The sequence below is a fragment of the Petroclostridium sp. X23 genome, assembly GCF_030013905.1.
GTDB lineage: Bacteria > Bacillota > Clostridia > SK-Y3 > SK-Y3 > X23.
Genome location: NZ_CP124862.1, coordinates 4267686 through 4325356, shown reverse-complemented (window position 1 = coordinate 4325356; position 57671 = coordinate 4267686). Strand labels below are relative to the sequence as shown.

Sequence of the window (57671 nt, the reverse complement as noted above, 5' to 3'; positions counted from 1 at the left end):
ATCGGATGGAGCCTTATCCGTCCCGGAAGCTACACACGCCGTGACGCGCTTATGCTGGCAGCCAAAGATGCTTTAAAACTGATCGGCATCGTCGTCGTCATGCTTATTGTGGCCGGTATTATTGAAGGATTTTTTACTCCTTCATCAATATCTCCTGTGAGCAAGCTTGTTTTTGCCGCATGTACCGGTATTTTTCTTATCGGATATTTTTTATCAGGGCTGCGCCGCTTGCGAAATTAACTAATGCGCATGACCTTTTTCAATGCAATATAGCGGTTTACCACTTCAGGTGTTAACCGGTGGGGTTCTGTCATAATATTTTTAACCCCCATACGTGTCATGATCACCGATGCATTTTGTTCGGTACCTATCCGGTAAACTGCTGCGGCTTTTATATAGGTATCCTGCTGGTTTCTTACAGGTCTATTCAGCAGCTTCTTAAGACCGGGATCGAGAATGGATACCATAAACAGTACGTGCTTTTTATTTAATGGTTGAAGCACTGCGGCTAGCTCCTTGCCGTTTTCTTCATCCCTCTGGTTGGAAAAAATACACACCAGGCTTCTTTTACGCTGGTATGTCTGCAAATAGGAAACCAATTCATTAAAATCACTCTCATAATGTTCCGGTTGTATTCCATATATCCCTTGAAGTATTTTATGCATCTGAGCAGGACCTTTGGCTGGCTTGATGAACTTTTTTACCTCGTTTCCGAAAATCAGAACACCTACCTGATCGCCTTTATCAATAGCTACCTGCGCCAACACCAATGCGGACTGAATACAATAATCCAGACGCACTATATTTCCGTTCGCTGGCATCATTGTTCTACCGGTATCAATACATATGATTACATTTTGATTTTTCTCAACATCATATACCCCGGTAATAAGCCTGTGCGCCCGTGCGCTGGCCTTCCAGTTTATTTTACGGTATTCATCATCGCTGGTGTATTCCCTTAGGTATTGGAAATCCGTACCAATGCCGAACACTTTATGAGCAGCTGCATCATCCTTGTTTAGAATTCTTTTTTGAGACATCAGATGATACTTCTTCATTGGATATAAATCCGGATATACAGGAACAGTCTCACCGGATAATACTTGAAACTGTTTGGTACACAGTCCCAATACCCCCGAGTATCTTACAAAAATATTCCCCAAAGCATAACTCCCTCTTTTATTGGGACATACCGTATAATGTCCTGCAGCATCTTGTCCAGCAGCACAGTTTAATGTGATTAGAGAAGGGTTTGGCTTCCAATCGACAGGTACGGTATCTTTTAATTGCATGACAACCGCTCTGCCGCTAGCATTAAAAATACACAGGCTCACTTTTTTTTCTTTGCCGATCTCAAAAACATCATCATATTTTCTATGAATGGTAAAATCCTTCTGCTGAGGGCTCATCTTTAAATCCAATAAATACACACCGGCAAGCACCGTGTTGTATACTATGAAAATACTGATATGAAGATGCAGATACATGCCTGACAGCAGAAAAATCCCTCCTGCGCATACCAGCAGTACCATCCTGCTTGTTACTCCCATCACCATCACCTTGGTACTTTCACATGGTTCAATATTTGCTTGATAATATCATCGGTTTTTATCCCCTCAATTTCCGCTTCGGGTGCAACAATAAGACGGTGCCGAAGGATAGGTGCTGCCAAATATTTGACATCATCGGGAATCACATAATCTCTTCCTTCCATGCACGCCAATGTTTTTGCCGACTGCAGCAATGCAATAGATGCCCTTGGACTTGCCCCCAGAAGAAGATTAGGAGACTGCCGGGTTGCTGTTATGACCGCCATGATATAATTGATGATATTTTCTTCTACCGTAACATCCTCAATTTCTTGCTTACACTGTTGTAAAATTTCTCCGTCGGCTACCTTGTTCAGCTGTATATTGCCAAAATTCTTTGCATTAAACCCTTTATGGTAATTCAGCAATAAGCTCTTTTCGGCTTCTACCTCGGGATAGTCTATCAAAATTTTCATTAGAAATCTGTCCAATTGCGCTTCCGGCAGCGGATATGTCCCCTCAAACTCAATAGGATTCTGGGTTGCGAATACCATAAAAGGCGGCTTTAAAATATGCTCCGAACCGTCAATAGATACACGTCCTTCTTCCATGGCTTCCAGCAATGCCGATTGGGTTTTAGGCGGCGTTCTGTTGATTTCATCTGCGAGAAGAAAGTTCGTAAATAACGGTCCTTTCTTCAAATGAAAAGTTTGGGTATTCATATCAAAGATATTGGTTCCTATGATATCGGACGGCATCATGTCCGGCGTAAATTGAATGCGATGAAACGCCACATCCATAATAGCCGCCAATGTACGAACAGTTAAAGTTTTTCCCAGACCGGGGACCCCTTCTATCAGCACATGCCCTCCTGAAAATAAACATACAAGCAGCATCTGCAATTGCTCCTGCTGCCCTACAATGACACGCACAGCTTCTTCCTGTATTCTTTGCGCTAAATTCGCGGTAATTTTTTGGCTATTCATTATTTACGATCTCCTCTCGCAGCATATCGATATTTTGAAATATATCTATCATTTCATTGCCATGTCTTTTCTCATTCTTATTATTCGATAGCATCTGCCGCCTTACTGCCTGTAATACTGCAAAATGCTTAAGACCATGAGTCTTCCATAGCTGCTCCAACAGCTCACCATTCCCGGAAACAGTTGTTTTAAAGTACGCAGACGCCTCCTCTTCAAATCTCCGGTAATAGAGCACCGCTGCATCATTACTAAGACCCGTCTGCATCATCAATCCGGCAAATGCCTGAACATCTTCATTTTCACTACGCATCGTTTCTTCCCGATAAATATCGGGTATGCCCAATCGCTTGTTGGTAAAAAAAGCAAAAATAATGAATCCTATCATAATTTGCAGTAAAATAAACTTCCAAGTAGTATTCAACAAGGTAATGGGGGAATTTTCCCATCTCTTATTCTGCCCAAGCAACAGTGCACCACCGTATTCACTAAAAAACATCTTCCGGTCTTCAAAATCCCACAGTGTGGCTGCTAAGGCCGATGCATTGCCTTCTTGCCTTAATCCGCCATTTAAAAACAAGCGCATATCAGGTATCAGCCGGAATGTACCTTTGCCGTAGTGTCCGTCATAATACTTTTTATCATGGTCTTCCGGGAATCTAAATGCAGCTAGCTTTTCTAGGTCTGTATCCTTCTTCTCATCTGAGCTAAACATAAAATATTTCTGATAATTCCCCACAATCACCATCGTATGCCCCTCATAGACCCATTGATTCAAGTGCTTTAATTCTTCATCTTTTTTTTTGTAGCTCAACTGCGGTTCAATAAGGATCAACACACTCTCCGAACCTAGATCATCGAGATTTCCGTTACTGCGTGCCACGCTAAAGCCCAGCTTTTCAAGCAGCAGGTATGCTCCTTTTACTCCTTCCTGCCCGGCACTATAGGAAGAATAGGATATCGGCTCCCGCTGTTGCGACCATCTTAAAAAAAGAGAACCGCCGACAGCAATCACAAAAATTACTAAAATCATTACAAACAACTCTCTGTTTTTTCTAATCATGTCCGCCTCCTTTCACGGAGGTTGGATGAACCGTATTAAATTTCTCCCCAAGCAGCTCCACCTTCTGCAGCCAGTCCAGATAATTTTCTTGGGTTGCCTGCTTTCCTCCATAACATATATCGTTAAACTGTAATACCAAGTGCAGAAATGTGTCTATGTGGGGATATTGGTTCTTCCTAAGCTCATATATGTACTGGCGGTTTGTTTTCGCTTCATGTACAGTAATGTAGCTCTGCGCATGAAGCATGAGCAGTAAACTCAAAAACAACCATTTGACCGCACCGGAGTAATTGCCTTTATCCCCTTCTTGCTTCGCTTGATTAAACGCAGCTTCAGCCGTTAATTCTTTGGCTGAAATGTTGTTGGGCATGACTGCAGCACGAGGATTTTTCCCCATGATTTTGACAATCAGCAGCATCACTATAATAATAAGTATTCCCAGCAGTACTGCAGTAATAATAAAGACTGTCAACGCTGTGGAATCTACTGTTTTGGCGTCTACAGTCATATTGCTGAAAAGTTTTTGAAGCCATTTGGCTATCAACTCGCTAAGATAGTCCCGCTGCATTTGAAATTCCGGTAAAGCTAATATTTCCTTCATCTTCTCTTCAATCAATTCTGAAGAAGGCATTGGTTTTACCATGCCAATATGAATAAATTCTTTTAGGATATGACTTATGCTTGCGGCTGCTCCCATGTTTCGTTCCTTTCTAAATCGTCGGACATAAGCTCCAAATCGTAGCCTTCCACCCGAATACGAACATCAAAATAAAGTATTGCCGCGGCTATATAAATAATTGGCGTAGCCAAAGCTGAAATCAACAGTGTAATGACCTGCTGGAACATGATATCAACCGGAGACAATACCGCAGCGATCAATGCCAGTCCGGTAATAGCGCCAATCACAATATATACAAGCAGATAAACAAGGATATTAATCCCTAAAACTTCCCAGAGTTTTTTTGCCACCAGTTTAAAACTGCGCCCTACCGCATTAAAATGATATGTTTTTTCTGTAACCGCAACAGGATAAACAAAAGTAATAAAAGAAAAGAACACACCTGCAACAGATAAAATGATTAAGAAAAACAATATGAATCCAATAATCAATATAACAGCCATACCTTCATGAAACAAGCCACCGATGGAGACTGCCATTATGATGGCTACAAAAATCATGATGAATACGATATAAATGATTCCAAAACCGATTGAACATACAATCACACTTAATCCCGTGAGCACAAGTTTCCAAAAGTCTTTCCAGGTCTGCCGGAAAGCAACTGCAGCATTAAGTTTGGAACCGTGATAGTACTTCTGGGCAATATTCGTAATCCCGCCTTGAACAAAAGGATAGATAAATACATAGCTGATAATAGAAGTTCCATAGGATACGATCGTCATAAGCATTGACCTCATGAAAAATCCCGGTCCTGCAGTGGGCTCGGGAGTCTGCCTCGCAAAGTGCTCAACAAAGTTTTCAAAATCTCTCGATTTCAAGCCCTCAATAATTGAAGGCCAAGGATCAATACCCGCGCCTGGCGGTGCCGCTAGTTTTGTAAGAATTAAAGCTAAAATACTAAACACTCCACCCACTAAAGCGCTAAAAGCAAGGATGGCTGTGAAATTGTTCCGATAGACCCGGAAGGTATAATCCAATATATTTCCAACACTCATTGGTTTAACCGGAAAAGGACGCTGATTCATCTACTAACTCCCCCATTCATTTATAGTAATGCGTACACATTTCAGACACTTGAACTAATATCCAATACTGGCAGTAATACCTACGCATTTTATATTTTACAGTTATTTGGATATCTTTTCAAGTGATAAGTTCTTAGAAGGTTATATAAAAACCCTCTTAATCAATGACTGACTGAAAGACAAAAAAGTTTCTTATCATCAACATTTTTAAGACAACAATCATATTGACATAAAGTTACCTCCTACGCTATCATAATAGTTGTTTTATTCTATTGTGAAAGGAATTTATTATATGAATATGATAACTTATAATACGGAAGGTGTTTGCGCAAAGCAGATTACATTCTCTATTGATGATAATATTGTAAAAAAAGTAGTATTTCACTCCGGGTGTGATGGAAATCTTCAAGGGATCAGCAAATTGGTTGAAGGAATGCCAGTTGAAGAAGTAATAAAGAGGCTATCCGGTATAGACTGCGAAGGAAAAGGAACGTCCTGTCCTGACCAATTGGCTAAGGCATTAAAAATGCAGCTAAACAACAAAGTATGATAGATATTTAAAATAGTCTGCAGTGTATATATTCTGCTAGTTTTCATAGGGGAGAACGTCTCTGTCCACCCTGCGATAACACAATAATTCAATGGACGAATAAGGTCTTCTGCCCTTACAAATGCAGTATCTACACGGACAGCAGTAAGCAGCCACTTCGACAATACTACTTTTTGTTGATTCCCTCCATTTAAGCTTTTTACCGTTATGCACCCGCTAGCGAACAAAACAAAGGACGGTTGGTCTGTTTCGCTTGTACCAAGCGGAACAAATCAACCGTCCCAACAGCTTTATTGCCTATGTTCAAAGTTTTTTGCTTTTTCAGTAATTTATGTATTATTGTATGGTATATGCACCCTTCACCAGTAAAGTGAAGAAATTGGAAAGCTTCTGATTTAGCACAACTCCAATTATTGACTCTTTGCAATCAAAATAGTTTTATTTTCCGAGGATCCTTCGATTAGAACGCCTCCAATAAAGATAATAAAGGCTAGCGGCAGTACAGGGATAATCGGATCCATTGAGTAAATGAACGCAGAACCGGCCATCTGAACCGTTTTCATTTGCTGATAAAGTAGGAAAACCAGCGTAATTGAGCAAGTGACCATCATCGTGACATATGTCTTAACACACCCGCGAGATCTTTTCCAGAAAATCGATCCAATCATTGCGGGAGCGAGAATAGCGCCAAATTTAACTGCAAGCAGGCATAACTCAAGGATAAACGGGAATGCGAGTGCAACGGTATAGGCAAAAACAGCTAAACAGAACACACTGATCCTTGAAATTTTAACCTTCTGCTTGTCAGTCAAGTTTTTCTTGAAAGGCGCATACCAATCTTCTACGATATTGCCGGAAGCTGAAAGTAGCGCATGGTCTGCAGTAGCCATAATAGCCGCGGCAAACGGCACCATCATAAACGAACCAAAAACCGGGCCGCAAACCCACATGATCAAATCCACATATGAGCTGTTGGCAGTAGTAGCATCACCAAGCGCTGCACGAGCAGCCATCCCTAGCATGAATGGAAGAAAATACCAACAACTCTGAAAAGCGCCTGAAATACCTGATCCCTTCATTGCGATTTTAGGGTTAGCGGCAGATAGTGAAGTCTTAATGACCACCGACTGCACCGTCCAGTAAAAGAACGACTGCGTGAGAAGCCAGCCAATAAGCGTTACCATCGAATTATTAGTGGCGCTGAACATATTCGGAAAGTTTGTGAGACCCTTCGAAAAAGCAGCCGCAAAACCACCCATCTTAGAAATTGAAGCAACTAGAATGAAAAACGAACCGCCGAAAATCAGAAGAGTTTGATAAAAATTCGTAATGGTTGCAGCAAGATATCCCCCCATTATCACATAAATCACGGTAACACCGAGGCCGAACAGAGCACCCATCCAATAAGGAACACCCAGAAGAAGGTCACCGAGCAGACCGAAGCCACTCAAACCGGATGCCACCCAGGCGATCTCTCTACCCATAACCAAAATGGAAGCCATCCGCCGAGCCCATTTGCCACCAAAATGAGATTCCAAATAAGCCGGCAGTGTGTTAAACTTACCTTTAGAACGAACACGCGGGGCGCCCCACCGTGCCCACGTAAAAATACCTACAGCCATCAGAAAATATACCCAAGCACCGGACAAGCCTAATGTAAACCCCATTCCACCGTATCCTATAAAAGTTGCGGCGCTCACATTGAGTGATATGTTTGAAATTCCGATAAGGTTAGGACCTAAGGTGTTCCCACCGGCCAGATAGTCATCAGAGGTATTCTGATTCTTGGAGTAAAGCGCTCCGATTCCAATCATTGCAGCTAGGTAAACAAATAAAAAGGCAATAGCTAACATTTTTGAACCTCCCTTCAATTCATTATTTTACAGCAAACCAGGCAAATAACGTTCCTATAATAAGATATGCCGCAATAAACTGTATACATTTCGGACTCTCAATCCACTGCTGAAGAGGGTCCCATTCTTTTGGCGGGTAGTCCGGTGGGTCAGGCATGCGGTTCGCCTTGCGAATCACCAGTAAATGGGAAATAAAGTAGAACAAAAAAAGTGACCACAAAACTGTTTGAGCTAAAACTTCCACAATATCACCTCTCCTAAACTATTAATTTAATCTTACATTTTCCCTCAATTGTTGTAGTATGAACAAGTAATCTCTAAAAGACTGCCTCTTCTCTCATAAGATTTTATTTACTCTTACATTACTTGAGTACTTCTCTTAGGCCCGGTGAAGATAGTCCGCAAGTCTCCGCAGGCTGTCTTAAAAAGGCTGACATTATGCCATTGCAAAATAATACCAGCCTTTCATGAAAGTTTTAATCTAATGCAATGCGGACTCCTTTGAGATAGAAATATTCATCCAATGAGTAACGACTGCCGTCTTTACCGATACCGCTGTTCTTACATCCACCATGAGGCAGGGATGGTCCGGTGGCAGGTCCATTGACGTTAATGATTCCAAACTGCAGACTGCGGCTTATTTTGCTAACTTCGTTTAAGTCACGGCTCCAGACATAAGATGAAAGTCCGTATTCGGTGTCGTTTGCAAGGACGATAGCTTCGTCCAAATCGTTATAAGGCATAACAGTGAGAATTGGTCCGAAGACCTCCTCACGGAAGGCGAGCATATCAGTTGTTACACCCGTCAGCACGGTTGGCAGGAAGAAATATCCCTTTTCCTTGCCCCCTGGACGTTTGCCGCCGCATTCCACACGGGCTCCCTTAGCAACTGCATCGGCTACGATAGCTTCCATGCATTCTACAGCACTTTTGCTGATCAACGGTCCGGTATTGGCATCATCGTCCATCGTACCACACTTGGCAGTATTGCCCTGCTCGACAGCAAGTTTGACAAATTCGTCATATATACCGCTATGGACAAAGGTACGCTGCGGAGATACACAGGTCTGCCCGGCACATCTCATCTTGTTGCCGATACAGTGGGACACAGCAGCCTTGATGTCGGCATTGGAAGTAACAATAACCGGGGCATTGCCGCCCAACTCGAGTGAGAACCGTTTTATGGAAGTAGCTGAATCGGCAATCATCTTTAAGCCGCCCTCAGAGGAACCGATCATAGTTAACATCGCCGGAATCTTGCTTTCGCTTAGAACCCTTCCGACTTCTTTTGCATCCCCGGCAACGAAGTTGATCACGCCTTTCGGAAAGCCGATGCGGTTCATAATCTCGCCAAGATAAAGGGTGGAAATGGGAGTTTTGGTAGCCGGCTTGATGACGGCGGTACAACCCGATGCTAGAATCGGCCCCAACTTGGTAGCCATATTGTGCATGGGAAAGTTCCATGCCAGTGCAGCGACTACAACACCCAGCGGCTCACGAACCACTAGGTTCATACCATGTCCCCCCGATACGTCACGAACCGTTTCATCATGGTTGCACTTGGCCTGCTCGAGGAAAAAAGTCAGATAGTTATATAGGCTGCCCGTTTCAAATGCGGCATGAGCTCTAAGCTTGCCCGATTCTACCAGAAGCAGCGCCAAGAGGTTATCAGCCTCATCTTTGATAGCATCACGGAGCTTAAGTATCCATTCGCCCCGTTTCTCCAACGACATGGCCGACCAAGCCGGAAAGGCATCACGTGCAGCCTCTAAAGCCATCTCTACCTGCGCTCTGCTTGCAAGAGGAAACTCAGCAACTACCTCCTCTGTACCTGGGCAAAGCACTTTAGAAAGCTTACCTTCGCCAGCAACAAGCTCTCCATTTATGTAATGCTTAAAGGAATTGGTGGGAAGACTAATCTTCATGTTTTACTTCTCCTTTCTCCTTTGATCATTTGCCAATCGTGTTTTCAATTGCATCATCAATCTTCGCTATTTCCTCTGCTGCAAGCTCCCAAGATGCCGCAGCACAGTTCTCGACAGCCTCTCTAGCATCACGCACACCGGTCAAGGCGGTATCAATATAATCCTTCTGAATACTCCAATTAACAGCTATCTGCGCCATCGGAACATTTCTCTCCTCAGCGATCTCATCTAAGGTCTTCAGCAGTTCCATAATCTTTGAAAACTTAGGCTCTCTAAAGTAATCATAGAAGACGTTGCGCATGTCATCTTTTGCATAATTCGGTAGTGTACGGATAGTTCCCGTTAGGATGCCGGCACCCAAAGAGGCGTAGCCCATCGTACCTACACCCTTGGCGTGATATTTTTTAAGCAGATCCTCCCGGGTGCGGTTGACCATCGAATAGGGATACTGTGCGATGTCAAGTCCATCGAGCTCAACTAGTTTATCAGCCAACGGCTCGTCGAAATTGGACATGCCGATATAGCGAACCTTTCCAGCCTTCTGCAGTTCCTTAAGTGTGCCTACCGTTTCCTCAAGGGGAGTTTTAGGATCAGGCCAGTGAATCAGGTAACCATCGAGATAATCGGTATTTAGTCTGGACAGCGTTTCGTCGATAGCCTTCAATATATATCCGCGGCTGCTATCCCTCACTGTACCCAACTCTCTCGGCCGGTTTTCAGGAAAATAGCTCCCGAACTTGGAAACCAGGAATATCTTATCCCGCTTACCCTTGAGGGCTTTGCCAAGAATTCTTTCAGAATCGCCGTCAGCGTAGATAGGAGCAGTGTCGATGAAGTTTACCCCACTATCTATCATTGCGTCAATTGCTTGAATTGCGTCTTTTTCAGCAACGGCACCGAAGTTTTTCCCTCCGAGGGTCCAGGTGCCGAGGCAAATGACAGATAGATCTTCACCGGTTTTTCCAAACTTTTTGTAACGCATAACATCCTCTCCTTCTCATTTAATAAATTAGTAGATTACAGAATTCTACAAAGGTCAGTTTTGCGCAACATGCGCTGTTTTCATTCGAAGTTGCATGCTCCTGTTAATCCTCTAAAATTTCTACAGAGGCAAGCTCCTCCTCGCTCATGCCGTAGTCACGGACTGCGCTTTCCCGGGAGATGTAACCTTCTTCAAGGTCTTTGACCACAAGAGCTCTATCGCGTTCAAGCGGATCGCCGTAGCCGCCGGCACCGGGCATCTGGCATCGCAAGATACCGTTCTCTTCCAAAACAACGCCCGATTTTTTGGAATCAATTACTACCGGCTTGTCGGTTTCAGGGTTCATAATAATCATTCCGGGTTTGCCTGGCTTACCGCCGAAGAGACCCCAAGGTGGTGTCTTATGCCGATCAGCCTTGATGGAAAATTCACTGCTGTGGCCGAGAACACGGATGTCCTTCATCATAGAAAGACCACCACGGTACTTACCGGGACCGCCTGAGTCTCGGACCAGCTTGTATTGCTCGACCATGTACGGAAATTCAATTTCCATACTCTCAATAGGCAGATTTGAAGTATTTGACATGTGAACCTGTACACAACTGAGTCCATCCTTGCAGAAACGTGCACCTGAGCCTCCGCCAAAGGTTTCCATGTAAACGTAATACTCATTATCTTTAGGATTCACACCACCGAAGTAAACACCGGTGATAGAGCTATTGCTGCCCGCGATAACCTTATGAGGAACAACCTTGGACATCGCACCAAAGACCATATCTGCTACACGCTGCGCCGTATCACTACGTCCTGCACAAGCGGCAGGCGCGGTGCAACCAAGAATGCAGCCTGGACGTGTTTTGATCTGTATGGCACGGTAGTAGCCGCCGTTGGTTGGTAAAGAGGGATCGATAATGCTGCGCACGCCATAGTAGACAGCAGCACGAAGAGCGGTCTCGGGCAAATTGATGGCACCTTTGACCTGATCGGGATTGTTGGTAAAATCGAGCAAGATGTCTTCGTCAAGGATTTCAAGCTCTACATTGAGTTTGATAGGACCACTGCCAACACCATCGGAATCGAGATAGTCTGAAAACTCATGCATGCCATTGGGAATCTCTTTAATGGACATACGGATTTTACGTTCAGCGTAACTCAGTAACTCGTCCATGCACTCATTAATGATCTCGGTACCATAACGTCTGAAAATGTCCTCAACACGCTGTACCCCCTTATTGTTACAAGCAAACTGGGCACTGAGATCACCGCGACGGATGTGGTTAACGCGGCAATTAAGCAGGATTAGATTGAGGATGTCCTCATTCAGGACTCCTTCATTGAAAATCTTCACAGGTGGGATACGGATCCCTTCTGCATAAATGGAATCGGAATCTGCAGCATTTGATCCGGGTACGCGTCCACCAACGTCGTTATGGTGGGCGATGTTAGCAACATACGCAACAACCTTGCCGTTCCAGAAAACAGGCGACGCGACGGCAATATCGGGAAGATGGGTACCGCCACCGTTATATGGGTCATTGGCTATAAACATATCACCCGGCTTGATATGATCCATATCAAAATTATTAACGATATTTTCGATGAGACCTAAAAGTGATCCAAGATGCATTGGTATGTGTTCAGCCTGGGCGATAGTATGTCCCTTTACATCAAATACACCACAGGAGCAGTCTTTGCGCTCCTTGATGTTAGTGGAGTACGCAGACTTAACCAGAACCGCGCCCATCTCTTCGGCAATGGACATAAAGGTGTTTCCTATCACCTCCAGAAGGACGCCATTAATCTTCTCACTCATTTATACTCCCCTCCTTCTTATTTTTGTGCAAAGGCATTAATAATGATGTTTCCATAAGTGTCCACCTCAAACCATGTATTTGGTGGGATAACAGTGGTAGAATCCATCTGCTCTACGATACAAGGACCGTCAACTCGTTTAATTATGCCAAGTTTGGAGCGGTCATACACGGGACAAACAACCTTACCTGACTCCTGGAAATAAACCTCTCTGGTGTTTATCACAGCCTTGGAAACATCGTCCATAATGAAGTCTAATTCAGCAAACTTGGGCTTAGAAACAATTCCGATGGCCTCACTGCGGAAGTTAACAATCTGAATAGGCGCCTTAGGATTATAATAGCCGTAGTTCAATTCATGTGCTTTGAAAAAATCTTCCTTCATCTCGGCAATGTCAGCTTCAGTGACGCCGGTAGCAGGAATTTCCACTTGCAGCTCATAGTTCTGGCCCACATAGCGCATCTCAGCAATATTATGAAACTTGCGATTTTCTAATTCGACCTTTTCAGAGACTAGCCATTCATTTCCCTGTTCCATTAAAGTTCCAAGGATACCATTGATAAGTTCGGGTGTGGCCTCGTCGTAACCCAACAGCGAGGTCCTCACATAACTCTTCTTAATATCCGCAGTAAGAAGACCGAAGGCACATAGCGTACCGGGAGACGGCGGAATGAGTACTGTGTTGATACCTATCTCTTGAGCCAGGTGCGCCGCATGCAACGGGCCCGCACCACCATATGCAACCAGAACATAGTCGGATGGGTTGTAACCCTTTTCGACAGTGATAACGCGTACAGCACGTGCCATATTAGAGTTGACGACGCTGATAATGCCTTGTGCTGCCTGCTCAACCGTCATATGCATTGGATCGGCAATTTTATTCTTAATAGCCTTTTGAGAGAGCTTTGCGTTAATTTTGAGCCTGCCGCCGAGAACGTAATTGGGGTTAATACGCCCTAACACAATATTAGCATCAGTGACAACGGGATCCTCATTACCAAGACCATAGGCTACCGGACCGGGATTGGCACCGGCACTTTCAGGTCCGACCTTCAGTGCGCCCGCATTATCGATATGGGCGATACTTCCACCACCCGCACCGACCGCATGCACGTCAATCATAGGAACACCCGAGGGCAGTCCACATACTTTCCGTTTGGTTGTATATTCTGCGATACCGTTATTTACGAGTGAAACGTCAGTACTAGTCCCCCCCATATCATATGTAATAATATTATCAAAGCCCGCTGTTTTCGCAACATGAATCGCCCCGACAACACCGGCGCTTGGGCCAGACAGAGCGGTCTGCACAGGGGTTTGAATAGTAGAGCCAATCGACATAACACCACCGTTAGACTGAGTGATATAGGGCTCAACCTTAACACCAATATCTTTAACACGCTGCTGAAGATTATTAATGTACATTTTCATACGCGGACCGAGATAAGAATTTATTACTGTAGTACTTAGGCGTTCAAACTCACGAAATTCGGGTAGTATGGTAGAGGAAACAGAGTAGTAGACTTCTGGCCACACATCTTTGATACACTCCTCTACAATCTTTTCATTAGAAGAATTGAGAAATGAAAAAAGAAAGCATACTGCTACAGCTTCTACTCCTTTGGACTTGAGTTCCTGTAGAACTGCAACGATCTGGTCAGGGCTGGCCTCTGTGAGAACTGTACCGTCAGCCATAATTCGTTCATCGATTTCAAGACGAAGCGAACGTTTCACTAGCGTTTCGGCCTTATCCTCCATAACATTATATAGGGACGGACGAGTTTGGCGCCCGATCTCCAATAGATCTCGAAAGCCTCGGGTAGTAATAAGAGCTGTCTTGGCGCCCTTCCGCTCGATAATCATATTAGTGGCCACGGTGGTACCATGCCCGAAATATTCAATCTCGGCTGGGGATACATTGTAGAGATCAAGGGTTTCCTTGGTGCCGTTGCTGATAGCTACGGACTGGTCATGCGGGGTGGACGAAAGTTTATAGGTGTAATACTTACCTGTTTCGGAATTTAGAAGCGTGACATCGGTAAAAGTACCACCGACATCAATTCCGATTCTGTACATATCAAAGCACCTCCTCTGAATATATTCGACTTTTCTGCCACCATAGTATGATTATGGCGGCGGCGACAATAGATGGGATCGCCTACTTCATATTGTAATTGTCTATGTCATGGTAAGATTATATCACCCCAAAATAGTTGTAGTCAATACTTTTTTTGTGTGATTTATTAAAAATTTTTCTATGTTTTAGGTAATTGACTATATAAATGTTGTATGTTATACTACTTTTATCAGGTCACATATTGGCAATCTCCATTTCTGTCTGTTTTATTTAGGTTGATAAGTTCAACCCAAATTAAAATAATTATTAGGAGGTAGTTATGGATACTATAGCTAAACCCAAGATTAAAAACAGAGAAGCACTACTTAGCCATGGCGATGTTGAATCTAGAAGGATTGTGCTGAATATTACCGAAGCAACTTTGAACCGGATGGATTCTTATCAGCGTATAAAATCAATCATGCGCGTGAAAGGAACTTCTCTCCATATCGGGGTCAAAAGCTGGGATCTTTCTAAGAAGAAAAATATCTACTTGATTGGAGGAGGAAAAGCCTGCAACGCTATGGTAATGGCCGTTGAGGAGGTACTCGGCGATTGGCTCACAGCAGGTATTGCTGTAGTTAAGATCCTTGAACCCACCGATACTTTCATAAAAACCAGAGTCTATATCGGTGGTCATCCCTTGCCCAATGAGGAGGGAGTCCGAGCATGCAAAGAGATTTTCAAGCTGGTAGACGCGTCATGTACTGACGATCTTTTTATCTGTGTGATGAGCGGCGGTAGTTCCGCGCTGATGAGCTGCCCTGTTGAAGGGCTTACCCTGCAGGATGAAATAGATACAACCGACGTGCTGCTTAAGTCAGGTGCTAATATCGTCGAAATCAATTCGGTCCGGCGACATATTTCGCAAATGAATGGTGGAAGACTAGCAGAGCGGATTGCATCGAAAGGTTCAGAGCTCATCGGCTTTAATATCAGTGACGCAGTTACTAATCCGCCCACTGGGGATATCGGAATCCCATGGTCTGGCTTTTACGGCACCCCGATGGGACCGGACCAGACCACCCTTGAGAACGCGCTGAGAGTCATCCACGATTATGACCTCGCCAGTCGCCTACCGAAGCGTGTTGTACAATATCTGCAATCTTGCGGCTCTAAAGGGGAAACGCCAAAAGCCTTCCCACGTAATACCTATTTCCAGCTCAATACCCTTCCTGATTCCTGTGCCTACGCAAAGGAAATCGCAGAGGATATGGGCCTACCCGTAATGATTTTGACCACTTTCATTGAAGGCGAGAGCAAAGAGGTAGGCTCATTGTTCGCTTCAATCGCCCGTGAAATTCAGTGTTATCATCGTCCTATCGCTCCGCCCTGCGTGGTTTTAAGTGCAGGTGAGGCCACGACAACCATCCTTGATAACAAATCGATCAAAGGACATGGTGGCCCCTCGCAGGAAATGGCCATTAGCTTTGCCTTAGGAGCTCAAAAATCGAAAGGTACCTGCATGTTATCGATAGATACAGAAGGAACGGACGGTACAACACTTGCAGCCGGAGGAATTACCGATTCGAAAAGTGCCGCAGAAGCCTCTAATCACGGTATAGACCTATTCGATGCACTGAGAGGTCACGCCAGCAATGAGGCACTCACTGAAATCGGCAATTGTGTAATTACCGGTAATACAGGCACCAATGTCTGTGATTTTAACATTATGTATGTTCCGGCATTGCATGAATAGAGTTCTCAACGTCACTATATCTCCCACTTAAAGAAACGGCAGTCTTAGTGGCGGTTAGTCATCGCATAAACTAAATAGAAAGTGAGGTATATTATATTGAGTACAAAGATTGAAAGAATCGCTGCAAGACAGATTTTAGACTGCAACTCCCGTCCTGCATTGGAAGTGGACGTGTACACCTATGACGGTGTGATGGGCAGAGGCTCGGCTCCCACAGGCACCTCCGTAGGTAAATATGAATCCTTTATCCTAAGGGACGGTGATGAAAATGATTACCATGGCTTGAGTGTCCATAAGGCAGTTGACATAGTACATAATATAATCGCACCGGCGGTCATCGATATGGATGTACTTGATCAGAAAGCAATAGACGAGGCAATGATCGCTCTCGATGGTACCCCAAATAAGGGGAAGCTTGGCGGAAATTCAATCTACAGCACCTCCATCGCTTGCTACAGGGCAGCCGCAGCCTCTCAGCGCGTCCCATTGTACCGCTACATCGCAGGGGGACCGCCCAAGACTATCCCACTACCGACCTTCAACGTGATTAACGGTGGTAAAAACGGAAATGTTAAGCAGGCCTTCAATGAATTTATGCTGGCACCCTACCGTGCTGACTCGGTAGAGCAAGCGATTTCGATGGCTGTTGCAGTCTCCCAAAGGCTGGAATCGGTGATCACTCGCTATAACAAAGGAGTGCCACCTATGCTGGGCCGTTCCTATGGCTGGGCAGCACCAAGCAACGACCCGTCCGTTGTACTCGAACTGATGGCACAGGCCGTTGAAGAGTGTGGCTTTACTGATAAAATGGCATATGCACTCGACTGTGCATCAACTGAGATGTATGATGCTAAAACAAGTACTTACGAACTTATGGGCAATCGCGTCTCATCGGATGAGATAATCGATTTTGCCAGCGAGCTGACAAAACGTTTCAATCTAGTGTTCATTGAAGACCTTCTTGACGAAGATGACTGGAAGGGCTTTATAAAAGCTAATCAAGAACTGAAACGCACCATTGTGATCGGTGATGACTTTATCGCAACAAACCCGGAAAGGCTAAACAAAGCGTATGAACTCAAAGCTGTGGATGGCTTTATCCTTAAGCCTAACCAGATAGGCACCATCACCGAAGCTCTCAATGCCCATCATTTTGCGGCAGAACGTGGGTTGCTAGTTATCCCTTCCGGCCGTGCAGGCGGTGTTATAGGGGATATCATTGCTGACTTGTCCATCGGCCTGCATTCCAAAATCTCCAAAAACGGCGTGCCCAAAACAGGGGAACGATTGGATAAAATGAATTATCTTCTACGCGCAAGCAGCGAAAACCCCGACAGCCATCTGCATGATCTTTCAAAAATTGTACGCTTCTAGTGATGTTTATATTTTAATCGCATTAAATGTAACCAACGATACTCTTGGAATATAGGCTGATAAGAATGAGCCCTCAAAAATTCCGCTGTATGTTGATTCATAATTATATCGTTACACAATATCTCTGAAAGTGTTGACAAAATATGTTGTATATTATACTATAAAAAAAAACTGTAATGGAGAATGAATATGAACGACTTTACCAGCAACATTAATGAGATATATGATAGCTTGACAAGTATTCAAAAACAGGTGGCTGATTATTTACTACAACATTTAGATGCTGTCGCTTTCAAAAAGCTGGAGGAACTCTCACTTGAAATTGGAGTTAGTACAACTTCTGTCATTCGCTTTGCGCGTTCGCTTGGCTACAATGGTTATGCGGATATGCAGCAGGATCTCCAACAAGGCCTTATCGGCAAGGCAAGTCTTCCAGAGCGGCTGAGTGACTCCATAAAGAATACAAAACAAGATAAGCTGCTTATCGATACCTTCCAAAATGATATCGATAATATCCATGCAACTCTAATGGGTCTCTCAGAGGAGGATTTGTCAAAGGCAGTTTCTGCTATTATTAACGCTAAATCAGTATATGTAGTTGGAAACCGCGGCGCTTTTTCTGTCGCTCATTATATCGCCTATCGTCTTAGCCAGATTAAGACGGGTGTTAGACTGATTCAAGGCATAGGAATGATGTTTCCCGAGGAAATTAGCAATGCGAGTCCGGAGGATGTGTGTATCGCTATTTTAACACCACGTTATTCTAAAATGACTGCGAGCATTGTTTCGTGGTTTAAAAAGCACGGGATAACAGTCATTCTATTTACAAAACAGGGAAATACCGAAATTGATCCTTATGGTGATATCATTCTCCCTTGTTGTACCAATAGCATTTCCTATAAGAGTTCCTTCGTTTCTCTTTTCTGCGTCTGCAACTACCTTTTGGCTGCTGTGGCCTTGGAAGATCACGACCACACGATGAAAGTAATTGCACAAACTGAAGAGATTCTTAATAACGGCTACTATCTGGGTCTTTAGGTGAATGCTGAATATATGGCATAAGAGCTGATTCCTTTAATCACAAACAGCAATGATCTTGCCTGGTTCTCTTTAATAACAGACTAGACAATAAAAGAGCCTTTAAAGGCTCTTTTTGTATTCACTAAATATGTATATATTATTGCAATGTATATGCACCTTTTACCATTACTAATAAATCTTGTTGGGCAGCTAAACCCCTTCCGTCATCAACAGGAATAATTAGCAAGTGATTCGCCGGCATAGCTGTTCCGTTTGGCAGATCTATCCCCTGTGTAACATCCGCTACTCCACCCTTTGCCGTGGCAATAATGGTTGCTTTTCCCATACGCAAAATCACTTCCGTTCCTGCAGCCCCAATCAGTTTCTGACCTTGTGCTACGCTGACAACGGTATATTTATCTCCGCTTGCCGATTGTTGTGGCTCTCCTTGTTTAATCTGGTCCACTTTTTGTGTCAAAGCTGTAAGCTTAGCATTTATGCTCTCCTGTATTTGAGGCACAACAATTTCTTCCAGATAACTTTGGGTAATAATGGGATCTTCTTGGGAACCGGGCTCGGCCACGGCTCCGTATACTATCTGAAAGCCTACCATTACCAATGAAACAATCAATATAAATAATACAATTTTTTTACTATTTGATAGTTCTTTTTTCATTTGCATTTTCTCCCCTTTTCTATGAAAAACCGCAAAACTGAGAGTTGAAATCTTTTCATTTAAGTTATAACTCTACCAACCCAAAACTAATACTTAACGCATCGTTGACTTTTTCCATCAACTCATCATCCAGCCGCCCTATTTTCTCTTTTAGCCGCTTTTTGTCTATGGTTCTAATTTGCTCTAAAAGAATCACAGAGTCTTTTGACAAACCAAATTCTTGAGCATTTATTTCTATGTGTGTAGGCAGTTTCGCTTTATTAATCTGCGAAGTAATCGCAGCGGCTATTACAGTAGGACTATATCTGTTGCCTACATCATTCTGAACAATAAGAACAGGTCTTATTCCTCCCTGTTCCGAACCAATTACAGGACTCAAGTCGGCGTAATAAATATCTCCTCTTTTAACAACCACTTTATTCACACTCCGCTAGTTTTTCCTCATAATTCAACTGCAATTCACTATCAGCATCAAAACACATCTCAGCTAGCTTTAAGTTGATATCAGCCATTTCTTGATAACCCTTTTTCATCTTATCCCGCATCTCTATCCTTCTTCTTTCCCTGATATAAAGTCGCATAGCCTCTCTAACAAATTCACTCCGATTAATCTTTTCTACCGTTACAATGGAGTCAACTTCCTGCAAGAGGCTATCAGGAAGACTTATTAATATCTTCTTAAGGTGTGACAAAAAAACCAAGCCCCCATTCTTAGATTTCTTAGGGAAAACAAAATAATGTACAATGCTTTTGCAGTACAATCGCATATATGATATATATAGACATATATACATTATTATATACTTTTTATATAGGACAAGTCAATAAAATATTAGTGGAAAGTGGATCGTGGGGAGTGGGGAGAATAAATAAACCAACTTTCATCTAATTACTCCTCACTCCTGACTCCTCACTATCATATCAGGTAATTAAGCACTTCAACTACTTCCCCATTCTTTATATAAACCCGCGGTACTCTTTTGCCTATCATACACACAATCTCATAATTGATAGTGCCTAATGCTTTCGCGACATCATCTATTGATATATTTATTCCATTAGAGCTTCCAAATATTACAACCTCATCACCAATATTAATATTGTTAACATCCGTAACATCAATCATACACTGGTCCATACATATTCTTCCGACTACAGGAACAGTCTTCCCACTTGCGATCATTGCCGCTTTACCTGTAAGCACTCTGCTAAACCCATCGGCATATCCCACCGGAATCGTTGCAAGTGTGCTTTTTCTGGCAGTTTTATAGACTCTCCCATAACTGACCGGAACATTACTTTCTACTTCTTGTAAATGTGAAATAACAGATTTCAATTCCATTGCGGGTTTTAGATCTATCTTTTTTTCATCTACTTCATCCGACGGATAAAGTCCATATAGTATGATACCCGGTCTTACCATATCAAGGTGCATTTCAGGAAATTGAATAATCCCGGCACTGTTGCATACATGTTTAATGGGAATATGAAGACCATTCTTCTCCAATCTATTGCAAACCGACATAAATCTTTCAAATTGCAGTCTTGTATAATCAGCGTCTTTTTCATCAGCTGATGCAAAATGAGTGAATATGCCTTCAATCTCTATACCGGGAAGTCTTGAAATATTTAAAACCGTACTAACCGCATCATTGCTGCTGTCAAATCCGATACGGGTCATACCTGTATTAAGCTTGATATGGACTCTGCTTTTTTTTCTTTGTTTAGATGCAGCCATTGAAATGGCCTGAGCCATCGGATAATTATACACGGTTTGTATAATATCCAGCTCAACCAGTTCATCCGCATATTGCTCCGGTGTATATCCCAAAATCATTATCGGTACATGAATTCCATGCGCCCTTAACTGTTTAGCTTCGTCCAGCAAAGCAACAGCCAATCTGTCTGCGCCATTCTCAAGCAATGTTTTCGATACTTCCAGAAACCCATGCCCATAAGCGTCTGCTTTGGTTACTGCCATGATTTCTGCGCTTTCTGATGTAATTTTTCTTATTTCCTTTATATTATGAGCGATATTATCGAGATTAATCTCTGCCCATGTTCTCTTCAAAAACTTCATCATCGGTGAACCCCCAGTTATTCAATCTGAAAAACCTGATCTTCGAATGGTACATCAAATTCAATGTCGATGAACCGAATCGATATGACCGGTTTATTGTTAATATCATAGATTTCCATTCTGTGCGGCAGAAGTAACTTGTTTTCAATCCACAAACTCTGGCTGAATCTATATATGCTGCTGCCAGGTATATCTGCTTTTAGCAAGGTATATCTGCCTTCTTTTTCACCTGATGCAGTTACTGAAGTTTTCTCTGATTTGTAATATGCCTCAAAAAAGTCCGGAAGAAAGACATATGATTCGCCAATAGGATTAAAGTTTAATAGAGTGAACTTCCCCTTGATCTCAGGATGCAAGGTGGTAACATTTCCGGATGAATATACTGTTACCAGTCCTTTCACTTCTTCCGGCTCCAGCATTTCTACCTTGTAATTATCAGGAGCTTTATAATATTGTTTCAGCCTGTATTGTCTTACTGTCCTATTACTAGTGATATTCATAAACATTTCACATTTGTAGCTTTCGATATCCTTATACTTTTCATAAATCCGTGTATATGTATCTGCGATCTCATCGTTATTACCGCATGAGCACAGTATTGTCATTAGTGTAAGCAGCAGTAAAAAGTACTTACACCTTTTCAATGGATTCCCTCCTGACTATTAATTATAAGTGAGGAGTGGGGAGTGGGGAGTGAGGAGTTTTTATTTACTCCTCACTCCCCACTCCTCACTCTCTATTGTATCAGTGTTTTAATGATATCGCTACAACTTACGATTCCAACCAGCTTATCATTTTTGAGGACAGGTACACTGCTTATTCCCTCGTGGGCAAGAATGCGTGCAGCTTCATTTACATTATCTTCTTCTTGAATAGTAACAACATCTTTGCTCATCATTTCCTCTACTTGTGTCGCTGTCAGCTTTCTCAATTCCGTTTGATATTCATCGACCCCGTCAAGAAAAATAATGCCTCCTAAATATTCTACTGTAGCCGGTGCAGTAGGATTCACATCCTTGTATATCAAATCTTTTTCTGAGACGATACCAACTACACAGTTGTTTTCATCTACAACAGGTACACTGGTAATTCTTTTATCTACCATAATATGTGCCACTTCTTCAATAGTCGCATTTCTAGCAACGCCTACTACATCTGAAGTCATAATTTCTTTTACCTTCATGCAAATTCCTCCTATGGAGGCTCATTTTCCGAGAGCGAGTTGCTGTAACACCGCTGGGATACCATTTATTATGTCTGAGGCTATCAGACCGTATTCTCCTTTTTCAAAAGCCTGCAAATCACCTGCAGCACCATGAATGTATACTCCTGCTACCGCAGCATCGAACGCCTCTAAACCTTGGCCTATCAGAGATGCAATAACACCGGCAAGCACATCTCCAGTACCGCCGGTCGCCATCCCCGGATTACCGGTACAATTGATGAATACTTCGCCATTGGGATGTGCAATAATTGTCCTGGCTCCTTTTAATACTACAGTCACATTCCACTGTGCAGCAAAATTTTTAGCTATTTCAATTCTATCTGCCTCAATGGATGGGATTTCCAGCCCTGTTAACCGTGACATCTCTCCAGGGTGCGGGGTAATAATAATAGGGCACTTACACTCTTTTAATACATTTATATTCGCAGACAGCGCATTTATACCATCCGCATCAATAACAACAGGGATATTACTTTGTCTTAAAACAGCTTCCAAAATGTCTGCTATTCCCTGATTCACTGATAATCCGGGACCAAATACCAATACGTCTGTTTTTCTCATTTTATCAAGAATTTTATCTATACTGCTGTATACCAATATCCCATCATCATCTTCTTCTAAAGGGAGCGTCATTACTTCTGTAAGCTTTATTTCCATTACAGGATTAAGACTTTTAGGTATTCCTACGGTAACCAGCCCCGCTCCAGCCCTGACTGCTGCCAATCCCGCTAAAGCTGCTGCTCCTGTCATACCGGTTGACCCTGCGATTATTAAAACCTTCCCATAATCCCCCTTATTCGAATTAGCAATACGCACCGGAAGTAAGCCTTTAATATAATCTTTTTCTATAGTATTAATATTTATATTCTGCTGTTGAATTATACTCATTGGAATAGATATATCCGAAACTACCAGATGACCGACATAGTCTGCTGCCGGATAATTAAGTAAACCTACTTTAGGCAAAACAAAACTAACTGTCTTATTTGCATTCACGCACGAACCGCATATTTTTCCAGAATCTCCGTTAATCCCACTGGGGATATCTACCGAAAGCACACACCTGCCGGAAGAGTTAATCAGATCAAAGATGGCCGCAACGGCATCGGATACAGTTCCTTTTATTCCTGTACCAAAAATCGCATCCACCACCATGTCACATAAATACAGGCTTGCAGCAATCTCTTCCAAATACTGTCCGTCTACCGACTGTATAATCTTAACACCTAGCTTTTGTATGATTTTAAAATTAGTGAGTGCATCTCCTTTTATATCTTTCGTCTCAGCCACCAATACAACTAAAACATTGACCCCGGCATTAAATAAGTGCCGCGCGATTACGAATCCATCACCACCGTTGTTTCCTCTTCCACAAAAAATGATAACACTTTTATAACTTAGTTCTCCTAATGTCTTCTTTATCTCTTCTACAACTGTTAATCCGGCATTCTCCATTAAAACAACACCGGGAATTCCTATTTTTTCTATAGCATCATTATCGATTTTCCGCATGGTACTACAACTTGCCACTTTCAAACGATCACTCCCTCTCCGCTATAACATTAGCGGCAGCATATTGTCTGCAGTGAGATATGGATACGTGAATTTTTGAGATTTCCAACTCCTGCATTACAGCAAAAGCATTGTTAAACAAATTAATATAAGGCTTCCCTACCGGATCTCTTAATACCTCCACATCTTTTAGCGTAAAGTTTCTAATCCCCGTTCCCAAAGCCTTTGAAAACGCCTCTTTAGCAGCAAAGTTTCCGGCAATCACTTCATACCTGTTGTTTCTCTCTTTAAAATAATCTTGCTCATTTTCGGTAAAAAACCTTTGGACAAAAGCGCTATTCTTCATTATTGCCCGGGAAATTCTATCAATTTCGACAATGTCTATACCTATACCAACGATCAATTTCATCATCACTCCCTTATTGGTTCACGGTTCACAGTTCACAGAACGCCTTAATAAGTAAGCAAACATCCAATATTTTTCGATCTTAATGTTCCTACCTGTCCTAATAAAATATTTAAAATCATTCATTCTCATTTTAATATTCATAGCAATTTTATTGTTGTGTTAATTATTTAATACTACCTCTGACTGTTGTGAACTGTGAACTAAAGAAACTTTTTATCCAGCCGTTCTAATTCTTCGCCGCCCAATAAATCATGAAAATAGGAATATGCATTGGTAACCAATTCACTTAATTCCTCTTTCTCAGCTACCGCTTGTTTTAACCTGTTTTTCATTTGTTCTATTTCTGTTTCCAATTCTAAAACTTTTTTTTGTCCCGTTCCTATTTTTATATAGATCTCTTTTACCGTTTCTTCCAGTAGTTGAAGATTCGCTTCTTTAATTCTATCAGGAATAGTATCCAATCCGTGTTCAATCACAGTTATCCGTTCATTCACTCGGTTTATTTCTTTTTGACAGTCCTGCATCTCCTGCAACGCTAATGGATTGTGTTTGTCATATGCTTCTTCTGTAAGTTCCATGATCCGTGCCATGCATCTCTTTTTTGATTGAGCTATGTCTTTGCTCTCGCTCATTAGGCGTGACTGCTCTTTCAAGAGTTCCCTTAATATAGTTTCACACTCAACAATATTCTTGCTTTTTTCTTGTATCTTAAACAACGCATTCCATCTTTCATCTACAATCAGTAATGAAATATCATTTTTTCTCAATACTTTTTTGTCGAAATTAATTGTTTTCTTTTTTGTAAATTTATCAAGCAGGCCCACTCATTATCGCAACCTCTCATAAAGTCATTTAATAATATTATCGGTTTATTTAGGATGTATTGTTATAGTTCAATCGTATTATTTTTATTATACCAGTGCTGTTCTCATGTTAAAAGTATGGATAACAAAAAATTCCTCCTTTTTATTCAAAAGGAGGAATTTTTCCTATCTATTATTATTCACCCATTAACAGGGTTGGAACGGACATGACTACCTCAGGTACAAAAGACACCATATAAACAACACTAATATTCCATCAACTTGATCTGCATCTTAAAGTGACCTATCTATAGCTTTAAACCTGTTACTGTAAATCTGTGAACTGTGAACCAATACCTAGTCAAATACCTTATCCTCAAATCCATTTGCTTTTGCCCATTGAGTATAATTCTCCTTCTCCTTCAGGTTATTATTTAATACCTTCCAGATATCCTCGCTTTCAAATCCTCTTCTCCATGCTGCTGCTCCAGCAAGATCATATTTGTGTACCAGTGAAGATTTAAGATTGATAGACTGCGCATCTTCCAGCCATATTCTATAAACGGCTTGTCCTTCTTTGTATTCTGCATAGTTTTGCCCGCTTTTTTCATCCCATGTGACAACCGCATTTTTTTCCTTTATTATTTTTTGTGCCGTATCCATAGAAATCGCACGTGAAGAAACTTTTTTCTTCCCGTCAACAGTCTCTTCCTTCCATTCTCGGGTGTAGAAAGGAAGCCCTAATAACAGCTTTTCAGAAGGAATTTCATTTAAAAGCTTTTCAATTCCATACTCCACCCATGATAACTGCGCAACCGATCCGGCAGTGGGACTTGATGCCCAATGCTGATCATATGTCATGACAGCCATATAATCCAGCACCTCCGCCAAAGCCTTTCTATCGTAACACATAGACCAATTTTCACTTGAAGATTTCACTGTCACATCCATAGATACGATCAGGCCCTGTTCCTTAAGCATTGGTACCAATTCACGCACAAACTGCGTAAGCATATCTTTATCCTTGAGATACACATTTTCAAAATCAATATTGATGCCATCTAACTGATACAGCTTCGCATAAACGAGAATCTGCTGTACGATCTTTTCCCTTGTTTCAGAATTATTTAGAATAATATGTGTAAGATCAGGGTCAAAACTGTTAGTTACCACTCCCCACACTTTATATCCCTTTTCATGTGCCCAATTCACATACGTTACATCTCCTTTGTTTGCTACCGTTCCCTGCTTGTCCACCACAGAAAACCAGGTAGGAGACACCACATCCAGTCCTTCAATTTTTTTCACTCCAGACATATCCGGGGTACTTCGATGGACATATTCCCACACTAAGTTTATTTTACCGTTTTCCGGTTTCCACTTTGGCGCAGACTGCGGCTGCACACCGACGGATTTTACTGCTTCTTGGTATACCTTCACAAAGCGCTTTTCTATATATCCTAATATGCCATCATCAGTCCTTACTCTATACCACCTATCTCCATATTCTTCGAATGCTCTCATCGTGTATCCGGTCTTTAAATCATTTAAAAATACGGGCGCCTTAATGGAAGGGTTCTTCCGAATCACTGCATGATCTGAAATCACTTCCGCCGTTTGTTTGAAGCTGCCTTTATAGTCTACTATTACCACGTTATTCGTCTCTATCCATTCTATCTCTATTCCAAACAAAGTACTTAAAAACTGTATAGGAACATACGGAACCTCATCAACAAGTCTTACAGGTATATTCAAGTCCACCGGCCGAGCATTGACCATCGCTGTCAGATTGTCGGTTCTCATTTTTATTACTTTATCAGATGTTGTAAATATCACTTTCTGATTACTATCATCCCAATATACTTTCGGATCGAAATATTCCTTAATAACAGGAAGAGACAATAGTATTTCTCCATTCTCGATGACCGGAGCTTCTTTTTCCTTAACCAGCTCTCCTTCAATAATTAATTGTATTTCGCCGGAATGCTTTGTGGAAACAACTGTGTAGTTAGGCCATAAATAATATGCGATACTGGCTGCGGCTAGAACAGTAACCATGAGTAGAATAATTAGAAGCCTCTTCATACATATCAACCCTTACTATAAAAAATTTGTACTTATAAATCCCCTTTTATTCTACAGTATAGCATATTTTTGGATGTTTTTCATTGGTAGAATTAACTTCATCGGATAATAACATATGGAGATACTCCGTCGATTTGGACGAAATATCCCCATATGTTATCTTTCATCTACTTATAAGTTAAACTTTCTTACCGCAGTATTCATTTCCTCAGCCATATCGGATAATATCTCGGCTGAAGAAGATACTTCTTCTAGACTTGCTGTCTGCTGTTCAACCGTAGCAGAGATATTCTCACTAGCCGCAACATTTTCAGTAATAACTTGTCCTATCTGAGCCATACTTTCACTTATATTATCAATTCCTTGCAGGAGCTGTTTCAATTCACTATTTATAGTCTGAATATCCGCGTCCACTACGTTATTCGCTTGCTCAATTGACTCAAAATAACTCTTAGCTTGCTGCGCAACCTTATTGCCTGCCAGTACCTGTTGCAAACTTATCTGCATCTTTTCGTTCATGGTACTTGATTCCACTTGTACGCTTTTAATGATATCGCCAATCCTTTTAGATGACGCAATAGATTCTTCTGCCAGCTTACGAATCTCATCAGCGACTACAGCAAATCCTCTTCCTGCTTCACCGGCTCTTGCTGCTTCGATAGAAGCGTTCAGCGATAGCAAATTTGTCTGAGAAGAAATAGAAGACATCGTGTTTAAAATCTTGTTCATTTCTTTAGAACTGATATTCAATCTTTCAGTAGCTTGTGAAGCGTCGTTAATAGACATATTAACAGCTTCCAATTGGGAAATAAATCGGTTGATACAATGGTTCCCCTCTCCTGCAAGCTGTACAGACTCATTTGCACTCTTTAGAATCTTATCGGAGCTTGCAGCTATATCACGAGATGTTTGCTGCATATTTTCTACTGATTTAACAGTATTCTTCGTTTCATCATTCTGCATATGTATGCCTGCTGCCATCTGTTCAATAGAAGCAGCTATTTCTTCTGCTCCTTTACTGTTTTGCTGCGCACTTTCGCTCAACTGATCTGCCGCAGAATACACCTTACCGCTTACATCATAGACTTTTTTTATAATCTCTTTAAGATTATCTACCATTCTGTTAAATGCTTCTGTTAATTCCATAACCTCATCATTCGTCTTCACCTTAAGCTTTTCAACGGTTAGATCACCTGAGGCAACCATACCGGCATGTAAACTTAAGGCTTTTATTGGCTTGGCGATATTAGTAGATATCGCCCATGTACTTAATATTGAAAAAATAAGTACAAAAACCAGTATAACGATATTTAGTATGATCGTCTTTGTAAATTCAGCTTTGATTTCCTGCTTTATTAAATCACTTTCTTTTAATTCAATCAATATAAGCTGCTGGATATTATTCCGAATAAAACCAGCTATTTTTGCAATATTGTCTCTATGAGCCAACGCCTGGGTTAGCTTCTTCTCATTTATTATGCCTTCCGCTATAGAAACTTCTTCCACCAATGTTTCCATAAGTCTTTCTACTGAATCAATCTTACTCAGGCCTTCCTGATCCTTTAAATTGTCATGTATCGTTTGAATATACTGCTGAATTTCACCAATCAATTGATTATGCTTTGACTGCTCGAATTCGGTTTTCCCTAAAATAACATTGCCAAGGTTTGTTCCAATTTCACCAACCTGATCAAAAATATTATTTGCATATATAATATTGCTTAAAACAGTGTCATACTGTTTATTAAAACTTGCTGAATTAATCATTAGAGAGATATTCAGATATGCTGTCAGCAATATCACAACCGCAAAGGCTAAAATGATTTTACTGTTTATTGATAGTTTTAACTGCATTTTTCTTTCTTTTCTGTTGAGGCTTTTGTTATCAGGGATTTTATGTTTGCTTTTATTCTTTTCCTTCTTTAATTTATTCTTCTTAGCCGGTATTTTCAACATCATCTTCTCCCCCTCAATATCATGTTATATATATATTCGACATAATAACCGGTTTTCCTCCTGTCTTTTTTATATTTGTTGCACAAAGAAATCCCGGACGAATCCGGGATTTCTCAAACAATAGTATTTGCAGATGGCGGTTATCGCCATCCATTATTTATTTTTATTAATACATTCCGCCCATTCCGCCAGGCATTCCGCCACCTGCAGGCATTGCAGGTTCTTTTTCAGGCTGATCAGCTACAAGGCTTTCTGTAGTAAGGATCATGGATGCTACACTTGCAGCATTTTGTAATGCAGAACGTGTAACCTTAGTTGGGTCCACGATACCGGCATCAACCATCTTTACATACTGCTCAGTAAGTGCATTGAAGCCAGTTCCTGATTCGCTGTTTTTAATCTTTTCTACAATGACTGAGCCTTCCAATCCTGCGTTAGCAGCAATCTGTCTTACCGGCTCTTCAAGTGCTTTAACAACAATTTTAATACCGGTTTTTTCATCGCCTTCTACAGTATCAAGAAGCTTTCCAACAGATGCGATTGCATTAATGTATGCAGTACCGCCGCCTGCCACAATACCTTCTTCAACAGCAGCTCTTGTAGCCGCTAAAGCATCTTCTATTCTTAATTTCTTTTCTTTCATTTCGGTCTCGGTAGCAGCACCAACTTTAATTACAGCTACACCGCCGGACAATTTTGCAAGTCTTTCCTGTAATTTTTCTCTATCGAAGTCTGAAGTAGTTTCTTCAATCTGAACCTTGATTTCTCTGATTCTATTCTTGATTTCATCTGCAGAACCCGCACCATCAACAATGATAGTGTTTTCTTTCTGCACTTTCACTTGTCTCGCTCTACCAAGTTGAGCAACAGAAGTTTCTTTAAGGTCTAATCCCAACTCATCAGAAATCACTTCTCCGCCGGTGAGGATGGCAATATCCTGAAGCATTGCTTTTCTTCTATCGCCAAAACCCGGAGCTTTTACAGCTACGCAAGTGAATGTTCCTCTTAATTTATTTACTACTAATGTAGCAAGCGCTTCGCCTTCAATATCTTCAGCAATGATAACAAGTTTCTTTCCTTGCTGAACGATTTGCTCAAGCACAGGAAGAATATCCTGAATGTTGGTGATCTTCTTATCTGTAATTAAGATATACGGGTCATCCAATACCGCTTCCATCTTATCAGTATCGGTAATCATGTATGGAGAGATATACCCTCTGTCAAACTGCATCCCTTCAACCACTTCAGAATAAGTTTCAGCGGTCTTGGATTCTTCAACAGTAATAACACCGTCATTTGTAACTTTATCCATCGCATCTGCGATCAGACTGCCTACTGTTTCATCTGCAGCAGAAATTGCAGCGACTCTTGCGATATCTTCTTTTCCTTTAATCTTCGCACTGTTTGCTTTGATATTTTCAACAGCAGCATCTACCGCTTTTGCAATACCCTTTTTAACGATCATTGGATTAGCACCGGCAGCTACGTTCTTCAATCCTTCTCTCACAAGAGCCTGTGCCAATAAGGTCGCTGTAGTAGTACCATCACCTGCAACATCGTTTGTCTTAGTAGCAACTTCTTTTACAAGCTGTGCTCCCATATTTTCAAATGCGTCTTCTAATTCAATTTCTTTCGCAATGGTTACGCCATCGTTTGTGATGAGCGGAGAACCGAATTTTTTATCAAGAACGACATTTCTTCCTTTTGGTCCTAAAGTAATCTTTACAGTATCTGCTAATTGATTAACGCCTCTTTCAAGAGCGCGTCTGGCTTCTTCACCAAATAAAATATCCTTTGCCATATGTAAAATACCTCCCTTAAAATTTGATCAAATAAAGATTTATTATTCTACTTTTGCAAGTACATCGCTTTGTCTCAGAATAGTGTATTCTTCACCATCAAGTTTCACTTCTGTTCCAGCGTACTTGCTGATGATAACCTTATCACCAACCGCTAATTCCATTTTAATTTCCTTACCATCTACCACACCGCCAGGTCCTACGGCCACAACCTCAGCCATTTGTGGTTTTTCTTTTGCTGTTCCCGGTAATACAATACCGCTTTTTGTGGTTTCTTCACTTTCAAGCATCTTAATTACTACTCTGTCTGCTAAAGGTTTAATCGTCATGTGTGTATACCTCCTTAAACTAAATTTATAATTTAATATAATTTACTCTTTTATTAGCACTCACTATAAGTGAGTGCTAATTACAATAATAAATATATATAATCTATTTTTTTATAGCAAATATTGCATTTGATTATTTTCCCTTATTATTGCCTAATACTTCCTGATATATAACTATTTCTCCTAATTTCTCTTATTTTCTCCGTATTTATTAAAAAATGCGTATTTGAAGCATGCTCTCTACGGCTCAGCATGCTTCAAATACGCATTTTTTCACGATTTCACGATTTTGTTTGCAGTAAATAAAAAAACACCCTTATAGGTGATATTTTTATTTACTATGATATTGGCGACCCGGAAGGGGCTCGAACCCTCGACCTCCAGCGTGACAGGCTGGCATTCTAACCAACTGAACTACCGGGCCAAATCAAGTCAACGATGATTATTATACACAGATTATGTATAGTTGTCAATCTATTTTCTATATTAATTTTTGGCAATAATGCATCGGGCGGACAGTGTCGTCAATTTAAGATATGGACATTTAGCTTAACGGAACGGCATGGGGGCCGTTCCCTACAAAATCACTTGATTTTTTATAATTCCTAGGGAACGCCCCCTATGGCGTTCCGCTTCAGATGTTACTAGTATCATAAGATTTAGTCTAACTCTAACCATTCCGTATGGAAAGTTCCTTCCCGGTCAATCCTCTTGTATGTATGGGCTCCAAAATAATCTCTCTGCGCTTGAATTAAATTTGCCGGCAATGATTCACTCCTGTATGAGTCAAAATAGCTTAACGCTGAACTAAAAGCCGGGATAGGTATTCCTTTTAACGCTGCAGCGCTTATGACTCTTCTCCAGCCGCTTTGTGATCGGTGTATAACATCTTTAAAAAACGGATCAAGCAGCAGATTTTCCAATTGAGGATTTAGTGTAAACGCATCATTGATACTATTTAAGAACCGTGCACGAATAATGCACCCACCTCTCCATAGCAACGCGATTTCCCCCAGTTCCAGATTCCAGTTGTATTCATCCGATGCTGTTTTCAATAAAGCAAACCCTTGTGCATAAGAGCAGATTTTGGAAGCATATAATGCATCCTTAATATCCGCTATAAATTTCTCTTTATCGCCTTCGAATAAAACTTCAGGCCCGCTCAATTGCTCAGAGGCTCTTACTCTCTCATCCTTAATGGCTGAAATATTTCTAGCAAACACCGCTTCGGTGATGGTGGGGATACTGACCCCTAGGTCCAGTGCTTCTTGTGCTGTCCATTTTCCGGTTCCTTTTTGCTGGGCAGCATCTAAAATAACATCTACCAGAGGGTTGCCCGTCAACTCATCCGTCCTGCCTAAAATATCAGCTGTTATTGCAATAAGGTATGAGTTTAGCTCTTCTCCGTTCCACTTTGCAAATACGCTTTTTATTTCTTTGGCAGACATTTTCAGCAGTACCTTCATCAAATAGTAAGCTTCCGAAATAAGCTGCATATCTCCATATTCAATCCCATTGTGAACCATTTTGACATAATGTCCGGCACCATCGGGGCCCATATAACTGCAGCAAGGAACATTCTCATTAACTTTCGCGGATATATCTGTAAGAATTTTCTCTACTTGCCACCATGCTTGCACATCACCGCCGGGCATAATACTCGGCCCATTAAGAGCTCCTTCTTCGCCGCCTGAAACACCTACGCCCATGTACAATATTTCTTCTATATTCATCCACTCTATTCTTCTACGAGTATCCTTAAAGTATGAATTCCCTCCATCAATGATGATATCTCCCTTTTCCAAATACGGTATTAAATTCTTGATCGTATCATCCACCCCAGTTCCAGCCTTCACCATTAAAAATACTTTTCTGGGTTTTTTAAGACTTTGTACAAACTCTTCAAGAGAATAGGTGGAAATGACATTATCATTATCTTTCGCACTATGCTTCATAAAATCATCTACCTTGGATACTGTTCTATTATATACTGAAACCACATATCCGTTACGCGCCATATTCAGCACCAGATTTTGCCCCATTACAGCCAAACCTATTAATCCAATATCTGCTTTCGCCATATTTTTTAGCCTCCATTTACTAAAGTAATAACTATAATTAAATATACCCCAACCATAAGCAAATTAACACAAAACAAGCAGGACAAAGCCATTGTCACCGATATATTGATTTTAAAATGGTTATTTTTCTATCATTTCCTTGGCAATGTCCGGTACAAAATTTTGATCCTCAATTGGAGGCCGTACATAAAATGTATTTTCTTGTCGCTCCGGTAAGATGATCTTTTGCTTTTTAATTTCATGGTACTCAATCATACTTAACAAGTGTGCAATACAATTTATCCGAGCATGCCGCTTAATATCAGCATCCACCACATACCATGGAGATTGTTTAGTGTCCGTATGTGCAAACATTTTATCTTTTGCTATAGAGTATTCTTCCCATCGCGCCCTGGATTCCAAATCCATCGGGCTGATTTTCCATCGTTTGGTCGGATCATTGATACGGCTTTGGAATCGATGTTCCTGTTCCTCATCGCTAACAGAAAACCAATATTTTATAAGAATAATACCGGAACGAATTAACATTTTTTCGAATTCAGGGCAGCTTCTTAAAAATTCCTCATGTTCTTCATCGGTACAATAGCCCATCACCTTTTCAACACCTGCACGATTATACCAGCTTCTATCAAAAAGAACCATTTCCCCGGCTGCGGGCAAATGCGCAACATATCGTTGGAAATACCATTGGGTCTTTTCACGCTCTGTCGGCACTCCCAGTGCAACGATACGACAAACACGCGGATTTAGCTTTTCAGTAATGCGTTTGATGACCCCACCTTTGCCGGCCGCATCCCTGCCTTCAAAAATTATAACGACTTTTAATTGCTTTTCTTTGATCCAGTCCTGTAATTTAACCAACTCTACTTGCAACTCCGCTAATTTTTTTTCATAAGCCTGCTTACTGATTTTTTTTTGAGCTTTCTTCTCCCCCATAAGAGTTCCTTCTTTCTAATTTTTTTATAACTTCTTGTCTTAGTACAAAGAATCCGTTGAAATTCTTTCTCCCAACATACAGACTGTTTTTCATAATTGAAAACATGCCATCAAAAGATATAGTTATTTGTTTTATACCCAAAATTACTTATATATTAACGTCTAAAAAACATTCTATGACTATGTTCGATATAAAGGAAATGGCGACGCGCTTTTGCAAAGCACATCGCCATCCTATTTATATACTATTTATTATTCACCCATGAACATTTTAATATCATCATCCACATTTGTTACGCCGCCAATGCCAAAGCTCTCAACCAATACTTTCGCAACATTAGGTGAAAGGAATGCCGGTAATGTCGGTCCAAGGTGGATATTTTTCACACCGAGGTATAACAGTGCCAATAATACGATTACTGCTTTCTGTTCATACCATGCGATATTATACGCAATCGGAAGCTCATTGATATCATTTAACTGGAATACTTCTTTCAGTTTAAGCGCGATGACTGCCAATGAATAGGAATCATTGCACTGTCCCGCATCCAATACTCTTGGGATTCCACCGATATCTCCCAGTTCCAGCTTATTGTATCTGTATTTTGCACAACCGGCTGTCAGAATAACAGTATCCTTCGGCAGCTTTTGAGCAAACTCGGTATAATAATCTCTGCTCTTCATTCTTCCGTCACAACCTGCCATAACAAAGAATTTTTTAATTGCGCCGGATTTTACCGCATCTACAACTTTATCCGCAAGGCTCAACACGGTGCTATGCGCAAATCCACCGATAATTTCTCCTCTTTCGATTTCAACAGGAGGCTGGCATTTCTTTGCGTGTTCAATAATTTCAGAGAAATCTTTTCCTGTTCCGTCTTCTTTTGCATCAATATGCTTCACACCGTCAAAGCCTACGACACCTGTGGTGTATACTCTATCTTTATACGAATCCTTTGGAGGCACAAGACAGTTGGTGGTCATCAATATCGGGCCGTTAAAGCTTTCGAATTCCTTATCCTGTTTCCACCATGCATTTCCGTAGTTGCCTACAAAATGATCGTATTTCTTAAATGCCGGATAGTAATGAGCCGGAAGCATTTCACTGTGGGTATATACGTCTATCCCTGTTCCTTTGGTTTGCTCCAAAAGCCCTTCCATATCCTTCAGATCATGGCCGCTGATGAGGATACCCGGGTTATTTCTTACCCCAATGTTAACTTTTGTAATTTCCGGGCTGCCGTAGGTTGATGTATTCGCTTTATCCAACAACGCCATTACATCGACACCGTATTTTCCTGCTTCCATGACCAGTGCTACCAATTGGTCTGCTGCCAAAGTATCGTCCAATGTAGCAGCCAATGCCTTTTCCATGAATTCGAAAATGCTACTATTGACATATCCTAATTGGTAAGCGTGTTTTGCATATGCAGCCATTCCCTTTAATCCATAAGTAAGTAACTCTCTTAAAGATCTCACGTCTTCATTCTCAGTAGCAAGAACTCCTACCTGTGCAGCCTTTGCGTCAAATTGTTCCGCTTGTGCGGACCATACCGCCGCATCATGAGTGATACCGGAAATATCTGCGCCTGATTTAGCAGCAGCATTTTTTATCTCATCTCTTAACACCAAAGCATTTTGAATTCTTTCAACAAACGCTTTTCTATCAAAATTCGCATTGGTGATGGTCATAAACAAACTTTCCATGATAAACTTATCAGCCTCTTTGCTTGCGGCTCCCGTTTCTCTGGCTTTCATATTATACAATGAAATTCCTTTCAAAGTATAAATCAACAAGTCATGCAGATTGGCTACATCCGAAGTCTTTCCACATACCCCTCTCATCGTGCACCCGGTTCCTTTGGCCGCTTCCTGACATTGATAACAAAACATACTCATTCTTACATACCTCCATTATTTTTATTGTTTTAGTGGGATTTTATTTATTAATAGTTCACAGTTCACGGTTTACAGTTCACAGACCTTATACCGTGAATCGTGAGTACTATAACTATACTTTATAATTTATCGCTTGCGCTTTCATACTTAGTATACTATTGCTATCTATTTATTTCGGTAACATATGTTACCGATAAGAATATTTATCCTTTTACGATATTCCCCTCTACGCCAATGACTACTTCTCTATAAGGAACAATAGTCTCGGACTGCAGCATAGCGGTTCTTACCGATTGGACGATGCCGCCGCAGCAAGGTACTTCCATTCTCACTACTGTAATGCTGGCAATATCGTTGTTCTTAAGAATTTCCGTCAATTTTTCCTTATAGTGTTCATTGTCGTCCAACTTAGGACATCCGATCACAGTGGTATGGCCTTTGATAAAGTCCTTATGGAAGTTCGCGTGAGCATAAGCTACACAGTCCGCTGCAATCAACAAATTAACTCCTTTAAAATACTGCGCATTGGGATTTACCAGGTTTAATTGTACCGGCCATTGTCTTAATTCGGATACCGGCGCCGAGGCTGATGTTTCATCTGATTGAGGAACACTCGGTTCATTATTCACCGGAGTTCTATTCATCATTCTGGCTGCCATTCCCGGACATCCTGAATGTACCGGTTTTTTTACTTTTTCAGCCTTCTTCTCAGCCATTTTTTTATCAACAGCTTCTTGGTCATAAGCAACCGCTTCTCTTTCAATCATAGTAATGGCCCCAGTAGGACATTCAGGCAGGCAGTCACCCAAACCGTCGCAGTATTCATCACTTAGCAATTTTGCCTTACCGTTTACCATCTCAATCGCGCCTTCATGACACGCAGTTACACATAATCCGCATCCATTGCATTTTTCTTCATCTATATGAATGATTCTTCTTTTCATCTTCGTTACCTCCTCGTATTGATTTTATGTTTCTATTATAGTAAGATTAAGATAAATATTCGGTAACATATGTTACCATTGATAATTTTTTAGGAGATTTTATGAATAATATTATAGAAGCGTTAAAACATTGCTTTTTATTTCGCAACTTTAGTGATGAGGAAATTTACCAAGCGTTAACGAACATAGACTATAAAATCAAATCTTATGCTAAAGATGAAGTCATTGCGATTGAAGATGATAGATGTGTAAATTTAGGGGTCGTCATTGAAGGAAGTATAGAAATTCAAAAGATCTTTGCGTCAGGTAAAACGCTTACCATCACGCGGCTGGGCAAGGGGCAAATTTTTGGGGAAGTGATTATTTTTTCGGATACCAACCAGTATCCTGCCACCATCGCTTCTTGTGAAAGTTCAAAAGTTATGTTTATATCCAAAGAGGAAATCCTTAAATTTTGCAGTTTAAATATTAGATTCTTAAATAATTTTATAGGATCGCTTTCAGATAAAATATTACTGTTGAACAAAAAATTAAAAAGTCTTTCTTACCACACGATCAGACAAAAAGTGGCAAGTTATTTATTGGAGGAATATGGAACACAAAACAAGTCTTTCATCACATTAACGCTTTCTAAAAAGCAGCTTGCAGAACAATTGGGCATCCCAAGACCTTCCCTCTCCCGGGAACTGATTAATCTTAGAGATGAAGGGATCATCGATTTTGACCGGAATATTGTAAAGATTATTGATGTCAATGTACTTGAGGAATGCTTATATGAATAAAAGAAAGAACAGGTAGTGATAGTTATGTCGGATAGAGAAATGCTTGTTTATAAAACATTAAAGCAGCTTAATATAGACTATATACAAAAAAGTCATGCCCCTGCATTTTCAATAGAGGATTGCAAGAGAATCATTGAAAAACTCGGAGGTGGTATTCACTGTAAGAATTTATTTTTATGCAACCGCCAAGAAACAGAGTTTTTCTTACTTTTAATCCGTTATGATAAAAAGTTCCGAACTTCGGATGTTTCTAAACAAATTAACCGTTCCCGTTTAAGCTTTGGATCAGAAGAGAATCTGCTTAAATACTTAAATGTCTATCCCGGATCAGTAAGCCCTATGGGTCTAATAAATGATAAAAATAACAATGTTATTCTACTTATGGACAAAGATCTCTTAGCTTATGAAACCATATGGTTTCACCCCTGTGTGAACACTGCCTCAATTGCTATGCAAATAAATGATTTTATGACAAAGTTTTTACCTTATACAAATCATCAGCCTATTTTTGTTACAATATAGGAGGATGTGAAAAAGTCGGATTTAGCACATAGAGAAAATCGAACTTGAGCAGGCCCTCGTCCCTGCTGTTTGCCCGATTTTGGCATAACAGAGGGACTGTCCGAAGCCTTTGAAAAAGTCCGGTTTAGCACGTAGAAGGAGTGAAGGATGGTCTTTTGGACTCAAATTTCTCCCATGATGGTATCTAAATCCTTGTCCTCACTATCCAGTACTCTTTTCTTGTCATATTGTTCAAGCTTGTCATAACACCTGTTAAGCTCTGATATTATCTGTTTATTATCCGGGTCATATTTTAACAATTGCTCAAGATAATATGCTGCCTTTTCAAAATCCTTTCCCCCATAGTCATCCCAGTTATCCTTGGTACTATCATAGATATATCCGTCCATATACAGTTCAGCCAGAATAGCTATCGCATACCGGTCATTTTCTTTTGCATACTGCTCATATAAAGGGATTGCACCCTCGTAGTCACCTCCCCGCAGCTTTTTATCCGCTTCATTTGCATCGGTAAACTTCAAGGTTGTGCTGCAATGTTCATCCTCATACCTGTTCATTTCCCCCATTTTATCGGTACTAAACAGTATGTTGTGCTGTCTGTCGTACCCTGTTACCGTTACAATGTATTCGTCTTCTCCATAAAAAGGAGGCAAATAACTTAAAGGATTCGGACCGCTTCCTGAGGAATGTCCTCTTCCTGCCTGTAAGTGCACTTTGTCTTCCATTTCGAAAGAAGTTTTGGGTACCTGTATTTTTCCACTCTCAAACAGAATGACGGTACTGCTGCCGCTCCTGGTTTTGACCCTATGTTTTAGAAACATTCTATAATAATCCGATTTTGGAACATTTTGGGTAGATACAGAGATCTCCCTTCCTTCTTTAACCGCATGTGCCTCTATTTCTAACGGCATCATATAGATATTCTCATCTTTAATCTCTGTGTTCCCGTTCAATTCTATCACATCTGATTCGTTGAAGGACAAGCTTGTGCCTAAAACGGCATTTGCAAAGGTTGTGATATATAACCGGTATCTCCCGTTTTTTATATGACCTATGCGGTAATGTCCGGCATCATCGGCAACTGCGGCTGCCACCGCGTCCATGCCTATAATTTGGTTTGAAGACCAGCCATCGATTCCATTTTCGGGAACAAGACTTATAAATACAGGTGGCACCTGCTCCGATGGTAATATAATCTTTCCGGAAACGGAATTTCCGCTTTCCGGCGCTGAATGTTTAATTTTTTCAATTCTATCAAACTCCCGCTGCAGCTCATAAAATCCGAATAAAGGTTCTACCAGATCCTTATAGCTTTCATTTACTTTTCCCAGATCGTAATAGGGTTCCCTTTGCTGCTCCCATTTATATTTGTGGTAGTTATCCATATTACCTGTTATAAAATAGTAGTAAGAAAACAAAAAATCCGCTGCTGTTTTATAGCTGTCAAATGTATTATGCCGGAGAATATCTATACCAATGTTGTTTTGTCCGTCCATAAGATGCATTGCCGCTAAATGTAGATTTTTAAGCTCAATTAATTTTTTATCTTTAATATAATTAAGGTTTCTTAGTATCTCAAAAGCAAAATTTTTATTGCCGCTATTAAAATTAGCCATTGCTATTTTCATTTCATAGATACCAAGTTGATCACTCTTTTTTCTACCTAAGACTTTTTTATGTTCTTCGTTAATCTGATTCAAACTGTCTTCCTCAAGATATACCGCTGATGACCCTCTTGAACCCTTTGAAGCAGAATAAAGGGCTCCATATTGAAATTGACTTCCCAGGATACTGTCAATGCGCGAAATAGCACTTACCACCGAACCTAATCCCTTTTGTGTGATAGAACGAACATAATATGCATCTGCCTTGTCTTCATCAAAGCTCTCATAAATTTTTCCCAGCATCATATAGGTAAATGACTGCATAAAGAAAGGCAACATGAATATGCAAGCGATCAACCCTAGTATGAACAACGTCTTGATCTTTATTCTTATTTTAATGGTTTTCATTTTGTTCCACCCCTGTTTGCATCGATATTACCTTGATTTTACTCTGTTGTATTTCCTTACCGCCAACCTCTAAGTTTCCTACTCCCGCTGACCAAGCTATCATTACTGCTAAACAAACAGCGATAGCAGGCGTTAAAGGTATTTCTATTTCTCGATTTAAAAATTTATTCAATTTACTGCCGTGCTTCTGACTCTTTTCTAGCACATGCCTTTTTAGCTGTTTATCGAATATCGTATCGTGAAGTTCCTCATCAATCTTTTGTTTAAAGCTCCTCATATAAGTATTCCTCCTTCAACACAATCTTCAAGCTCTCCCGTGCTCTGCTCAGCCGGCTTTTTATAGTACCTTCCTTTTGTTTTAAAGCACAAGCGATCTCTTTAATGGTAAGCTGATTGTAGTAATACAAAACAACAACCTGACGCTCCTTAGGCTTTAGCGTCATCACCGCTTCATACAGACTTATTTTTTCTTCAATATCTATTCCGGTTACCTCTTCTGTTTTATCTGATAATTCTTCATGCGAAAATACCGGAACCACACGCCTAAGCCAAGCAGACCTAAGCTTTTGCCGACATTGATTGATAAGTATCTTTAAAAGGTACGTTTTAAGAGAGCATTCTCCTCTAAAGCTATCTATGTTTTGATAGTATTTTAAAAATGTATCGGACACCGTTTCCTGCGCGTCACGGTCATCTTTTAATACCATCTTCGCGGTTCTTAAAAAGGATGTAGCATACTCATCCATTGCATTTTTTAACTTTTCAACATCTTTGCTTTCCGTACTATCTTCTTCTTTGTGTACAAACATTATATGTCCCCCGTACTTTTGTTAGGTACCTCTATTATATTAGATGCCTTCAACCAAGTAAAAGGTTGCAAAATTCCTATATAAAATTTTAATACTTTTTATAGATAATCAAAAAAACGAAGAAAGGCCAATGTTAAACACATCAGCGCTTCTTCGCTTTTTATATGCTAATACTTTTTTAAAGTTTTAAATATTCACATGAAAGGGAATAATAATTTTTGGTTTTCTTCCGTATACATATTTTCTTTAGTAATTATTTCAGACCCGGTATCAATTTTCTTATTAACTTTTTTGCCTTTCACGGCCTGAACAGCAGTTTTTATACTTAAGTAGCCCATATTAAAAGGCTTTTGAACAACAGTTGCCTGAATTACTCCTTTTTCAATAAATCCTACTTCAGATAGCGAACTATCAAAACCAACCAATTTGACTTTCCCCTTTAACCCAAGATCGTCAATAGCCATTGCTGCACCAACTGTGGAAGACTCATTTAACCCGACAATTCCTTCCAAGTCAGGGTTTTCCATCATCAGGTCTTTTGCTATCTCATAAGCTTTTGCTTGAACGGCGCTACTATAAAATATTCCTAAAATATTATCTTCCATCTCCTTTGAGAGTCCCTCTCTTACCCCTTTTTCCCGTTCAATCGCTGTAGACGACCCCTCCACATGACTTATAATAGCTATTTTAGAATTACTGCCAACTAATTTCAACAACTCTTTTCCAGCTTTTTTACCTGCCTCAAAACTATCGGTTGCAATAAAAGAATCCGGTAATTCACTATTTAATCCTGAATCTATTATTACTAATTTGATATTATTTTTCCTAACCTTTTCCGCAACAGGAACCAATGCATAATAATCATTTGCTGCTAAAACAACTGCATCAGGTTTATTTTTTATAGCATTCTCCAGAATACCTATTTGTTCGTGAATATCTCTCTCTGTTCCGGAACCTGTTATTTTAACATTTACATCAAATTCCTTTGCTGCAGTATCTATACCCGCATATACGGAATCCCAAAATTCCATACGAAAATCTATAGCCTTAACCACAACAAGAATATCTAGTTTTTTGCCTGCTTCCTTGGCAAGAATTGCTTTATTTAATATGTATGCACTACAACCGGCAATCACAATAACACCAAATACTCCTAAGGCTATTTTCATTATTTTTTTCAAATTACATCCCCCTAATTAAGGCAGAATCTTTAGCAGCTTATCCTTGAAAGGATTTTAACATTTTCTCAAACTCCTCTATTTCATCTTTTCCATCAAGTACTCCACCGTTTGAAACCTCAAATGCCTTAACACCTTTTGCCCTACCTTCTGTCATCTCATAGGGTCTAATATATGCAACCTGCTCTATATTACCCATTTTTTTCAGCAGCTCTTTTCTGTTAATTTCACTATTGTTTAATTTAGCCGTTAACTAATCCCCCATTATAGTTATATTATATAATATTTTTATAGATCAATAAATCATCATTTCTAGTTTGGTACTATAAAATAAGCTTTGGAATTGACTTAATACATTCTTCAATTTCCGATATCACAGGCATCGCAGGGATTGCACCTTTTTTTACTGTTGTAACGGAACCTGCAGCATTTGCAAAATCTATCATTTCCTCTATATTAGCTTTGCTTAAATTAGAAAGAGTCATCCCTTTTTCTATTACCTGATATAAAAATGAGCCCAGGAATGCATCCCCTGCACCGGTTGTGTCTATTGTAATTACATCATATGCCGGAAGAATGCCTGTCTTATCTCCAATTCTATAGAAACAGCCTGAAGGTCCCAATGTCACCAGAATTACAGGAATTCCATATTTATTCAAGATTATTTCCGATCCTTCTTCAAGATCTCCTTTACCGGTAATAAATTCAAGTTCCTCATTGGATACCTTTAATATTTCCGCATACTCCAATCCTTTTTCAATCATAGCTTTTGCTTCACCAAGGTCATTCCATAACGGAATTCTTAAATTGGGATCGAATGATATAATTGCACCATTCTCCTTCGCAATTTTTACTGCCATAAGAGTAGCCGATCTGGAAGGATTATCCGTCATTGAAACTGTACCGAAGTGAAAAATCTTAGTACTTTTTAGCATTTCTATATTAACTTCATTTTGATCAAGTAATAAATCTGCTCCAGGTTTTCTATAAAAACTAAAGCTTCTATCTCCTTTACCGTTTAAATGTACGAATGCCAACGTCGTATTTGCTTCCTTAGTGAAAACTAATCCCTTTGTATCTACGCCTATATCTTCTAATACCCCTGATAAAAATCTTCCAAATTGATCATCTCCTACTTTTCCTATCAGGGCTGCCTTTCTGCCAAGCTTGGATAGGATCGCCAAAACATTTCCAGGTGCCCCGCCGGGATTTCTTTCAAACAATACGGTGCCTTCTTCTGTTTCTCCAGCAGGCGTAAAATCTATAAGCAACTCCCCAATTGCAACAACATCATACATACTTGATCTCCCCTTATTTGAATTTATTTTTATAGTTAAAGTTTATATTTTTATCCTTACAAAGGAAAGACAAATTTTAGCATAGTTTCTTGAACTTCTTCTGTTATTTGCATCGCTCTTACTAAAAAAACTATTTAACTTTATACTTTTCATTAGTTCCCTCCTGGCTCATACAAAAGAATTAATCTATATAAAGAAAATATTTTATTACCTAAATATAATTTATTTATAGACATTAGCAAACGCCTGCATAAAAACATACAGGCATTTGCTATTCTTTTAATGTATAATTTAATTTTTTAAAACAGCTTTAATACTATTTTTAAGTCAAGTATTAATCATATAATAGAGGCTTGAATTCCTCTAAATCCATATTGGTTTTATCATACCATTTATAACCTGTATCAGTTATTTCAGGAAGAGTTTCACCATTCATAGCTTTTACTGCTGCTTCGACAGCTTTATATCCTATACCTACAGGATCCTGGCTGATAGCACCAAGCATTACTCCGCTTCTTACAGCATCTTTTTGCTGTTTACCGGCATCATAACCTACTATTACAATTTTACCGACCATATTCATTTCAGTTACACCGTTAATTACCCCAATAGCAGAACCTTCATTCGCTCCAAAGATACCTTTTAAGTTCGGATGTGCTTGAATTATAGCTTTTGTAAGGTCTGTTGATTTAAGATGGTCTCCACCGCCATACTGAATATCTACGATTTCTATGTTAGGATACTTTTCTTTTATACGGTTTACAAATCCATCTCTACGTCCGACACCGGTTGCACTAACCTGGTCGTGAACAACTACAGCAACTTCGCCTTCTCCACCAATAGCCTCAGCCATCTTGTCTGCAGCTTCCCCAGCAGCTAAAGAGTTATCAGTAGCACAAGTAGTTACAGGAATATCACTGTCAACCCCTGAGTCAAAGCCAACAACAGGGATTCCCATTTCTTTTGCTTTTTGTACCTGAGGGATAACAGATTTGCTGTCACACGCTGCAAGAACTAATGCTGCCGGTTTTTTAGCAAGTGCAGTATCTATCATTTCTATTTGCTTATCAATAGCTGCATCTCCTTCGGGCCCTTCAAATGTCATTTCAACATTAAAGTCTTTTGACGCTTGCTCTGCTCCTTGTTTAACTGCTTGCCAGAACTGATGCTGCCATCCTTTTGAGACAATAGCTATATAAGGCTTTTCGTCACTTTTTGCAACCTCATCCTTTGGGGCTTCTACAGCTTTTGAAGCTTCTTCAGTCTTTTGAGCCGGTTGTGCAGTTTTTCCACACCCTGCTAACAGTCCGGCAGCAACAATTACGCTTAAAGCCATACTTAATACTTTTTTTGCTGTCATTTTCATTTCCTCCTAGATTTTTTATTGTATGAACTCCTAAAAGGAGTGGATACCTTTTTTGTTTACCAACCTAAACTTAGCTTTAAATTCTTTGAAAACTATTGCTTCCTTCTTCTCAAAACATCTGCGTATACAGCTAACACTAAAATGAATCCTGTAACAACCAACTGCCACTCCTGAGGTACAGAAAGTATTCTTAATCCGTTTGTAAGTACACTCATAATAAATGCACCTATAATAGTACCTCCTATCGTACCTTCACCGCCATCTAGGGAAGTTCCCCCTATAACAACAGCCGTAATAGCCTCAAACTCATATCCCGATCCAAGACCCGGCTGAGCAGAGTTTAGACGTGATGCTATAATAATACCTGCCAATCCGCAAAATGCACCGCATAATGCATATACTGTTGTTTTCCATCTTGCAACATTTACTCCGGAAAGTCTGGTTGCCTCTTCATTACTTCCGATTGAAAATGTATATCTTCCGAGTACTGTTTTTGTAAGAATTATATTTGCAACAATCGCTGCTCCTATAAAAATTAAAACTGCATTAGGAATTTCAAATCCGGGAATAATTGAATTTAACATAGAGCCCATAGAAATCTTTGAAACTCCCGGTCTATCATTCATATAGATTGGTTTTGTTCCGGAAATTACAAGCGACAGACCTTTTGTGGCCATAAACATACCTAATGTTGCAATAAACGGTGGAATTTTAAGCCTGGTTATCAGCGTGCCGCTTATAAAACCACAAAAAGCTCCGGCTGCAATACCGCCAACTACACCAAATATGATCGGCGTCTGCCAATATGTTATAAATACACCTGCTATTACTGCTGAAAAAGTCATAACCGTACCAACGGATAGGTCAATTCCTCCTGAAATTATAACAAAATTAACTCCAAGCGCTAATACGCCGGTTACACAAGTTGCCAGAACAATCGATACAATATTACTGAATTTGAAAAAATTTGGTGATGCAATTGAGAAAACAATAAATAAGACAATCAATCCTGCAAATGCTAAAAGTTTTTGAGTTGCATCTGAACGAAGCATTGCATTCCTTTGAGCAATTTTTATTTCCATTTTACTATACCTCCATAATCTTTCTATTAATGACAAGAGATTATACTTCCCGTTTTGTTGCAAATTTCATAATACTTGTCTGAGTAGCTTCCTCGGCACTCAATTCACCGGCTATTCTTCCTTCACACATCACAACAATTCGTTCACTCATACGAAGGATTTCCGGTAATTCAGAAGAAATCATTATTATAGATTTTCCCTGTTTGGCTAAATCTGAAAGCAGATTGTATATCTCACTTTTAGCCCCAACATCTATTCCACGTGTCGGTTCATCAAAAATTAATATATTACAGTCTCGTGTCAACCACTTTCCTATAACTACTTTTTGCTGATTTCCACCGGATAAGTTTTTAACCTTTTGTACTGTACTGGGTGTTTTTATGTTCAAAGTATTAACATAATTTTCAGCTTGTTCACGAATTTTTGTACTATTTACCCAGCCTAAAAATCCAAGAAAATTCTTATATGTAGCTAATACTATATTGGTTTCAACATCCATGCCTACTACAAGTCCATATCTCTTACGGTCTTCCGAAAGATATCCTATGCCATATTTAACCGCATCCTCAGGACTTTTTATATTAACTTTTTCACCATTTATGTATATTTCTCCTGAATCCTTTTTATCTGCACCAAATAGAGCACGAGCAACCTCTGTACGACCTGCACCCATTAAGCCGGCAAAACCTAGAATTTCTCCTTTTCTAAGCTTAAAGCTTACATCCTTTACTGCTCTGCCCCGATTTAAATTTTTAACCTCCAGAACTATTTCATTTCCAACTGTATTTGCATTTTCTCTAGCTGTCTCATATATAACACGGCCAACCATTAGATTTATTATATGATCAATTGTTGTGTCTTTCATATCAAGTGTGTCAATATAACTTCCGTCACGCATTACAGTAATTCTGTCAGAAATTCTTTTAAGTTCTTCCATACGATGGGATATATAGACAATACCTACGCCCTGACTTCTTAGCCGGTTAATAAAACGAAACAGCTCTTCAATCTCCGAGTCTGATAAGGCAGCTGTCGGCTCATCCATAATTAATACCTGAGAATTAAAAGAAAGAGCTTTCGCAATTTCCACCATCTGCTGCTTTGCAACTGTAAGTTCCGACACCTTAGTTTTAGGATCCAAATTCAGGTGCATACTTTCAAACAGAATTTTGGTCTTCTCATTAATTTCTTTTTCATTTAAAAATAAATTAAGATTTTTTCTTGGCTCACGACCAATAAAAATATTCTGCGCTACTGTAAGATGAGGCATTAAATTAAGTTCCTGATGTATAATACTGATTCCCAGCTGTTGTGCAGCTTTCGGACTGTCTATTTCAACTTCCTTGCCCTTATAGAAGATACGACCCGCATCTTTCTTGTAGATACCTGTGAGTACTTTCATTAAAGTAGACTTACCTGCGCCATTTTCCCCGATTAATGCATGAACTTCGCCAGACCGCAGCTCAAATTTACAATCACTTAGTGCATGGACACCGGGAAAGGTTTTTTCTATTCCTTCCATATAGACTAATACTTCCCTCAATTCTTATCACCCCTGTTTCATAAATGTGCTCATTTAATACGTATTTAAGGATACATAAATACCATTGAATCTCAGCTTGAAATATTAAATTTTATCTTTGAAATACATTAATGTAATTTGGAATTTAATATTTATGATTTTTCTAAACTAACTGACCTCACATCTCGTATATAATTATAGAAGAGTAATTATAATTATTTAATAGAATATCTTACATATGTTGTTTAATAATTTACAAAATTATTTATACTTTCTTATGCATTAAAAAATCTGACATTATTTTTACGCTAATGTCAGATTTCCCATTATAAATTTTTAGTCCTATTCTATTAGTGGAAGCCATACATCGACTTTTGTTCCAACATCCAATTGACTTTCAAATACCAAACCAAATTCATCACCAAAGTATAACTTTAGTCTTTCATGTACATTCCATACACCAACACCTTTACTATCGGAAACTGTATTTCTTTTTGAAAGAACATTCTCCAACTTTTCAGGAGTCATACCAACCCCATTATCTATAACCTGTAAAAGTATTTTATTATTAGTTTTTTTCCCTGTTATTCTTATTAGCCTCATTCCATTCTTATTTTTTATACCGTGATAAATAGAATTTTCAGCTAAAGGCTGCAGAATTATTTTTAGGGTCTTGCAATGTAATATATCATCATCTACCTCTATACTAAAATCCAGCTTATCGGTATATCTGATTTTCTGTATAGTTAAATAATTTTTAATGTGTTCAATTTCACTCCTTAAACTAATTATTTCTTCACCTTTACTAATACTGAATCTAAATAGCTTTGCAAGTGCAGATGCCATAACTACAACATCTTCAGATTTCTTGCTTTCAGCCATCCATATAATTGAATCCAAAGTATTGTATAGAAAATGAGGATTAATTTGAGCCTGAAGAGCTTTTATTTCACTTTTTCGTTTTTGCTCCTGCTCTTTTGTATTTTGAATAATCAAATCTTTTATTTTAGTTGTCATTATATTAAAAGCTATAGTTTTGCACTTTTTAAATTACATGCATCAATTACCAGCATAAAAGCACAATAAAATAGGAATATAGATATTGCAGGGCACCGGCCCAATCCCTTAAAAAGGAGCGATTCTGCAATGACTATCTACATTCCTATGGAAATAATCCAGTTACTATTATTTCCAAAAGAATGCTTTAAATGCATAAAAACTTATAATTATTTTATTTGCTATATATGGTGCCTACTTGTGGTTCCAGGCAAGAAAACTACCAGAAAGCTGTATCGGCATTGCTTTTTCTTTCGTAAAGACGTATCTAGTTGGTGTAGGTTCTTTACGGAGTATAAATGGGATTATACAGAAGTTATAAGAAAAATGTTTTTGCTGCTTCTGAACTTGTTCCCAAATGAACTCATGGTACATGGTAAGATTCAAGCCTGCTTTGATACTACTTTGAATGCAAAAGATTCTAAGAAAGTAATCGGCATTCAAAAATGGGATAACCACAGCGGTAATGCTGATGCTGGTGAATATATTATAGGACATCACTGGGGAGTACTTGGTATTACAGGCTTTTTCAAAAACCAATATATTAGCTTCCTTATTTCCTTTAAACTCGTTACAGGAAAGCTTGCAAAGAGCCAATGGAAATGTAATCAATCAGGCCAAGCAGAACCATTAAAAATCTGGGATGTTGCACATGCTCAAATACTCCAGTTAAATCAATGGGTATTACAAAGCGGTCATAAACTACGTACCGTAGAAGATGCATACTTTGCAAACAAACCTTTTATTCAGCCATTGCTTGACCAAGGCATTGATGTTGTTACTAAATTAAGAGCTGATGCTGTAGCACGTTTAGACCCTGAACCGCAATCGCAGAAAAAAAGGGGTCGTAAGCCCAAATATGGCAAACAAATTAAAGTTCGTGAACTTTGGAATCTTACCGAACATGAAATTGTTACTGTACAGCTTTACGGCAAAATTCAAACTATAGAAATTGCTGTAGCCGATGTTTGCATGCTCAAGTTATCCAAAAAGGTTCGTACGGTAGTGCTCCATACTAATAAAGGTAAGCTAATGGCATTAATCAGTACAGATACAACCCTCACTGCTGCCCAGATTATTGAAATATACGGTTCCCGTTTTTCAATAGAATTGGCAATACGCGATGTTAAGCAGTATCTCGGTTTTGGAGAATACCAACACCACAGCTTATTACCTGTATTACGATTTTTACACACTGTTGGTATCGCCTATAATATTGGTAAAATTGTACTTATAAAGTATGGCAAGTGCAAATGGTTAAATATTACTTCCGATACAGGGGATACCCCTTGGGTATCAGAGTTAAGTTTTTCCAAGCTACGGTATTGTTTGAGAAAGTATGCCTTGGGAAAACTTGTATTCGCTGATTCCGCACCAGAAGCGGAACAGCATGAAATTGTCTTGGATAAAGATGCTATCGTGGACTTCGTTGCATAATGCACAGTGGGTTTTTATGGTAACACATTTACCCAAGAGTTTTCTGCAAAACTATAGTTAAAAGCTTTACTAAGTTTTTTAATTTCTTCAGGATCCTTTATATCAACCTTAATATCAAAATTTCCCTTTTGAACCTCTTTCATAGAGGATTCAAGCAATTTAACAGGTTTTGATATCCTAAGGGATAATAAAATTGACAATAATACTACGATAGTTACAAATACTATGCCACCCAAAGCGTAATAAGTATAAATTCTTTTTTTATTTGCAAAAAGTTCATCAACATATGCCACACCCACAATTTTCCATCCGGAATAATCAGAAGTTTGTATAGTATAAATTCTGCTGTCTTTACCATCTTTTATTATAAAACTATTTTCTTTTGTATTGAGTACTTCATCAATTATTTCCGATTTAAGATTACTATATAAAAGTTGCTGCTGGGGATGAAAAACAATCTTTCCGTCATTATCAATAATAAATATATATCCCCTCTTTCCTAATTTAACCTTACTGCATATATCATTTATAACTTTAAAATTCAAGTCTGCTAAAAATATACCCAATTTTTCCTTACCATCTTTACTTCTTAATTCGCGGCTTAAGGATACAACCCATCTATATTTATTACTAATAATATTCTGAACATGAGAGGATGATATGGCTATTTGCCCATTTGCTTTAACAGCATTTTCGTACCAACTTTGTCCCTTTATATCGGCAAATTCATTTATTTGGGAATTTTCCGAATCTGAAATAAAATTTCCATCATATCCAAATATAGAAATTGAAGCTATATCTGTTCTTGCATATAAAATTGAATCAAACAATTCAATGATTTTGTTTTTACTATTTTCCTTTTCTTCCTTAGAAAAATTATTATTGGAAAAATACAATCCAATATCTTTATTATTTAGAGCTACTAATGATATATTTTCCATATATGTTATATAAGTTTCAATATTTATATTAACTTGTCGTATTAACTCGTTCATATATTCACGAGTATTTTTTTCAACCACATCTGAAGATACCTTATATGTAATAAATCCAATATAGATAATTGAAAATAGTATAAGAAAGGAGAAAACACCTGCAATATTTGATTGAATACTTCCAAATTTAAAAAACTTTAATGCCCAATTATAAATACTTTTCACACAATTATTCTCCCTTATATTTTTTCACGAAATTCAGTTGGTGATAATCCGGTGGCTTTCTTAAAAATCAAGCTAAAGTAGTGGGGATCTTTATATCCTACTTTCTCAGCTATCTCATAGGTTTTCAAGTTAGTGTTTTTAAGTAGTTCCGACGCCTTTTCTACCCTAACTCTTGTAAGATACTCAATAAAGGTCTCTCCTACATAATTTTTAATTATCATGCTAAAATAGCTTGTACTTACAAGTAAGTGTTTACATATGGAATTAAGTGAAATATTTTGATCATTATAATTATTTTTTATATACTCTACCGCTTTTATTGCTTGCATTTCAAAATGATCTGTTCTCTTTTTTGAAATATGAACCGATATATTCCTTGAAATATCTTTTAGCCAACATTCTATTTCATCTAAAGCTTTAAACTTATATACTTCTGAAAGGTCAATATTACTATTACCAAAAACTGCTTCTATATTAATTCCCAATTCATTAAGTGTGTCCATAATAGAAATTAAAATTTGCTGCACCTGAATATAGCATTGTTGAAGTGAGGTATAGGAGTTTTTTAGATTTTCAACAATTTCCGTTATTATATCATCAACATTTTGGATTGTTCCTGTTTTAATCCCTGTTATCAATTTATCAGTAGCTACCTTTTTATATCTTGATACGGCTCTGTTGTTTTCTTCCATATCCTTTATACTAGTAACTTTATTTTTTCCTACGAGAAATCTATAGTCCAGTGCAGCCATTGATTCCTCATAGGCTGTATTTATAAGCTTTAATGACGAGCAAATATCACTTATTCCTACAGTCACTGTAAATTTTAAGTATTTTTCAATCATGCTTCGGATTTCCTCCGAAATAATCATTCCATTTTCATTTAATAACTGTGAATCTTCTCCATTTAATATTATTACTATCTTTTGGTTATCATTTTGAAATACTATTCCATTATTATACTTTAATACGATTTCTTCACAGACATTATTTACAGCAAAAAGCAAAAGCTCTTCTTCGGAATCAGCATAAAAAGAATTCATTTCATCATAATCATCAACATCTACTGAAATAACCAGAAAAAACTCTCCACAAACCTTTATATTAAAATAGTCAAGCTTCTCTTGGATTTTCTCAGTTCCGTAAAATCCTGATACCAGACGCTTTAGAAATCTCTCTCTTAAGAGAGGAAGACTTTTTGTCAGTTGACTTTCTAAATTATTTAAATTATTTATATTAGCGACCTCTTCATCGAGATCACTTTTAACCTTTTCTAAAACTTCACAAAATTCCTTTGCTGTTATGGGTTTTAAAATAAAATCAAGAGCTTTTAATTTAATTGCCTGTTGTGCATATTCAAACTCGTCATATCCGGTCAGGATTATAACTTTTATGTTGCTGTAATTATTTGATATATAACGTGTTAACTCAATTCCATCTATTAAGGGCATGCATATATCCGTAATTACAACATCCAAGTGATTATTTTCTATAACTTCGATTGCTTCACTTCCGTCTTTGCATCCGCCTACAAGTTCAAATCCATATTCAGACCAATTAATATTATTCTTAATCCCCTCTCTAACAACAGATTCGTCATCTACAACCAGTATCTTGTACATTGAATTTCCCCCATTTATATCAGTGAAATGCATAAATCCATATATCATATATTATAATAGCTTAGCAGTTTTAATTTAACAGAATATTTTATTTTTATAGTTGAATAATTTACAATATTTGAGTTGTGTGGTAACTATATTATACCAAAGGTGAGCTATTCGGAGTTCATCTTTTTTATTTCAATGAAAAAGCTGTCTCGAATAGAAATTTAATTCCTATTACGAGACAGCCCCTTTTTTATTCATCCGTCTTTAAATACGGAAATTTTCCTCTGGGTATAAAGCTTGTATGCAGATACTTCTTGGACACTTCCGACAACGGTCCTTCCAGGAATTCGTCATATATTTGCTTAATGCGCTCGTTCTCATGAGAGCGGCGGATCTTGCTGCCGCGGTCAATGTTAAATAATGAATCCGCACGATTATGCCGATAATCCAGAGAGATCTTCTTATGATCTCTGCCCCCAAGAATAGGCTGCCCCCCTCCGCCGACGCAGCCGCCGGGACATGCCATGACTTCCATATAATCAATCTTTTTCTTTCCTTCTTTATGCGCTTCCAACGCTTTTTTTGCGTTTCCTGTCCCATGGGCTACCGCAATAGAAAGCGTCTTATCTCCTATCGTCACCTTACCGTATTTCAGGCCTCGCTGTCCCCTTGTGTCTTCATAGTCCGGCACAGGCATTTCTTCACCGGTATAAAGATAATGGGCCGTACGGAGTGCCGCTTCAAACAATCCTCCGGTTGTACCGAATATCGTACCGGCACCGCTGAATTGATCGAAAGGCTCATCATAAGTTTCATCGGGAAGATTAATGAAATCAATGCCTGCCTGCCGAATCATTCTTGCCAGCTCCCGCGTGGTCAATACATAATCTACATTGCGGAAACCATCCGACGTCATCTCCGGTCTTGCCGCTTCATATTTTTTTGCTGTACAAGGCATAATGGCGACATTGACGATATCCGCCGGCTTGATGCCGTATTTTTTTGCATACCACGTCTTGGTAAGTGCTCCGCACATTTCATGCGGGGATTTTGTAGACGAAAGATTGGGTAAAAATTCCGGATAAAAATGCTCCGCAAATTTCACCCAGCCGGGACAACAAGACGATAGCAGCGGCATATGGTCGGGATGGTTCATGACTCGATCCAAAAGCTCACTGGCTTCCTCCATAATGGTTAAGTCCGCGGTGACATCGGTAGCAAACACCTTGTCAAATCCGAGCCTTCTCAGTGATGCAACCAGTTTTCCTCTTACCAGTGTACCGACAGGCATGCGGAATTCTTCTCCCAACGTGACCTGGATGGATGGTGCCGTTTGCGCCACCACATATTTTTTCGGATCTGAAAGTACCGCCCACACATCGCCAATACTTTCCTTTTCGGTCAATGAAGCGGTAGGGCAGGCGATCACGCATTGACCGCAGGTAATGCATATCACCTCTGATAAATCTTTTTTAAATGCCGGTGCGATCACCGTATCCAAGCCACGGTTAATAGGTGAATATACGTTGCATTCCTGGATCTTATTGCATATCGCCATACAGCGGCGGCAGTTGATGCATTTGTTATAATCCCTTTGAATAGCATGATTATTACGGTGAAAACCGTAATCATACATCTCGCCTGTATATGGAATATCCCTAATTCCTAATGTGTCCGCCACATTCTGCAACTCACAGTTCAAATTCCTGATACAAGTCAGACATTCTCTATGATGGTTTGAGAGCAGCAAGGTCACCGCAGTTTTTCTTGCCCTGAGTACCCTTTCGGAATTAGTACGTATCTTAAGTCCTTCTCTGACAGGATATACGCAGGATGCTTGCAAAGTTCTAGCGCCCTCTATTTCAACAACACAAACACGGCATGCGCCGATTTCGTTAATATCTTTCAAATAACACAAGCTGGGAATATCAATATGAATGTACCGTGCCGCCTCTAAAACCGACATCCCCTTCGGCACTTCGTATTCATGTCCGTCAAACATAACTTTTACTTTTTCACTAATCATTTCTAATTCTTCTTGTTCTCTGATGTTTTCCATATCGTCACCTCCTGTTATCTCTTATAAATCGCATCTACAGGACATTTTGGAATACAAGCCCCACATTTGATGCATATATCCTGATGTATCTCATATGGAGGCTTTTTTCGCTCTCCCGTAATCGCACTTACCGGACATATCCGGGCACAAATACCGCAGGCAATGCACTTATCCGATATGACGACGCGCAGCAGCGCATTGCAAACACCTGCCGGACATTCTTTATCTTTAATATGAGCGAGATACTCATGCCGAAAATACTTCAATGTACTAAGGATGGGATTTGGTGCCGTCTGCCCAAGACCGCACAGCGAGCTGTCCTTAATGTCGTAACAAAGGTTCTCCATGATTTCCAAATCCTCTTCCGCGCCATCACCTTTTGTGATTTTTTCAAGGATTTCTAACAGCCGCTTGGTACCTACACGACAAGGTACACACTTACCACACGACTCATCCTGGGCGAATTCCAGATAGAAGCGGGCGATATCCACCATACAGTCGGTTTCATCCATTACAATCATCCCGCCTGAACCCATCATGGAGCCGATATCGGTTAAGGATTTAAAATCAATTTTTATATCCAGATGAGAGGCTGGAATACACCCGCCGGAAGGTCCCCCGGTCTGCACTGCTTTAAATTCTTTTCCGTCATGAATGCCTCCTCCGATTTCATAAATAATATCTCTTAATGTTGTACCCATCGGCACTTCAATAAGACCTGTATTATTGATCTGCCCCGCCAGCGCAAATACCTTCGTGCCTTTGCTGTCTTCCGTACCGATTCCTGCGTACCATTCAGCGCCTTTACGCAAAATAATGGGCACATTCGCATAGGTCTCAACATTATTGTTCAGGGTAGGTTTTTCCCATAACCCCGCTTCGGCAGGAAAGGGCGGACGCGGGCTGGGTTCTCCTCTTAAGCCCATGATGGATGATAACAGTGCCGTTTCTTCACCGCATACAAAAGCCCCTGCTCCAAGACGGATATCCACTTCAAAATCAAATCCCGAACCCAGGATATTCTTCCCCAGCAACCCAGCCTTTCTAGCCTGGTCTATGGCTATTTCCAACCTTTCCACAGCAATCGGGTACTCGGCACGTACATAGATATATCCCTGTTGGGCATTGATCGCATATCCGGCAATAATCATTGCCTCAATAATGCTGTGGGGATCCCCTTCCAAAATAGAACGGTCCATAAACGCACCTGGGTCACCTTCATCGGCATTACATACCACAAACTTTTTATCCGATTGGTATCCGGCGGCATACTCCCATTTCATACCGGTAGAAAACCCTCCGCCTCCGCGGCCCCTCAGCCCTGATTTTTTTAACTCTTCAATAATAGATTTTGGAGACTTCCTTTGGGTTAATATTTCCGCTAACACCATATATCCGTCTAAAGCAATATACTCGGTGATGTCTTCCGGATTGATCACACTGCAATTTTTAAGGGCAATACGCTGCTGGAAATTAAAAAAGTCCATTTCTTCCAATGTCTTTTGTACCGCACCGGTCTTAGGCGATACATATAACAGCTTATCTACCACATGCCTTTCCCGGATATGCCCATCCAGTATCGCATCCACATCACCTTCATCCACCTTGATATAAACGGTACGGTCAGGGTAAATGGCTAGAATAGGGCCTAATTTGCAGAAACCGAAACAGCCTGTTTTGAATACCTTTACCTTATCCTCAAGGTTTCGCTTCTTTATTTCCTTTTCAAGTTTTTCCCGGATGATCTGGCTCTTTGTTGCTGTACATCCTGTTCCTGAGCAAACTAAAATATGATATTTCTCCGCCTCTTGTTCCGGAGTCTCTCCCTTTAAATGGCATGAAATACGCTGCATGACTTCCTGCTTTAATGCCTGCAGCTGCTCCATTGATTCTATTTTTACTTGTTCCATAGTTTCACCTCTTTATTTAACTACCGGTTCCTTCTGATTTTTCATATATTGATGTAAAATGGAAGGGATATCCGAAGGGCTCAGCCTGCCGTGTACATCATCATTGATCGTAATAACAGGCGCTAAACCGCACGCGCCAATGCAGCGAGTTGCTTTTAAAGTAAACATGTGATCCAATGTAGTTTCACCTACATCCAAACCCAACTCTTCTTTAATCTCTTCCAATACCTCTTGTGCTCCTTTTACATAACAGGCAGTTCCCAGACATACTCCAACGGTATATTTCCCTTGAGGCTCTTGCGAGAAAAACGAGTAAAAACTGACTACGCCATTTACTGTGGATATAGGGATATCTGTTTTCTCTGCGATATATGATTGTACTTCATCGGGCAAATGACCGAAAATTTCCTGTGCTTTTTGCAGGATACGAATCAGCATTCCCTGCTGGTCTTTATATTGAGCCAGTACTTCATCAAGTTTTTGAAAGTTCTCATCATGATTTTTCTCTATGCGCATACCCA

51 protein-coding genes and 1 tRNA gene (2 of these 52 cut by a window edge) are annotated in these 57671 nt (G+C 39.7%); 8 read left to right on the top strand and 44 right to left on the bottom strand.

Going from position 1 to position 57671, the window contains the following annotated elements:
• Positions 1-240, top strand: the final stretch of a protein-coding gene (locus QKW49_RS20270) for a stage II sporulation protein M (protein ID WP_282864454.1). The gene continues 711 nt to the left of window position 1, outside the view; the window shows 240 of its 951 coding nt (coding positions 712-951); its start codon lies beyond the left edge, outside the window; its stop codon occupies positions 238-240.
• On the opposite strand, the gene QKW49_RS20265 is transcribed toward QKW49_RS20270, so the two are convergent.
• The 5 genes from QKW49_RS20265 to QKW49_RS20245 are packed head-to-tail and all read right to left on the bottom strand — an operon-like array spanning position 237 to position 5282.
• Positions 237-1550 (bottom strand): DUF58 domain-containing protein, encoded by a 1314-nt coding sequence (locus QKW49_RS20265; RefSeq protein ID WP_282864453.1) that lies wholly within the window; start codon positions 1548-1550, stop codon positions 237-239. The genes QKW49_RS20270 and QKW49_RS20265 overlap by 4 nt on opposite strands.
• A gap of 5 nt (positions 1551-1555) precedes the next feature.
• Positions 1556-2515, bottom strand: coding sequence for a MoxR family ATPase (locus QKW49_RS20260; RefSeq protein ID WP_282864452.1), 960 nt, complete (start codon positions 2513-2515; stop codon positions 1556-1558).
• Complete coding sequence (locus QKW49_RS20255) at positions 2508-3575, bottom strand: DUF4350 domain-containing protein (RefSeq protein ID WP_282864451.1); 1068 nt, start codon at positions 3573-3575, stop codon at positions 2508-2510. Before QKW49_RS20255 ends, QKW49_RS20260 begins: the two co-directional genes overlap by 8 nt.
• Positions 3568-4272, bottom strand: coding sequence for a DUF4129 domain-containing protein (locus QKW49_RS20250; RefSeq protein WP_282864450.1), 705 nt, complete (start codon positions 4270-4272; stop codon positions 3568-3570). The genes QKW49_RS20255 and QKW49_RS20250 overlap by 8 nt, the downstream gene beginning before the upstream one ends.
• Positions 4251-5282 carry a hypothetical protein gene (locus tag QKW49_RS20245; protein ID WP_282864449.1) on the bottom strand — a complete coding sequence of 344 codons (1032 nt, stop codon included), beginning with the start codon at positions 5280-5282 and terminating at the stop codon, positions 4251-4253. The genes QKW49_RS20250 and QKW49_RS20245 overlap by 22 nt, the downstream gene beginning before the upstream one ends.
• Before the next feature lie 298 nt (positions 5283-5580).
• Between QKW49_RS20245 and QKW49_RS20240 the strand changes: the two genes are divergently transcribed.
• Positions 5581-5832 (top strand): TIGR03905 family TSCPD domain-containing protein, encoded by a 252-nt coding sequence (locus QKW49_RS20240; protein ID WP_282868198.1) that lies wholly within the window; start codon positions 5581-5583, stop codon positions 5830-5832.
• A gap of 410 nt (positions 5833-6242) precedes the next feature.
• Here the strand turns inward: QKW49_RS20240 and QKW49_RS20235 are convergent, their stop codons facing one another.
• The 6 genes from QKW49_RS20235 to QKW49_RS20210 all read right to left on the bottom strand — a co-directional run bounded on the left by QKW49_RS20235 (position 6243) and on the right by QKW49_RS20210 (position 14480).
• Complete coding sequence (locus QKW49_RS20235) at positions 6243-7685, bottom strand: sodium:solute symporter family protein (protein WP_282864448.1); 1443 nt, start codon at positions 7683-7685, stop codon at positions 6243-6245.
• A gap of 22 nt (positions 7686-7707) precedes the next feature.
• Positions 7708-7929 (bottom strand): hypothetical protein, encoded by a 222-nt coding sequence (locus QKW49_RS20230; protein ID WP_282864447.1) that lies wholly within the window; start codon positions 7927-7929, stop codon positions 7708-7710.
• A 232-nt stretch (positions 7930-8161) separates the two neighbouring features.
• On the bottom strand, positions 8162-9610 hold the full coding sequence (locus QKW49_RS20225) for an aldehyde dehydrogenase family protein (protein WP_282864446.1): 1449 nt from the start codon (positions 9608-9610) through the stop codon (positions 8162-8164).
• A gap of 25 nt (positions 9611-9635) precedes the next feature.
• Entirely contained in the window at positions 9636-10592 is a 957-nt protein-coding gene (locus QKW49_RS20220; RefSeq protein WP_282864445.1) for an aldo/keto reductase, read from the bottom strand.
• Positions 10593-10695: 103 nt separating this feature from the next.
• Positions 10696-12405, bottom strand: a complete 1710-nt coding sequence (locus QKW49_RS20215) for a hydantoinase B/oxoprolinase family protein (RefSeq protein ID WP_282864444.1) — start codon at positions 12403-12405, stop codon at positions 10696-10698.
• 17 nt (positions 12406-12422) lie between these two features.
• Positions 12423-14480: a hydantoinase/oxoprolinase family protein gene (locus tag QKW49_RS20210; protein WP_282864443.1), complete on the bottom strand. Its 2058-nt coding sequence runs from the start codon at positions 14478-14480 to the stop codon at positions 12423-12425.
• 320 nt (positions 14481-14800) lie between these two features.
• Between QKW49_RS20210 and QKW49_RS20205 the strand changes: the two genes are divergently transcribed.
• From QKW49_RS20205 to QKW49_RS20195, 3 genes are all read left to right on the top strand, one after another.
• A complete protein-coding gene (locus QKW49_RS20205) occupies positions 14801-16219 on the top strand; it encodes a DUF4147 domain-containing protein (protein WP_282864442.1) in 1419 nt (472 codons plus the stop codon).
• A 96-nt stretch (positions 16220-16315) separates the two neighbouring features.
• Positions 16316-17593, top strand: coding sequence for an enolase C-terminal domain-like protein (locus QKW49_RS20200; RefSeq protein ID WP_282864441.1), 1278 nt, complete (start codon positions 16316-16318; stop codon positions 17591-17593).
• A gap of 189 nt (positions 17594-17782) precedes the next feature.
• The gene (locus QKW49_RS20195; protein WP_282864440.1) at positions 17783-18631 is read left to right on the top strand and encodes a MurR/RpiR family transcriptional regulator; all 849 of its coding nucleotides are present in this window, start codon (positions 17783-17785) and stop codon (positions 18629-18631) included.
• Between the two features lie 139 nt (positions 18632-18770).
• Here the strand turns inward: QKW49_RS20195 and QKW49_RS20190 are convergent, their stop codons facing one another.
• From QKW49_RS20190 to QKW49_RS20105, 18 genes are all read right to left on the bottom strand, one after another.
• Positions 18771-19289, bottom strand: a complete 519-nt coding sequence (locus QKW49_RS20190) for a hypothetical protein (protein WP_282864439.1) — start codon at positions 19287-19289, stop codon at positions 18771-18773.
• A 64-nt stretch (positions 19290-19353) separates the two neighbouring features.
• A complete protein-coding gene (locus QKW49_RS20185; protein WP_282864438.1) occupies positions 19354-19704 on the bottom strand; it encodes a type II toxin-antitoxin system PemK/MazF family toxin in 351 nt (116 codons plus the stop codon).
• Between the two features lies 1 nt (position 19705).
• Positions 19706-19981, bottom strand: a complete 276-nt coding sequence (locus QKW49_RS20180) for a ribbon-helix-helix protein, CopG family (protein WP_282864437.1) — start codon at positions 19979-19981, stop codon at positions 19706-19708.
• A 224-nt stretch (positions 19982-20205) separates the two neighbouring features.
• Entirely contained in the window at positions 20206-21372 is a 1167-nt protein-coding gene (alr, locus tag QKW49_RS20175) for an alanine racemase (protein WP_282864436.1), read from the bottom strand.
• Between the two features lie 14 nt (positions 21373-21386).
• Positions 21387-22013 (bottom strand): hypothetical protein, encoded by a 627-nt coding sequence (locus QKW49_RS20170; protein ID WP_282864435.1) that lies wholly within the window; start codon positions 22011-22013, stop codon positions 21387-21389.
• Between the two features lie 92 nt (positions 22014-22105).
• Positions 22106-22552 (bottom strand): CBS domain-containing protein, encoded by a 447-nt coding sequence (locus QKW49_RS20165; RefSeq protein ID WP_282864434.1) that lies wholly within the window; start codon positions 22550-22552, stop codon positions 22106-22108.
• 21 nt (positions 22553-22573) lie between these two features.
• Positions 22574-24124, bottom strand: a complete 1551-nt coding sequence (locus QKW49_RS20160) for an NAD(P)H-hydrate dehydratase (RefSeq protein ID WP_282868197.1) — start codon at positions 24122-24124, stop codon at positions 22574-22576.
• 10 nt (positions 24125-24134) lie between these two features.
• Positions 24135-24509, bottom strand: a complete 375-nt coding sequence (gene acpS, locus QKW49_RS20155; RefSeq protein ID WP_282868196.1) for a holo-ACP synthase — start codon at positions 24507-24509, stop codon at positions 24135-24137.
• 206 nt (positions 24510-24715) lie between these two features.
• The gene (locus QKW49_RS20150; protein WP_282864433.1) at positions 24716-25339 is read right to left on the bottom strand and encodes a hypothetical protein; all 624 of its coding nucleotides are present in this window, start codon (positions 25337-25339) and stop codon (positions 24716-24718) included.
• A gap of 336 nt (positions 25340-25675) precedes the next feature.
• On the bottom strand, positions 25676-27403 hold the full coding sequence (locus QKW49_RS20145; protein WP_282864432.1) for a glycosyl hydrolase family 18 protein: 1728 nt from the start codon (positions 27401-27403) through the stop codon (positions 25676-25678).
• Between the two features lie 171 nt (positions 27404-27574).
• Positions 27575-29362, bottom strand: coding sequence for a methyl-accepting chemotaxis protein (locus QKW49_RS20140; RefSeq protein ID WP_282864431.1), 1788 nt, complete (start codon positions 29360-29362; stop codon positions 27575-27577).
• Positions 29363-29525: 163 nt separating this feature from the next.
• The gene (gene groL / locus QKW49_RS20135; protein WP_282864430.1) at positions 29526-31160 is read right to left on the bottom strand and encodes a chaperonin GroEL; all 1635 of its coding nucleotides are present in this window, start codon (positions 31158-31160) and stop codon (positions 29526-29528) included.
• A gap of 42 nt (positions 31161-31202) precedes the next feature.
• Positions 31203-31487, bottom strand: coding sequence for a co-chaperone GroES (locus tag QKW49_RS20130; protein WP_282864429.1), 285 nt, complete (start codon positions 31485-31487; stop codon positions 31203-31205).
• Positions 31488-31834: 347 nt separating this feature from the next.
• Positions 31835-31911 (bottom strand) — tRNA-Asp (locus QKW49_RS20125).
• Between the two features lie 235 nt (positions 31912-32146).
• Positions 32147-33568: a decarboxylating NADP(+)-dependent phosphogluconate dehydrogenase gene (gene gnd / locus QKW49_RS20120; RefSeq protein WP_282864427.1), complete on the bottom strand. Its 1422-nt coding sequence runs from the start codon at positions 33566-33568 to the stop codon at positions 32147-32149.
• A 120-nt stretch (positions 33569-33688) separates the two neighbouring features.
• Positions 33689-34504, bottom strand: a complete 816-nt coding sequence (ppk2, locus tag QKW49_RS20115; RefSeq protein WP_282864426.1) for a polyphosphate kinase 2 — start codon at positions 34502-34504, stop codon at positions 33689-33691.
• 252 nt (positions 34505-34756) lie between these two features.
• Positions 34757-36403, bottom strand: a complete 1647-nt coding sequence (gene hcp / locus QKW49_RS20110) for a hydroxylamine reductase (RefSeq protein WP_282864425.1) — start codon at positions 36401-36403, stop codon at positions 34757-34759.
• Between the two features lie 203 nt (positions 36404-36606).
• Entirely contained in the window at positions 36607-37347 is a 741-nt protein-coding gene (locus QKW49_RS20105; RefSeq protein WP_282864424.1) for a 4Fe-4S binding protein, read from the bottom strand.
• 101 nt (positions 37348-37448) lie between these two features.
• Between QKW49_RS20105 and QKW49_RS20100 the strand changes: the two genes are divergently transcribed.
• The gene (locus QKW49_RS20100; RefSeq protein WP_282864423.1) at positions 37449-38129 is read left to right on the top strand and encodes a Crp/Fnr family transcriptional regulator; all 681 of its coding nucleotides are present in this window, start codon (positions 37449-37451) and stop codon (positions 38127-38129) included.
• A gap of 24 nt (positions 38130-38153) precedes the next feature.
• A complete protein-coding gene (locus QKW49_RS20095) occupies positions 38154-38651 on the top strand; it encodes a prolyl-tRNA synthetase associated domain-containing protein (RefSeq protein WP_282864422.1) in 498 nt (165 codons plus the stop codon).
• Positions 38652-38812: 161 nt separating this feature from the next.
• Here QKW49_RS20095 and QKW49_RS20090 read toward each other — a convergent pair whose 3' ends face one another.
• From QKW49_RS20090 to QKW49_RS20045, 10 genes are all read right to left on the bottom strand, one after another.
• A complete protein-coding gene (locus QKW49_RS20090; protein ID WP_282864421.1) occupies positions 38813-40663 on the bottom strand; it encodes a tetratricopeptide repeat protein in 1851 nt (616 codons plus the stop codon).
• Positions 40650-40940: a hypothetical protein gene (locus QKW49_RS20085; protein WP_282864420.1), complete on the bottom strand. Its 291-nt coding sequence runs from the start codon at positions 40938-40940 to the stop codon at positions 40650-40652. Before QKW49_RS20085 ends, QKW49_RS20090 begins: the two co-directional genes overlap by 14 nt.
• Positions 40927-41472 (bottom strand): sigma-70 family RNA polymerase sigma factor, encoded by a 546-nt coding sequence (locus tag QKW49_RS20080; protein ID WP_282864419.1) that lies wholly within the window; start codon positions 41470-41472, stop codon positions 40927-40929. The genes QKW49_RS20085 and QKW49_RS20080 overlap by 14 nt, the downstream gene beginning before the upstream one ends.
• A 194-nt stretch (positions 41473-41666) precedes the next feature.
• Complete coding sequence (locus QKW49_RS20075) at positions 41667-42653, bottom strand: substrate-binding domain-containing protein (protein WP_282864418.1); 987 nt, start codon at positions 42651-42653, stop codon at positions 41667-41669.
• A gap of 37 nt (positions 42654-42690) precedes the next feature.
• Positions 42691-42849 (bottom strand): hypothetical protein, encoded by a 159-nt coding sequence (locus QKW49_RS20070; protein ID WP_282864417.1) that lies wholly within the window; start codon positions 42847-42849, stop codon positions 42691-42693.
• Between the two features lie 124 nt (positions 42850-42973).
• Positions 42974-43948, bottom strand: coding sequence for a carbohydrate kinase (locus QKW49_RS20065; RefSeq protein WP_282864416.1), 975 nt, complete (start codon positions 43946-43948; stop codon positions 42974-42976).
• 334 nt (positions 43949-44282) lie between these two features.
• A complete protein-coding gene (locus QKW49_RS20060; protein WP_282864415.1) occupies positions 44283-45308 on the bottom strand; it encodes an ABC transporter substrate-binding protein in 1026 nt (341 codons plus the stop codon).
• 98 nt (positions 45309-45406) lie between these two features.
• A complete protein-coding gene (locus QKW49_RS20055) occupies positions 45407-46396 on the bottom strand; it encodes an ABC transporter permease (RefSeq protein WP_282864414.1) in 990 nt (329 codons plus the stop codon).
• Between the two features lie 40 nt (positions 46397-46436).
• Positions 46437-47939 (bottom strand): sugar ABC transporter ATP-binding protein, encoded by a 1503-nt coding sequence (locus tag QKW49_RS20050; RefSeq protein ID WP_282864413.1) that lies wholly within the window; start codon positions 47937-47939, stop codon positions 46437-46439.
• A 321-nt stretch (positions 47940-48260) separates the two neighbouring features.
• The gene (locus QKW49_RS20045; protein ID WP_282864412.1) at positions 48261-48935 is read right to left on the bottom strand and encodes a sensor histidine kinase; all 675 of its coding nucleotides are present in this window, start codon (positions 48933-48935) and stop codon (positions 48261-48263) included.
• Between the two features lie 129 nt (positions 48936-49064).
• Here QKW49_RS20045 and QKW49_RS20040 point away from each other — a divergent pair, with 129 nt between their 5' ends.
• Positions 49065-50411, top strand: coding sequence for a transposase (locus QKW49_RS20040; RefSeq protein ID WP_349239048.1), 1347 nt, complete (start codon positions 49065-49067; stop codon positions 50409-50411).
• Positions 50412-50425: 14 nt separating this feature from the next.
• Here the strand turns inward: QKW49_RS20040 and QKW49_RS20035 are convergent, their stop codons facing one another.
• From QKW49_RS20035 to QKW49_RS20015, 5 genes are all read right to left on the bottom strand, one after another.
• Positions 50426-51571 carry a cache domain-containing protein gene (locus QKW49_RS20035; RefSeq protein WP_282864411.1) on the bottom strand — a complete coding sequence of 382 codons (1146 nt, stop codon included), beginning with the start codon at positions 51569-51571 and terminating at the stop codon, positions 50426-50428.
• 14 nt (positions 51572-51585) lie between these two features.
• Positions 51586-53193 (bottom strand): response regulator, encoded by a 1608-nt coding sequence (locus QKW49_RS20030; protein ID WP_282864410.1) that lies wholly within the window; start codon positions 53191-53193, stop codon positions 51586-51588.
• A 238-nt stretch (positions 53194-53431) separates the two neighbouring features.
• Positions 53432-55240 (bottom strand): NADH-dependent [FeFe] hydrogenase, group A6, encoded by a 1809-nt coding sequence (locus QKW49_RS20025; protein ID WP_282864409.1) that lies wholly within the window; start codon positions 55238-55240, stop codon positions 53432-53434.
• 14 nt (positions 55241-55254) lie between these two features.
• Positions 55255-57093, bottom strand: coding sequence for an NADH-quinone oxidoreductase subunit NuoF (gene nuoF / locus QKW49_RS20020; protein ID WP_282868195.1), 1839 nt, complete (start codon positions 57091-57093; stop codon positions 55255-55257).
• A gap of 69 nt (positions 57094-57162) precedes the next feature.
• A protein-coding gene (locus tag QKW49_RS20015; RefSeq protein WP_282864407.1) for an NAD(P)H-dependent oxidoreductase subunit E crosses the window boundary here: on the bottom strand, positions 57163-57671 show its 3' portion. It continues 1 nt past the right edge of the window; only the last 509 of its 510 coding nucleotides appear in the window; the start codon is cut by the window's right edge — 2 of its three bases fall inside, at positions 57670-57671; it ends in the stop codon at positions 57163-57165.

What these genes read in the sequence shown, in the direction of transcription:
- QKW49_RS20265 (WP_282864453.1), bottom strand. Translation starts at nt 1,550, where the DNA reads ATGGGAGTAACAAGCAGGATGGTACTGCTGGTATGCGCAGGAGGGATT.
- QKW49_RS20260 (WP_282864452.1), bottom strand. Translation starts at nt 2,515, where the DNA reads ATGAATAGCCAAAAAATTACCGCGAATTTAGCGCAAAGAATACAGGAA.
- QKW49_RS20255 (WP_282864451.1), bottom strand. Translation starts at nt 3,575, where the DNA reads ATGATTAGAAAAAACAGAGAGTTGTTTGTAATGATTTTAGTAATTTTT.
- QKW49_RS20250 (WP_282864450.1), bottom strand. Translation starts at nt 4,272, where the DNA reads ATGGGAGCAGCCGCAAGCATAAGTCATATCCTAAAAGAATTTATTCAT.
- QKW49_RS20245 (WP_282864449.1), bottom strand. Translation starts at nt 5,282, where the DNA reads ATGAATCAGCGTCCTTTTCCGGTTAAACCAATGAGTGTTGGAAATATA.
- QKW49_RS20240 (WP_282868198.1), top strand. Translation starts at nt 5,581, where the DNA reads ATGATAACTTATAATACGGAAGGTGTTTGCGCAAAGCAGATTACATTC.
- QKW49_RS20235 (WP_282864448.1), bottom strand. Translation starts at nt 7,685, where the DNA reads ATGTTAGCTATTGCCTTTTTATTTGTTTACCTAGCTGCAATGATTGGA.
- QKW49_RS20225 (WP_282864446.1), bottom strand. Translation starts at nt 9,610, where the DNA reads ATGAAGATTAGTCTTCCCACCAATTCCTTTAAGCATTACATAAATGGA.
- QKW49_RS20220 (WP_282864445.1), bottom strand. Translation starts at nt 10,592, where the DNA reads ATGCGTTACAAAAAGTTTGGAAAAACCGGTGAAGATCTATCTGTCATT.
- QKW49_RS20215 (WP_282864444.1), bottom strand. Translation starts at nt 12,405, where the DNA reads ATGAGTGAGAAGATTAATGGCGTCCTTCTGGAGGTGATAGGAAACACC.
- QKW49_RS20210 (WP_282864443.1), bottom strand. Translation starts at nt 14,480, where the DNA reads ATGTACAGAATCGGAATTGATGTCGGTGGTACTTTTACCGATGTCACG.
- QKW49_RS20205 (WP_282864442.1), top strand. Translation starts at nt 14,801, where the DNA reads ATGGATACTATAGCTAAACCCAAGATTAAAAACAGAGAAGCACTACTT.
- QKW49_RS20195 (WP_282864440.1), top strand. Translation starts at nt 17,783, where the DNA reads ATGAACGACTTTACCAGCAACATTAATGAGATATATGATAGCTTGACA.
- QKW49_RS20190 (WP_282864439.1), bottom strand. Translation starts at nt 19,289, where the DNA reads ATGAAAAAAGAACTATCAAATAGTAAAAAAATTGTATTATTTATATTG.
- alr (WP_282864436.1), bottom strand. Translation starts at nt 21,372, where the DNA reads ATGATGAAGTTTTTGAAGAGAACATGGGCAGAGATTAATCTCGATAAT.
- QKW49_RS20165 (WP_282864434.1), bottom strand. Translation starts at nt 22,552, where the DNA reads ATGAAGGTAAAAGAAATTATGACTTCAGATGTAGTAGGCGTTGCTAGA.
- QKW49_RS20145 (WP_282864432.1), bottom strand. Translation starts at nt 27,403, where the DNA reads ATGAAGAGGCTTCTAATTATTCTACTCATGGTTACTGTTCTAGCCGCA.
- QKW49_RS20140 (WP_282864431.1), bottom strand. Translation starts at nt 29,362, where the DNA reads ATGATGTTGAAAATACCGGCTAAGAAGAATAAATTAAAGAAGGAAAAG.
- groL (WP_282864430.1), bottom strand. Translation starts at nt 31,160, where the DNA reads ATGGCAAAGGATATTTTATTTGGTGAAGAAGCCAGACGCGCTCTTGAA.
- QKW49_RS20130 (WP_282864429.1), bottom strand. Translation starts at nt 31,487, where the DNA reads ATGACGATTAAACCTTTAGCAGACAGAGTAGTAATTAAGATGCTTGAA.
- gnd (WP_282864427.1), bottom strand. Translation starts at nt 33,568, where the DNA reads ATGGCGAAAGCAGATATTGGATTAATAGGTTTGGCTGTAATGGGGCAA.
- ppk2 (WP_282864426.1), bottom strand. Translation starts at nt 34,504, where the DNA reads ATGGGGGAGAAGAAAGCTCAAAAAAAAATCAGTAAGCAGGCTTATGAA.
- hcp (WP_282864425.1), bottom strand. Translation starts at nt 36,403, where the DNA reads ATGAGTATGTTTTGTTATCAATGTCAGGAAGCGGCCAAAGGAACCGGG.
- QKW49_RS20105 (WP_282864424.1), bottom strand. Translation starts at nt 37,347, where the DNA reads ATGAAAAGAAGAATCATTCATATAGATGAAGAAAAATGCAATGGATGC.
- QKW49_RS20100 (WP_282864423.1), top strand. Translation starts at nt 37,449, where the DNA reads ATGAATAATATTATAGAAGCGTTAAAACATTGCTTTTTATTTCGCAAC.
- QKW49_RS20095 (WP_282864422.1), top strand. Translation starts at nt 38,154, where the DNA reads ATGTCGGATAGAGAAATGCTTGTTTATAAAACATTAAAGCAGCTTAAT.
- QKW49_RS20090 (WP_282864421.1), bottom strand. Translation starts at nt 40,663, where the DNA reads ATGAAAACCATTAAAATAAGAATAAAGATCAAGACGTTGTTCATACTA.
- QKW49_RS20085 (WP_282864420.1), bottom strand. Translation starts at nt 40,940, where the DNA reads ATGAGGAGCTTTAAACAAAAGATTGATGAGGAACTTCACGATACGATA.
- QKW49_RS20080 (WP_282864419.1), bottom strand. Translation starts at nt 41,472, where the DNA reads ATGTTTGTACACAAAGAAGAAGATAGTACGGAAAGCAAAGATGTTGAA.
- QKW49_RS20070 (WP_282864417.1), bottom strand. Translation starts at nt 42,849, where the DNA reads ATGGGTAATATAGAGCAGGTTGCATATATTAGACCCTATGAGATGACA.
- QKW49_RS20065 (WP_282864416.1), bottom strand. Translation starts at nt 43,948, where the DNA reads ATGTATGATGTTGTTGCAATTGGGGAGTTGCTTATAGATTTTACGCCT.
- QKW49_RS20060 (WP_282864415.1), bottom strand. Translation starts at nt 45,308, where the DNA reads ATGACAGCAAAAAAAGTATTAAGTATGGCTTTAAGCGTAATTGTTGCT.
- QKW49_RS20055 (WP_282864414.1), bottom strand. Translation starts at nt 46,396, where the DNA reads ATGGAAATAAAAATTGCTCAAAGGAATGCAATGCTTCGTTCAGATGCA.
- QKW49_RS20045 (WP_282864412.1), bottom strand. Translation starts at nt 48,935, where the DNA reads ATGACAACTAAAATAAAAGATTTGATTATTCAAAATACAAAAGAGCAG.
- QKW49_RS20040 (WP_349239048.1), top strand. Translation starts at nt 49,065, where the DNA reads ATGACTATCTACATTCCTATGGAAATAATCCAGTTACTATTATTTCCA.
- QKW49_RS20030 (WP_282864410.1), bottom strand. Translation starts at nt 53,193, where the DNA reads ATGTACAAGATACTGGTTGTAGATGACGAATCTGTTGTTAGAGAGGGG.
- QKW49_RS20025 (WP_282864409.1), bottom strand. Translation starts at nt 55,240, where the DNA reads ATGGAAAACATCAGAGAACAAGAAGAATTAGAAATGATTAGTGAAAAA.
- nuoF (WP_282868195.1), bottom strand. Translation starts at nt 57,093, where the DNA reads ATGCAGCGTATTTCATGCCATTTAAAGGGAGAGACTCCGGAACAAGAG.